The organism is Micromonospora sp. AMSO12t (genome assembly GCF_008806585.1).
GTDB lineage: Bacteria > Actinomycetota > Actinomycetes > Mycobacteriales > Micromonosporaceae > Micromonospora > Micromonospora reichwaldensis.
Map to the genome: position 1 here is coordinate 1 of NZ_WAAS01000012.1, position 53,795 is coordinate 53,795.

Below are 53,795 nucleotides of genomic sequence, written 5' to 3' on the forward strand. Positions count from 1 at the left end.
GTCACTGGCTCTGGCTGCCTTTCTTCGGGCCGGCCGGTCGGGTGGGCGACCGGCCGGCCGGCGGGTGGGGAGCTGGCGCTCAGCCCTTCGTCATCGCGACGGTGCGCAGGTCGAACAGGCCGAGGTTGGTCCACGGCAGCTGCTCGGCCCCGACGACCTTCGGGGAGGCGATGGTGGCGCTGGTGAGGTTGCAGAGCGGGATGAACCACGCCTCGGTGAACAGCCGCTCCCACAGTTGGTGGTACTGCGTGGCGCGCTCCCCCACGCTGGAGCGGGGGTCGGCGGCCCTGGCCGCGATCGGGGCGATGGCCCCGGGGTCGGTGGCGAGCTTGTAGTTGCCGGTGAAGTAGTTGTCCACCGTGCCCGCCGGGTCGAGGCGCGGGTTGAAGGTGTTGGACACCTCGAGTTCGAAGTCGCCAGCGATGAAGCGGGCCTCGGTCTCGGAGTTCGGCGTCGGGTTGAGCTTCGCGTCGATGCCGGCCTGGGCCATGGCGGCCTGGATGGCGGTGGCGGGCTGCTCGGTGTTGGTGCCGGCGGAGAAGGTGATCGACACCTTGGCCCCGCCGGCCTCGGCGATCAGCGCCTTGGCCTTGGCGAGGTCGAACTCGTACGGGTAGGTCGCCGCCGGGTCCGCCCACGGGCTGTCCGGATAGATGCTGCGGGTGGGCGTGCAGGTGTCGGCGAAGAGGGCGCGGATGGCGGCCGGGTCGACCGAGCGTGCGATGGCCTCACGGACCCGCTTGTCCTTGAGGTCGCCCATGTCGGCGCGCAGCAGGATGCCGAGGACGTTGCGGAACGGGCGGGTGGTGACCTTGAGCTGACCGGCCTCGCCGAGCTGGCGGGCCTGGACGACCTCGTTGGCCGAGGAGACGAAGCTGAGGTCGGTCTGACCGCTGACGACGCCGTTGAGTCGGGTGGCGCCCTCGGGGACGCGGGTGATCTCCATCCCGGCGAGGCGCCCGGCGTTCGGGTCCCAGTAGGCGCCTTCGGCGCGCTTGACGACGTACTTCTCGTTGGGCACGAACTCCGTGGCGACGTACGGGCCCGAGCCGGCGTTGCCGGGGGCGCGCTTGAGGTCGACGCCGTCGGCGATCGCCTTGGGCGAGACCATCATGCCGGCGGCGGTGGCCAGGGCCGAGGGGAGCACCGCGCCGGTGCCCGGCGTGAGGTTGAGGCGCACGGTGTGCGCGTCGACGACGGTGACGCCGGTGACGGCGGCGAGGTCCTGCTTGATGGTGCTCGTCGGCAGCGTCTGGCCGCGCTCGATGTTGACCTTGACGGCGGTCGCGTCGAAGGGCGTCCCGTCGTGGAAGGTGACGTCGTCGCGTAGGGCGAGTTCGAGGTGGGAGCCGTCCTTGGCGTAGGTCCACGAGGTCGCCAGGCCGGGGACGATCCCGTCCCTGGAGTCGACCATGGTGAGCCGGTCGTAGATCAGCGTGAGGTAGGGGTAACCGCCGGGGGCCGGCTGGGCCGGGTCGAGGTTCTGGAACGGGGACGAGGCCGTGACCCGCAGGACGGCGTCGGGGTCGATCTCCCCCGTGCCGGCACCGGTGGCGCCGGGGCTGCTGGTCGGGGTGCCGGAGCAGGCTCCGAGGGCGAGGGTGGCGAGCAGGCTGGTGGCGACGGCGAGGCGTCGGTGGTGCGGGAGGCGGGACAAGGTGCTCCTTTCCTGACCTGCCGCTCCGAGCCGGGAGCGGCTCCGCGGCCGGCGGCGGGGTCCCGGGTGCCCGGGGCGCGGCCGGGGTGCCGGCGGGTCGTTCGGCAGTGGCCGCGCGGGCGCGGTGGTCACGGTGGGTGGTGGATGGCGTCGGCGGCGTGATGCCCGCCTGGAGCTGCTCGGCGCGCGGCGTCCCCGAGGCTGCCGACATGCGGCGCCCCTCGCGAACCAACCAAGCGCTCGATTGGGACGGTAGGGGCAGGCTGCGGGCGCGTCAATGGGCGGACGCCCGCCGCGACCCACAAAAGGACGCCACCGCGACCCACGGCCGGACGCACCGCCACCCACGGACGGCCGCCACCGCAGCCCACGGAGGGACGCCGCCGCGGCCCGCACGGACGGACGCCGCCGCGACCCGTGGGGGCGACGCCGGGGCGCAAGCGTTGCCAGCGCGCCACCGGGTCGCTAAAGTGCGATCAAGCAAGCGCTTGGTTGCCCTGACCGGCCGAAGGAGTCCGCCCGGTGGAAGCCACCCTCGCCACGGCACAGCCCCGCGACACCGGCATCGACGCCGTCGCCTCAGCCACCCGCCGGCTCGTCGACGCGATCACCCGCGCGGGCGGGGCCATCGACGCCGACGCCGACCGGATCGTGGCCGACCTCGACGGGCTCACCGCCCGGATCGACGCCCATGCCCCGGACCTCTCCGAGCGGATCGCGACGATGTGGCGCCAGCCCGGCCCGGGCCGTTTCGACCCCGCCGGCGGCACCGAGAACCCGCTGTCGCCGCCGGTGAGTCTCTGGGTCGAGCCGGACGGCTCGCTGCGCGGCGAGGTCACCCTGCGGCTGGCCTTCCAGGGACCTCCGGGGCACGTGCACGGCGGCACCTCGGCCATGCTCATGGACCACGCCCTCGGCATCGCCAACGCCCGCGCCGGATACGCCGCGGTGACCGTCGGGCTCGACGTCTCCTTCCGCGCGGCCATCCCGATCGGCTCGACGATCACGATCCTGGCCCGGCACGACGGGCGCGACGGGCGCAAGGTACGCAGCTCCGGCGAGCTGCGCGTCGGGGACCTCACGTGCGTCACGGCCACCGGCACCTTCGTGCTGATGGACGACCCGTCGACGCGGGACAGGTTCCGACGAGACTCGAGGGAGCAGGGATGAGCACGAGTCCCGACCCGACCAGCGCCCCACCCGGTCCGCTCGCCGGCCGCGGTGCCCTCGTCATCGGCGGGGGTGGCGGCTTCGGCCGCGCCATCGCCGCCGCGCTGGCCGCCGACGGGGCCGCCGTGACGATCATGGGGCGCACCGAGGCCACGCTGCGGGCGGCGGCCGCGACGGTCGCCGCAGCCGTTCCCGGGGCGCTGCCGGTGCGGGTCAGCGTCGGCGACTCCGCCCTCGATCAGGACGTGGCCGCCGCGGTGCGCGTCGCCGACGAGACCCCGTTGGCGGCCGTCGTCACGACCGTCGGCGGCGGCACCTTCCGCCCCGTGCTCGCCCTCGACGCCGAGACCCTCGAGTACGACTTCCGGCGCAACGTCACGACGGCGCTGCACGCGATCCGGCACGGCGGACAGGCCCTGGCCGCGCACGGTGGGGGCTCGATCGTGTGCACCTCGTCGAGCGCGGGCGGGCACTCCTTCCCGTTCATGCCGTCGTACTCGGTGAGCAAGGCTGCGCTCGAGGCGCTCGTCCGGGTCGCCGCCGACGAGCTCGGCCACCTCGCGGTGCGGGTCAACGTCGTACGCCCCGGCATCGTGGCCACCGACGGGAAGAACCCGGGCCTGCTGCTGGCCGACCCCGAGCTGGCCGCCGCGACCGTCGCCGAGAAGCCCCTGTCGCGAGTCGGACGCGCCGAGGACGTCGCCGCCGCAGTCCGCTTCCTGTGCGGCCCCGAGTCGTCGTGGATCACCGGCGCGTGCCTGCCGGTCGAGGGCGGGGCGCACCTGCGCCGCGCGCCCCGACTGGAGAAGCTCGCCCGGATCGTCGGTGGCGACGAGGTCGTCGACGCCGCCCTGGCGGGCCGCATCCCATGACGGCGGCACAGGTGCCCGCCACCCGGATGGAGCTGGCCACGACACTGCCGCCGACGACGGCGCTGCGCGAGGTGCCCGCGGTCGCGGCGCGCATCGAACGGCTCGGCTTCGACACCGTGCACGTCCCCGAGACGACGCACGACTCCCTGGCGGTCGCCCTGCTCGCGGCCGAGCACACCAGCCGGATCACCGTACGCACCAGCATGACGCTGGCCTTCCCCCGCAGCCCGATGGTGACCGCGTACGCCGCGTGGGACCTCGCACGGTTCTCCGAGGGTCGCTTCCAGCTCGGGCTGGCCACCCAGGTGCGCGGCAACATCGTCGGCCGCTTCTCGGTGCCGTGGGACCGGCCGGCCGAGAACCTGCGCGACTACCTCGCCTCGATCCGGGCGATCTTCGCCGCGTTCGCCACGGGCGGGCCCCTGGAGCACGAGGGCAGCCACTACCGCTTCACCCGGCTCCAGCCCTACTTCAACCCCGGCCCGCTGTCGACCGCGGCCCCGGCGCTCTACACCGGCGGGGTCAACCGGCGCGTCTGCGAGGTGGCCGGCGAGCTCGCCGACGGCTTCGTCACCCACGCGACGAACTCGCACCCGAGCCACCTGCGCACGGTCGTGCTCCCCGCACTCCGCGCCGGGGCCGAGCGCGCCGGACGCTCCCGGATCCCGCGGGTCGTCGTCGTCTCCAAGTCGATCACCGGTCCGACACCGGCCGCACTCGCCGCGAGCCGCGACTCCGCCCGCCAGGAGCTGGCGTTCCTCTTCTCCACCCCGGCCTACCGGACGACCCTGGACCGGCTCGGCCTGGGCCGGGTCGGCGAACGGCTCGCCGCGATGGCCGCCTCCGGGCGCTGGGCGGGACTCGCCGACACCCTCGACGACGAGACCCTGGCCACGCTCATCCCGCACGGCACCTACGCCGAGCTGCCGGACGTGCTCGAACAGGCCTACGGCGGGCTCGCCGACGGGCTCGGGCTCGGGCTGCCGCTCGACCCGGCCGACGACGAGGACTTCGGCGCGCTGCTCGAACGCCTCCGGCGCATCCCGACGAGTACCGCGACCTGCGACCCGCCCGCGACCGGCGGCCCCAGCGACGAGGCCACCGGCGCGACGCGCGGCGGCGCCGGATCGGAGACCCTGCCATGACCGCACGCATCGGGCTGCTCACCCCGGTCGTCGTCCAGCATCCGCGCACCGCCGCCGCCTGGGAGCGGGACGTCCTGGCCGGCCCCGACGTCGGCGGTACGCTGCTGGCCATCGCCCGCGCCGCCGACGACCTGGGCTATCACCACCTGACGTGCAGCGAGCACGTCGCGGTGCCCGCCCCGATCGCCGCCGAGCGGGGCGGGACGTACTTCGACCCCGTGGCCACGCTGTCGTTCCTCGCCTCGGCGACGCGCCGCGTCCGGCTCGCGACGAACGTCGTCGTCATCGGATACCACCACCCGCTGGCCCTCGCCAAGACCTACGGCACCCTCGACCTGCTCAGCGGCGGGCGCGTCATCCTCGGAGTCGGCGTCGGCAGCCTCGAGGAGGAGTTCGACCTGCTCGGCGCCGAGTTCGCCGGGCGCGGCGCGGTCGCGGACGAGGCGATCGCGGCCCTGCGCGCCGCCTGGGGCAGGGCCGTGCCGCACCACGAGGGGCCCCGGTTCACGTTCACCGACTTCGTCGTCGAACCGCACGCGCCGCGCACCACGGTGCCGCTGTGGTTCGGTGGGCGCACCCGCCGCTCGCTGCGCCGTGCCGTGGCGTACGGCACCGGGTGGGCGCCGTTCGGCCTCGGGCCGCAGGAGCTGACCCGCCTGTGGACCTCCGTGGAGCGCCCGGACGACTTCGACCTCGTGCTGCAGATCCCCCCGCTGGACCCGCTCGGGGACCCGGACGGCTCCCGCGAGCACCTGCGCACGGCCGATGCCGTCGGGGCGACCGCGGTCAACGCCAGCCTCGTCGCCACCTCGGCAGCCCACCACCTCGCGCAGATGGCCGCGCTGCGCGAGCTCACCCCGGAACGCTTCGAGACGAACGCGACCACGACCTGACCGGCCACCGGCCGGATCGGCCCGCGAGAAGCCCGCTCGGAAGGAACCCACCATGACCGACTCGCAGCCCGACCGGCTCGCCCGGCTCGAGGCGCGCCTCGAGCAGGCCGAACGGCGCCTCGCCGCCGCCGAGGACCGGCTCGCCCTGTGGCAGATCGTCGCCGGCTACGGCCCCGCCGTGGACAGCGGCTCAGCCGAGGTCACCGCCCGGATGTGGACCGAGGAGGGCGTGTACGACACCTACCCGGTCGTGCTCGACGGCCGGGACGCGCTGCGCGCCATGGTGACCGGCGAGCGGCACCAGGCCCTGATCCACTCCGGCGCCGCCCATCTCATGGGCCTGCCGCACATCGTCGTCGACGGCGATCGGGCCGTCGTGACGAACTACTCGCAGCTCGTGCTCCACGCTCCCGACGAGAACGGCTACCGGATCTGGCGTACCGGCTCCAACCGATGGGAGTTCACCCGCACCGCCGAGGGCTGGAAGGTGACCCACCGCTGGAACCGCCAGCTCGACGGCACCGACGAGGGCCGCGACATCCTCGCCCGCGCCGTCGAATCCGAGGCCTGAGGCCGTGCGCATCGGCCTAAGTTCCCCGGTCCTGGCCGACTCCGGACCCCGGCCCCCGTGGGAGGCCGAGGCCGGGGTCGCCGAGCTGCGGGAGGTCTTCACGACCGCCGACCGGCTCGGGTACGAGTTCCTCACCTGCCCGGAGCACGTCAGCGTTCCAGAAGGGCTGGCCCGGGGCGAACGCTTCTACGACCCGGTCGCGACGTTCTCCTACCTCGCGGCGATCACGGAGCGGATCCGCTTCCTGCCGTACGTGCTCGTGCTCGGGCTGCACCATCCGCTCGAGCTGGCCAAGCGGTACGGCACCCTCGACCACCTCAGTGGGGGGCGGGTCGTCCTCGGAGTGGGCGTCGGCAACCTGGAGGAGGAGTTCGCGCTGCTCGGGCGCCCGTTCGCCGACCGCGGACCACGGGCGGACGACGCCCTGCGGGCCCTGCGGGCGTCGCTGTCGGTGCGGCTCGCGACCTACCACGGGGAGTACTACCACTTCACCGAGCAGGTCGTCAGCCCGCACGCGGTCCAGGAGAAGGTCCCGATCTGGGTCGGTGGCCACAGCAGGCGCGCTCTCCGGCGCGCGGTCACCCTGGGCGACGGGTGGGCACCGGCGCCGGTGACGTATCGCGGTCCGGACCTGCGGACCCTGCCGCGGATGCTCGCCGAGCACGACCTGCCGGAGGGATTCGACGTCGTCATCACCCCGCCGGCCCGCCTCGACCCGACGGGCGACCCGGAGGCCGCGCTCGACCTCGTCGGCCGGATCGGCGAGGCGGGGGCCACCGTGGTCAACGTCGTCGTGCGGCACCGCGAGCTGGCCGAGTACCTCGACCAGCTCGCGGCGGCAGCCGAGCTCTTCGGCCTCGACCGCCGCGACTGAGCACGGCCGCCTGCGCCGGGACCCCCGCGTGGGTCTCGGCGCCCACGGTCAGGCCTCGTTGGGCATGTTCGACCAGCCCTTGCCGTCGACCCGCGCGTACCAGCCCGAGGCGGCCAGGGTCCCTCCGTCGACGGGGATGGTGTGCCCGGTGACGAAGCGGGCGTCGTCGCTGGCGAGGAACTCGACGACGGCGGCGTAATCGTCGGGCTCGCCGAAGCGCCCGACGGGGATCCACGTGCGGATGAGCGCCGGGTCTCGGCCACGCAGCATCGCCGTGGCCGGTGTCTGGGGCGTGTCGGCGAGGTCGGGCGCGATCGCGTTGACCCGCACCCCGTGGCCGGCGACCTCGACGGCGAGGCTCCGGGTGAAGGCGCTGACCCCGGCGTTGTAGGCGGAGTACGGGGCGCACGCCGGGATGCCCCGGAAGGCCTCGACTGTCGAGTTGTTGACGATGGCGCCACGGCCCCGCTCGACCATGCCGGGCAGCAGCGCGTGGGTCATCGCGAGCACGTGCCACAGGTTGACCTCGTAGAGCGCCTGCCACTGCTGCGGGTTCGAGTGCAGGAAGGTCCTGGAGGCCGGGCGGAAGTCGCCGACGTTGTTGACGAGCACGTCGACCCGCCCCGAATCGAGGGCCGACGCGGCGGCGACCGCGGTGGCGACACCGTCGGCGGTGCGTACGTCGGCGAGGACGACCTCGACCTCGCCGCCGGCGCCACGGATGTCGGCGGCGGTGTCGACGGCGGCCTGCCCGTCGATGTCGACGAGGACGACGCGGGCACCCGCGGCGGCGAGACGGCGGGAGATGCCGCCGCCGATCCCGCGGGCGCCGCCGGTGACGACCGCGATCTGGTCCTCGAGCCTGCGGGTGGCGCTCATCCGCCGGTCACTTCCTCGTCGGTCCTGATCGCGGAGACGCGGTGGCGTTCGATCCAGTTGATGGTCACGGCGCGCCGCGTGAAGGCCCAGCCGTCGACGGTGCGCGCGTACTCGTCGTCGTAGTGCAGGAACCAGACCAGGTCCGAGGGCCCTTCGCGACCGGGCAGCAGGTGGTGGGCCGTGCCGCGGACCCGGCCACGGGCCCCGGTCGACGTCGGCAGGTAGCGGGCCCCGGCCACGACGTGGGTCGTCGCCAGCGTCCCGGCGAGTGCCCCGAGCGCGGCCACGACAGCGGGGCGGCCGACGTGGGAGACGTGGGGGTCGAGGTGAGCCGGCGGATCGGGGACGACGAGGACGCCGTCCGGGACGAAGAGCGCGCCGACCGCGGCGGCGTCACGGTCGTCGGCGGCCGCCGCATATGTCTCGGAGAGTACGCGCAACGCGGTGAGGTCGGCCGCGTCGAGGCTGGTCACGACCTGGGAGCGGTCGCCGCGCGCACGACCTCGACGAGCTCGGCGGCGGCACGCTCGCAGTCACCGCGGGTGTAGCCGAGCAGTGCGGTCTCGGTCGGATCCGGTTCGTAGGCGAGAACGGTCCCGCGGCCCTGGACGATCATCGAGTCGGGCATGAAGGGGTGCGGCTCGTCGAGCTCGGCGATGGTGCGGTTGCCCCCGGCCGCGTCGACGAGCAGCTGGAAGAACTGCGCGAACGTGAGGTTGGCGTCACCGACGAGGTATGCCGCGCCCGCCGTACCGCGGTCGATCGCGCCGCCGATCGCCTCGGCCAGGGACCGGGCCGACATGTAGTTCGTGCCGCCGGCCGGTGCGTGGTCGGGGAACTGCGGCTCGTTGCCGGCCGCCCAGGACACCATGCGGCGGTAGCGCTTGGCCGTGATGCCGGGGATGGCACCGATGATCGAGGGCGGGTTGAGGGTGCAGACCGTGAAGGAGGCGTCCGCCAGCGCCCGGGCTCCCTCGTCGGCGTCGCGGCGGGCGGCGACATAGGCGTTGGAGTCGGCCAGGTCGGGTCGCAGGTGGTGGTAGTAGCTGCCGATCTGGACGAAGCGGGAGACACCCGCGCTCTTGGCGAGCGCGGCGAAGGCCGGCACTCCCCCGCTCTGGGTCTCCTTCCAGAACTGGGTCTCGTCCACGTCGCGGGGCAGATGGCGCACGTCCTGGCCCGCGGCGAAGACGACCGCGTCGAAGGGGGCCAGGTCCTTGCGGGTGAACGTCTGGCGGGTGTAGTCCCCGACCAGGACAGGCAGGTCGGCGACGGGCGAGTCCGCGTCGACCGCTCCCCGGGCGGCGACGGTGACGTCGTCTCCCCGATCCCGCAGGTGGAGAGCGGCGTGGGCCCCGATCATGCCGGTTCCACCGACGACGAGCACCTTCATCGTGAGGTCTCCTTGCGTAGTGAGGCGACTCCCCGGCGCGCGTCTGGGAGCCAGCATGGCAGCTGAGCTTACCAACCAAGCGATAGGTTGGTTAGTGGTGCGGGTGTGCGCGCTGACGCAACAGCTGTGCACTCGCCCGTAAGGACAGCCGTGTGCCGCGGCGAGCATGCTCGTTCCACAACGTCCGCAACAGACGGAGGAACCCATGCGAGATCTACGGAGAATCCGGGTCCTGGCGACAGCCGCCGCAGTCGTCGCGCTGCTCACCGCCGCCGCGTCCCCGGCGCGGGCGGACACCACGCTGGAGGTGAGACCGGGTCTCAGCCCGTTCTTCTCCGACGGCAAGAACGGCAGCGGACCCCGGGAGTACGTGACCCGCAACCTGAGCACGGAGGCCCGCAACCAGTACCTGCGCAGCTGCAGGTCGGGCTACTCCTGCTACGCCGTGGGAGAGGGCGACGGTCAGCACACCTTCTTCGAGCTCTACTACTGCGACAATCGGAGTGTCACGAACTTCCTGGGCCGCGGCGCCGCCGTCAACCACCAGACGGACGAGGCGGTCGCGTACCTCCGCGACAGAGAAAGCGTGACGAGACAGGAGATCGACCCGGACAACATCCCGGTCTCCGTCGACTGGAACCCGATCTGGTACATCCACCCGTGCTGACCCGGTGAACGGGCCCGCGCCGTCGTGATCCCGGGGGCGACGGCGCGGGCCCGCGGTCGTGCGCGCACCTCTCCCCCGGGTGCGCCCACCGGCGGCCGGACGGCGGCTACCCCGGCACCCCGAGCACGTGCGTGCTGCCGGTGCGTGCCGGCCACGGCAGCGCCGCGCGGTCGAGCTTTCCGTTGGCGGTGGCGGGGAAGCCGTCCACGAACACCACCGCGGCCGGCACCATGTAGTCCGGCAGCGCGGCGGCCACGTGCCGGCGCAGCTCCCGTACGGTCGGACGGCAGCCGGGGGCCGGCACGACGTAGACCACCAGGGCGCGCTCGCCGTCGCGGTCCGGCCGGGCCAGCGCCACCACGTCCTTCACCCCGGCGTGCCCGCGCAGGCGGTGCTCGACCTCGGCCAGCTCCACCCGGGCGCCCCGGATCTTGACCTGCCCGTCGACCCGGCCGAGGAAGGTCAGCACCCCGTCGGAGCCGAAGCTCGCCCGGTCGCCGGTGCGGTAGAGCCGGCCGCGTGGGTCGGGCCCGAGCGTGTCCGGGACGAACCGCTGCCGGGTCAGCTCCGGCTGGCGGTGGTAGCCGAGGGCGAGGACGTCGCCGCCGATGAGCAGGTCGCCCGGCACCCCTACCGGGCACGGCCGCAGGTCCTCGTCGACCACCCAGTACTGCGCGTTGTCGATCGGTCGCCCGTACGGGATGCTCCGCCAGGCCGGGTCGACCGCGCCGACCTCGAACCAGTTCGACCAGACGGTCGCCTCGGTCGCGCCGCCGAGGCTGACGATCGTCGCCCCGGTGAAGACCGACCGCACCTCGTCCGGCAACGTCAACGGCGTGTAGTCGCCGCTGAGGTAGACCAGCCGCAGGTGCCCGGTCCCTGCGGCGCCCCGGTGCCCGCCGAGCAGCGGCGCGAGGTGGGCCAGCGTGGTCGGCGCCGAGTTCCAGTACGTCACCGGCTCCCGCAGCAGCACGTCGAGCAGCAGTTCCGGGTCGCACCGCTGCGCGTCGTCGGCGACGTAGACGCCCGCCCCGTACGCGGGCAGGCCGAGCAGGTCGAAGACGGACAGGTCGAAACCGAGCGAGGTGACCGACAGGCCCAGGTCGTGCGGGCCGAAGCCGTGCGTGCGGCGGCACCAGGCGAAGAGGTTGTGCAGCGACCGGTGCGCCACGGCGACGCCGTTGGGCCGGCCGGTGCTGCCGGAGGTGAAGACCACGTAGGCGGTGGAGTCCGCGCCGGTGCCGGGCTCCGGGCTCCGCAGCTCGCGGTGGTCCGGGACCGGGGCGTCGGCGGGCACCGTGCGTACCTGCGGCGGCGCCGGCCAGCCGTCCTCGCCCGCCGTGCCGACCAGCAGCCGCACACCGGCCTCGGCCAGTAGGGTGTGCGCGCGTTCGGCCGGGAGCGCCGGCTCGACCGGCACGTAGCAGCCGCCCGCCTTCAGCACCCCGTACACGGCGACCGCCAGCAGCGGGCCGCGCGGCACCCGGATGCCCACCGGCGTCTCGGGTCCAACGCCCTGGTCGCGCAGCGCCCAGGCCAGCCGGTTGGCGAGCCGGTCCAGCTCGGCGAAGCTGAGCGCGCCGCCGGCCCAGCGCACCGCCACGGCGTGCGGGCGGAGCCGGGCCTGCTCCTCGAACAGCCGGTGCACCGGGCCGTCCGCGGCGTACGCGCGGGCGGTGGCGTTCCACGCCCGCTGCTGCGCGGCCGGGTCGGATGCGGCAGGTCGGGGCACGGCCGGGTCGGTCGACGGGCGGCCCGGCCTGGTGGTCATCGGCTGCCGGCCAGCACGGCGCTGATCACGTCGGTCAGGTGCACCAGGAGCGGCGGCTTCATGATTCCGATGTGGTCCCCCGGCACCCGGTGCAGCTCGATCCCGCCGCCGATCAGCTCCTCCCAGCGTTCGAGGTAGTCGGCGAACGTCTGGCCGGAGGACACCACGTGCTGGCCGTTGGCGAGCGCGTCGCTGGCGATGAGGTGCAGCTTGCCGGCGTAGCGGGGGTTCGGGTACTCGATGAGCGCCTGCAACGATTCCCGCCAGACCCGGACCATCCGCGGCCAGGCGGCGCCGACGCCGCGCTCGGGCAGCGCCATGCCTTCCTTCTCGTCGATGTCGTTGGCCACCCGCTCGTAGAGGTCCATGATCTCGGCGCGCCGCTCGGGCGTGTCCGCCTCCGGCCCGCCCCGGTCGATCTCCAGCACCAGCTTCTCCAGCCGGCGCACGAAGCCCATCTGCTCGTAGAACTTCGGCCGGGTCTGCGCGTCCAGCACCGGGTCGAGGAGCATGAAGGTCACCTCCTCACCGGCGTCCAGCAGCAGGGTGGCGAGCTCCGCCGCGATCGTGCTGCCACCGCACCAGCTGAACAGCCGGTACGGCCCGTGCGGCTGGGCGGCCCGCAGCTCGTCGAAGTGCCGGCGGGCCATCTCGGCGGCGGTGGGGATCGTGGCGTGGTCGCCGTGCGGCTTCGGCCACTCGAACGCGGCCAGTGGTAGCTGCGGGTCCAGGTACGGCAGGAAGCGCTGGAACCAGTGGGCGCTGCCGCCGCCGGGGTGGATGCAGAACAGCGGCGTGGCGCTGCCGCGCCGCAGCCACAGCAGCGCCCGGTTGCGGCTGCCGGGCGCGGCCGGTGCCTCGGGGCCGCCGACCGCGCCGTCGGTGATCGCGGCGGCCAGCCGCGCGACGGTCTGGTGCTCCAGGAAGGCCCGGAACGTCAGCTCCACGCCGTGCGACTCCCGCAACAGCGAGATGACCCGCATCATCGCCATCGAGTGCCCGCCGAGGTCGAAGAAGTCGTCGTCGATGCCGACCCGGTCCAGCCGCAGCACCTGCGCCCAGGCGTCGGCGATGGTCTGCTCCAGCGGTGTCCGGGGCGCCACCGGCGCGATCTGCGCGGCGGGCCTCGGCTCGGCAGCGACCAGCGCGGCGCGGTCGACCTTGCCCGAGGCGGTGACCGGGAACTGCCCGACGACGTGGCAGCGGGTCGGCACCATGTGCGCCGGCAGCCGGCGGCGTACGTGCTCGCGCAGCTCGGCCGGGGACGGGGCGGCGCCGCAGCTGCCGGCGGTGAGCCGGACGAACGCCACGAGCGTCGCCTCCTCGGTGCCCGCCGCGGCGACGGCGACGGCCGCGGCCGCGACGCTCGGGTGCGCCTCCAGCGCGTGCTCGACCTCGCCGAGTTCGATGCGGAAACCGCGGACGCTGACCTGCTGGTCGCCGCGCCCGTGGAAGCGCAGCGAGTCGTCGGCGGCGCGGGAGACCACGTCGCCGGTGCGGTACATCCGGCTGCCGGGCGGCCCGAACGGGTCCGGGACGAACCGGTCGGCGGTCAGCGCCGGCCGGCCGAGGTAGCCGCGGGCCAGGCCCGCGCCGGCGACGTACAGCTCGCCGCGCACCCCGGCGGGCAGCGGCCGGCCGTCGGCGTCCAGGACGTGGCACCGCACGTTCGCCAGCGGGGTGCCGATCGACGGCATCCGCTCCGGCGAGCCGGGGGCGACCGGCGCGTACGTGGCGGCGACGCACGCCTCGGTGGGGCCGTAGAGGTTGACGAACGCGGCGTGCCGCGCCCACCGGTCGGCCTGCCCGGCGGGGCACGCCTCGCCGCCGACCAGGGTGACCCGCAGCCGCGGGAAGTCCGCCGGGTCCAGCCGGCTCAGCATCGACGGCGGCAGGAATAGGTGGGTCAGCGTGGCCGCCTCGGCGCGCAGGTCGCCCGGGTCGCGGTCGGGCTCGGGCAGCACCAGCTCGGCGCCGGCGGTGAGCGCGGCGACCAGCTCGGACACCGACGCGTCGAAGCCCACCGAGAAGAACTGGAGCATCCGGTCGCCCGGCCGGACGTCGAAGACCTCCTGCTGGGCGTGCCGGAGGTTGAGCAGCGCCCGGTGCGGCACGGCGACCCCCTTGGGCCGCCCGGTCGAGCCGGACGTGTAGGTGACGTACGCCAGGTCGTCCGGCGCCACCGTCACCTCCGGCGCGGTGACCGGCATGTCGAGCTGGGCGGACTCGTCGGTCACGTCGACCGTCGGCACGCCCGCCGGGCCGGCCTGGACGAGGCCGGCCGGCAGCCGCCCGGCGGCGAGCAGCACCGCGGCTGCCGTGTCGTCGAGCATGAACCGCAGCCGTTCGACCGGGTACGCCGGATCCAGCGGCAGGAACGCGCCGCCCGCCTTCAGCACGGCCAGTACGCAGACGGCGAGGTCGGGCGTCCGCGGCAGGCAGATGCCGACGACCGTGCCCGGGCCGACGCCGAGCGCGCGCAGCCGGTGCGCCAGCCGGTTCGCGCGTAGCTCCAGCTCGGCGTAGTAGACCTTGACGACGCCCTGCCGCAGCGCGACGGCGGTGGGCGCGGACCGGGCCTGCCGCTCGATCAGCCGGTGCACCGGCTCATCGGTGGGGAACGCCCGGTCCGTGCGGTTCGGGTCGACGAGCACCCGCTCGCGGTCGGCCGGCGCCAGCGTCACGGTCCGCGGCGACGGCGACGGCGACACAGCCGGGGTGGCGTCGGGACCGGCGCCGGGGTCGCGGGCGGCACCGGGCCCGGCCGCGCTGGCGGCCATCGACGCCAGCACCTGCCGGTAGGTCCGGCCGACCAGCTCCAGGTACGGCCGGCCGATCCTGCTCGGCCGGCCGAGCAGGCGCAGGTGCCCGGGGAACGACACCGCGGAGAACGGCTGCTCGCTCGGGCTGAAGTCGGCCTCCAGGTCGATGCCGGAGCTCCAGTCGAGCATGTGGAAGTCCAGGTACGTGAAGCTGACGTCGACCAGCGCCGAGGCGTGCCGGCCGTCGCGCCGCATCGCGGCCATCGAGTAGCGCCGGTGCGGCCACATCCGGGCCTCCCGCGCGAAGACCGCCCGCACCAGCTCCGGCCAGCTCCCGGCGGTCAGGTCGGCGGGGAACGGCACCGTGTTCAGGTACATGCCGATCACCTCGTCGCCGCGCAGCCGCTCCGGCCGGCCGTTGCCGACCAGCCCGGTGAAGAAGCGCTGCCGCCCGGTGACCACGCCCCAGGCCGCGAGGTGGGCGGCGTGCAGCACGCTCTTCAGCGACGCCCCCGCGTCGGCCGCGAGCCGGCGCAGCGCAGGCTCCAGGTCGGCGTACTCGACGACGACCTGGTCCGGCGCGTCGTCGGCGCCGGCCGGCCCCTCGGCCCCGTCCGCCTGACCGCCCCACTCGGCCGGGATCTCCAGCTTGTCGGCGGCCGTGATCGTGGCCGTCCAGAAGTCCCGGTCGGCCGCCGAGCGCAGCGACTCCTGCTCGGCCGCGACGAAGTCGGCGAACCGGACGGCCGGCAGCGGCGCCGGCCGGGGCACGTCGCCCCGGCGCAGCGTCCGGTAGTACCCGAGCAGCTCGGCGATCACCGACGTGTGGCTCCAGCCGTCGAGGATCGCATGACACTCGACGTGGGTGAGCCACCACTCGCGCTCGCCGGTCTGGTGCACCGTGTAGCGCAGCAGCGGCGGCACGGCCAGGTCGAACGGCGCGGCACGCTGGGCGAGCAGGAAGTCGTCGAGGACCTGGCGCCGCGCGGCCGGCGGCAGGTCCCGCAGGTCGTCCAGGTCCACCGGCAGCTCGGCGGTGCGGTGCACCAGTTGCAGCGGCCGCGTGTAGCCGGCGAGCGCGAACGAGGTACGCAGGATCTCGTGCCGCCGCACCAGCAGTGCCGCGGCAGCGCGCAGGTCGGCCAGGTCGAACGGCGTCTCGTCCTCGATCCGGTAGCAGCTGACGTTCACGTAGACCGGCCGCTGCGCGGCCAGCATCTCGTACACCATTCCGGCCTGGATCTCGCCCATCGGGTACGCGTCGACCAGGCCCGGCGGCAGCAGCGCGCGGTCGGCCTCGGACAGCAGCGCGAACGGCGCCACGACCGGCTGCTCGGTCACCTCGGCCGGCTGCTCCGGCGCCCGGGCGCCGACCAGTTCGGCCAGCTCGGCCACCGTGGCGTGGCTGAACAGGTCGTGCACCGACACCGGCAGGCCGGCCGCCCGCAGCGCCCCGACGGCGCGGATGGCCCGGATCGAGTCGCCGCCGTGCGCGAAGAACGCGTCGTGCCGGCCCACCGCGTCGACGCCGAGCGCGTCGGCCACGGCGCGCGCGATCGTCCGCTCCAGCGGGGTGCGTGGCGCTTCCGCCGCCGGCGGGGCGCCGCTGGGCGGTGCGGGCAGCGCGCGATGATCGACCTTGCCGGCGGCGGTCAGCGGCAGCGCGTCGAGCACCACCCACCGCGCGGGCACCAGCTGGCGGGGCAGCCGGGCCCGGGCGTACGCGGCGACGCCGTCCCGGTCGACCGCCGGCCCGACCTGCCCGGCGCCGGCCTCGGCGGCCGGGCCGACGAGGTACGCGACGAGCCGGTCGTCGTGCACGGTGACCACGGCGGCGGCGACGTCCGGGTGCGCGGTGAGCACCGCCTCGACCTCGCCCGGCTCGATCCGGTGACCGTGCAGCTTCACCTGCCGGTCCAGCCGGCCCAGGTACTCGATCGTCCCGTCGGCGCGGTGCCGGGCCAGGTCGCCGGTGCGGTAGAGCCGGTCCCCCGGCCGCGTGCCGAACGGGTCCGGCACGAACCGGTCGGCCGTGTGCGCGGGGCGGCCCAGGTAGCCGCGGGCGAGCTGGACGCCGGCCACCACCAGCTCGCCGGGTACGCCGACCGGCAGCAGCCGCAGGTCCGGGTCGACGACGTGGGCGCGGGTGTTGGCGACCGGGCGGCCGATCGTGACCGGTTCCCCGGGCAGGCACCGCGCCGCGGTCACGTCGATCGTCGCCTCGGTCGGGCCGTAGAGGTTGTGCAGCTCGCAGCCGATCCGCTCGGACACGGCCGCCGCCAGCCCGTCCGGGAGCGGCTCGCCGCTGGCGAAGATCCGGCGTACCGAGGGCAGCTCGCCGGCCGGCGTGTCGAGGAAGGCGCGCAGCATCGACGGCACGAAGTGCAGCGTGGTGACGCCGTGCTCGGCGATCGCCGTGGCCAGGTACGCCGGGTCCCGGTGCCCGCCGGGACGGGCGACGACGAGCGTCGCGCCGGTGATCAGCGGCCAGAACAGCTCCCAGACCGAGACGTCGAAGCCGTACGGGGTCTTGTGCAGCACCCGGTCGGTGGCGTCGAGCGGGTACTCGCGCTGCATCCAGGCCAGCCGGTTCACGAGCGCGCGGTGGGTGATCACGACGCCCTTGGGCGGGCCGGTCGAGCCGGAGGTGTGCAGCACGTACGCCGGGTGGTCCGGGTCGGGGTCACCGGGCGGCGGTCCGTGCGGGGCGGTGCCGTCCACGTCGGGCCGGAGCACCGTGCGCGAGGCGGTGCCGACGGTATCCCGGTCGGTCACCACGACCCGTACCGCAGCGTCGGTGAGCAGCTGCTCCAGCCGCTGCGGCGGGCTCTCGGTGTCCAGCGGCAGGTAGGCGCCGCCGGCGGTGAGCACGGCCAGCAGCGCGGTCACCAGGTCCGGGCCGCGCTCCAGGCACACCCCGACCACCGACTCGGGACCGACGCCGGCCGCGCGCAGCCGGAGCGCCAGCGCGGTGACGCGGGCGTCGAGTTCGGCGTACGACAGGCTCCGCTGCGCCGTCCGCACGGCCACCGCGTCCCCGGTGGCCGCCACCTGGGCCCGGAACAGCGCGGGCAGCGTGGTGGCCGGCACGTCGGTCGCGGTGTCGTTCCAGCCGTCGAGCAGCTGCTCGCGCTCGGCCGGCGGGAGGATGTCGACGTCGGCCAGCGGGATGTCCGGGGCCGCCGCCACGCCGGCCAGCAGCCGACCGACGTGTGCGACGAAGCGCTCGATCGTGGCGCGGTCGAACAGGCTGGTGGCGTAGACCGCGGCGCCGGCGAGCGAGCCGTCCGGGCCCGGGCCCACCGACAGGGTCAGGTCGAACTTGGCGTCGGCGAACGGGATCGGCACCGACAGGACGTCCAGGCCGGGCGCCTGGAAGCCGTCCGGCCCGGCCTCCTGCCAGACGAACATCGTCGAGAAGAGCGCCGTCCGCGCGGGGTCGCGGACGGGCGCCAGCTCCTCGACGAGCTGCTCGAACGGCAGCTCCTGGTGGGCGAAGGCGTCCAGCGACGTACGGCGGACCCGCTCGACCAGCTCGCCGAACGTGGGATCGCCGGCCAGGTCGGCCCGCACCACGACGGTGTCCACGAAGAGCCCGATGAGGTCCTGCACGTCGTCGTGCCCACGGCCGGCGACCGGCGTGCCGACCGTGACGTCGGTCCGGCCGCTCCACCGCCCGAGCACGACCGCGTACGCGGCCAGCAGGACCATGAACGGCGTGGCCCGGTGGCGGCGGGCCAGCTCACCGAGGGTTGCCGCCACCTCGGCGGGCACGGTGAACGGCACGACGTCGCCGGCGGAGTCCCGTACCGCCGGCCGTGGCCGGTCGGCCGGCAGGTCCACCGGCGTGGCGCCGGCGAGCTGGCGGCGCCAGTACGGCAGCTGGGTCTCGCGCAGCTCGGCGGTCCGCTGCCGCTGCCAGGCGGCCACGTCGGCGTACTGCGCGGGCAGCGGGGGGAGGTCGGCCGGGCGACCGTCGAGCGCGGCGGTGTAGCGATGGTGCAGCTCGTCGAGCAGCAGGCCCTCCGACCAGAGGTCCATGGCGATGTGGTGGGTCGTGAGCAGCAGCAGGTGCTGGTCGGGTTCCCGCCGGACGAGCAGGGCGCGGAAAACCGGCCCGGCGGCCAGGTCGATCGGCTCGCGGTCGACGGAGACGAGCCGGTTGAGCAATCCGCACTGGGTGTCGCCGTCCAGGTGGGTGAGGTCGCGGATCGGCAGCGGGACCGGGGCGGGCGGGTCGATCAGCTGCACCGGCTCGCCGTCGAGGCCGACCGGGTAGCGGGTGCGCAGCACCTCGTGCCGGGCCACCAACCCGTCCAGCGCGGCCCGCAGCGCGTCGAGGTCCAGCCGGCTGCCCGGCCGGTCGGTCATGTGCAGCGCGATCTGCACCAGGTACTCGACGCCGCCGGGGCGCAGCCGGTCGATGATCCACAGCCGGCGCTGGGCGTACGACAGCGGTGGCGGGTCCGCCCGCGACGCCGGGGGGATGCCCGGCTCGGGGAGCGGCTCGAGGCCGAGCAGCCGGCGCTCCAGCAGCTTCTCGTGCGGGGTGGGCGACTCCAGCATCTCGGTCATCGGGTTCCTTCCCGGGCGGCTCGGGACAGCAGGTCCTGCACCTGGCTGTCGGAGAGTCGGCTGACGTCGGCGCGGACCGCGGCGGTGACCACGGCCGCGAGTCCGGCCACGGAGGTGGCCTCGAACAGGACCTGCAGGGGGAGATCGACGGCGAACGTCCGCCGCAGCGCGGTACGCACCCGGGCGACCAGCAGCGAGTGGCCGCCGAGGTCGAAGAAGTCGTCGTCGGCGGCGATGTCGTCGACGCCGAGCAGCCGCGACCAGATCCCGGCGACGACCTGCTCGACCGGGCCGGCCGGGGCGGGTGCCGGCGGAACGGGGGCACCCGCCGGCACCGCCGCAGTAGCCGGCACGCCCGGCGCGCCGGGCGCCGGGGCCAGCCGGACCGCCCGGGCCTCCGGTTCGCGGGTCGACCGCTCCAACAGCGCCACGTAGTCCTCGGCGAGCCGGAGCATCGTCGTCCGGTCGAACAGGCCGCCGGCGTACTCGAGAACGCACCGCAGGTCGCCGGCCGCGGTGCGGCAGACCGTGAAGACCAGGTCGAACTTGGCGTCGGTGGCGTTCATGGGCAGCGGCCACACCGTGGCGCCGCCGAGCGTGCCAGGCGTCTCCGCCGTGTGCAGGACCTGGAACATGATCTCGAACAGCGGGTTGCGGGCGGGGTCGCGGCGGGGCCGGACCGCCGCCACGACATCCTCGAACGGCACGTCGTTGTGCAGGAGCGCGGCCAGCACCGTCGTGCGCACCCGGTCCAGCACCTCGGTGAACGACGGTTCGCCCGCCAGGTCGGTCCGCAGCACCAGGGTGTTGACGAAGAAGCCGATCAGGTCCTCGGTCTCCGGCACGTCCCGCCCGGCGGCGGGCATCCCGACGGCGATGTCGGTGCGGCCGGTCCGGTGCGCCAGCAGCACCTGGAAGGCGGCAAGCAGCGTCATGAACGCGGTCGTGCCGTACCGCTCGCCGGCGGCGGCGACCAGCCGGGCGACGTGCCGCGGCACGTCCACGGCGAGCATGTCGCCGCTGGGGTCGCGGCGGGTGCCGCGCGGGCGGTCGGTGGGCAGCAGGACCGGTTCGAGCCCGGCGAGCTGGTCCCGCCAGTAGCCGATGCCGGCCGCGCCGGCGGCCTCGCGCCGGGCCCGCTGCCAGGCCGCGACGTCGGCGTACTGCACCGACGGCGGCGCCGGCACGGGCCGGCCGGCCGCCAACGCGCGGTACGCGTGGTCCAGGTCGCGCAGCAGCACGTCGCACGACCAGGCGTCGGCGGCGATGTGGTGCAGGGTGAGGCCGACCAGGTGCTCCGTCGGCGCGAGCCGTACCACCACGACCCGCAGCGGGTGCTCCCGGCGCAGGTCGAACGGCCGGCCCGCCGCCGTGTCGAGCAGCGCCGCAGCCCGGGTCCCGGCGTCCGGTCCCCCGGTCAGGTCCACGACCGTCACGTCGGCCGGGCCGGGCGGGTCGACGACCTGCACCGGCTCGCCGTCGCTGTCCCGGTACCGGGTGCGCAGCACCTCGTGCCGGCCGACGACCGCGGTCACGGCGCGGGCGAACACCGCGGGATCCCACGACCCGCGCAGGCGCATCCGCAGCCAGACGAGGTATTCGGTGCCGTCGCCGTGCAGCCCGTCGAGGAACCACAGCCGCTCCTGTCCGGGCGACAGCCGCAGCGCGCCGGTGCGCGGCACCGGCCGGATCCGGGTGCCGCTCGGCGGCGGGGCGTTCGTCTGGTCGGGCATCCGGCTCGGCATCGGCGGTCTCCCCTTCACCGGCGGTCGGCGTCGGATCGAGACTGGTGGACGCGAGCGGGCCGGAACCAGAGAAGGACCGGCAGAGGCGTTGCCGGTCCTTCTCTGTCCCGGCACGAGCCGCGATCGGCAGAGTGGCATCGAGTCGGCGCACGGCACACCGGACACAGGAGCGGGTCCGGACGCCCGGGACGGGACACCGACGACGGCCCCTGCTACCGAAAGGCGTGGCGACATGCCCGGAACGATCGCGGTACGGACGATGGCGTCGTTCCTGCCGCAACGGTCGGTCGCGGTGGCGGAGCTGCCGGAGCTGGCGTACCTGGGGCCGGCCGAGCGGGAACTCTGCGCCGGCCTCGGGATCGACCGGGTGCGTACCGACCCGGAGCTGGACGCGTTCGACCTGGCCGCGGGAGCCGCCACCCGGGCGCTGGGCGCCGCCGGGCTGGACCCGGCACGGATCGGGGCGCTGGTCGTGGTGGAGTCCCGCGCGCCGGCCACCCTGATGAGCTCCGCCGAGACCCGGCTACAGGCGTACCTCGGTGCCGACCGGGCCCTGACCTTCGCCGTCGGCGGGCTGGGCTGCGTGTCGACCACGCCGGCGCTGCTGGTGGCGCGCGGCCTGCTGGCCGCCGACCCGGACCTGACCGACGTCCTCGTCGTGCACGGCAGTACGCCGGCCACGCCCCGGCGCTACCGGCACCCCGTCACCGTCAGCGGCGACGGGGGCATGGCCGTGGTCGTCTCGCGGGACGGGCCGCTGCGGGTACGCGACGTGCTCCAGGAGACCGACGGCCGCTACTGGGACCTGTTCCGGGTGGACTACCGGGACCGCCCGTCGGCCCGCTGGACCGAGCAGTGCCGCGACCCCCGGGAGTACTCCTTCCAACTGGCCCTGGAGAGCCGCAATCGGCTGCGCGCGATGTACCGGAGCCTGCTGGACCGCAACGGGCTGACGCCGGCGGACGTCGCCCGGCACGTGAGCCACAACCTGTCGGCGGGCGCGTTCCGGTTCGTCGAGGAGACGCTCGGGGTGACGGTCGCCCCCACCTGCCGCGACAACCTGCGCGACCTGGGCCACCTCGGCGCGAACGACGTCCTGCTCAACCTGGCGACCGAGATCGGCACCGGGCGGCTGCGGGGCGGCGAGCGGGCCGTACTGATCAGCTCCAGCCCCGTGGCCGCCTGGAGCATGGTGCTGGTCGAGTTCGACGGCGATCCCGCTGCGGCCGTCGCGGGAGACTGAGATGGGAGTGGGGATGGGAGCACCGGACCGGCCCGCGGTGGCGCGGGAGCTGCACGACTTCATCGCCCCGGCGGTGTCCGGACCGATCGGCCCGGACGAGGACTACTTCGCGCTCGGCCTGCTCAACTCGCTGTTCGCGATCGAGCTGGTGGTGTTCGTGGAGCGTCGCTTCGACATCGAGGTCGAGGTGGCCGACCTCGACCTCGACCACTTCCGCACCATCTCCCGGCTGACCGACTTCGTGCTGGCCAAGACCGCCGGCCGCGCCGGGATCCCGGCGTGACCGCCGCGGCCGCGCCGCCGGCGCTCGACGGTCTCGGCGACGACCTCGCCGCGGCGGCGCGCGACGAGGCGGCCCGCTGGGACCGGGACGGCGCGCTGCCCGCCGGGGTACGCCGCGCCGCGGCGGCCGCCGGGCTGCTCACCGCTGACCTGCCGGTCGGGCACGGCGGCCTCGGCGCCACACCAGCGCAGCTCGGTGAGCTGTGCGCCCGGCTCGGCGGCGTGTGCGGCGCGCTGCGCGCGCTGGTCACCGTGCAGGCCATGGTCGCCGCGGCCGTCCTGCGCTGGGGCACCGCCGAGCAGCGGGCGCGCTGGCTGCCCGCGTTCGCCCGCGGTGAACTGCTCGCCGGATTCGCCGCCACCGAGGCCGGCGCGGGCAGCGACCTGACCGCCGTCGACACCCGCATCCGTGCCGTCGGCGGTGGCCGGCAGCCGACCCTGGAGCTGACCGGGGCCAAGCGCTGGGTGACCTTCGGCCAGGTCGCCGACGTGCTACTGGTGCTCGGGGTGCTGGACGGCCGGCACACCGCCGTGCTCGTCGAGACCGACCGGGCCGGCGTGACGCGGCAGCCGGTCGAGGGTCAGCTCGGCCTGCGGGCCGCCCAGCTGGCCCACATCCGGCTCGACGGCGTACGGGTACCGGCGGCGAACCGCGTCGCACCGTCCGGGTTCGGCCTGTCGCACGTCGCGGCCAGCGCACTCGACCACGGCCGGTTCACGGTCGGCTGGGGCTGCGTGGGCATGGCCGAGGCGTGCCTGCGGGACATGACCGACCACGTGCTCACCCGCCGGCAGGGCGGCACCCTGCTCGCCGAGCACCAGACCGTACGGGGGCTGCTGGGCCGGGCCGCGGTGGACACCGCCGCCGCGCGGGAACTCGCTGCCCGGGCCGCCCGGTGGCGGGCCGCCGGTGCTCCCGACGCGATCGCCGGCACGGTCGCGGCGAAGTACGCGGCGGCGCGCACCGCCGCCCGGGTCGCCGGCACGGCCGTGCAGGTCCTCGGTGCGGCCGGCTGCGCCCCGGACAGCCGGGCCGGCCGGTTCTACCGGGACGCCAAGGTCATGGAGATCATCGAGGGCTCCTCCCAGGTGGCCGAGCTGCACGTCGCCGACCACCTGCTGCGGCGCGCCCGCGCGACGGGGCCGGGAGGGCGGCCGTGACCAGCATGGTGAAGTGCCTCGTCTGGGACCTCGACGACACCCTGTGGGACGGCGTCGTGCTGGAGGGCGACGAGCCGGTGCCGTTCCCCGCCGCCGTACGCACGCTGCACGCCCTGGACCGGCGCGGCGTCCTGCACGCCGTGGCCAGCCGGGGCGAGCGTGCCGCCGCCACCGCCCACCTGGCCGCGCACGGCCTGCTCGACCTGTTCACCCGGGTCGAGGTGGGCTGGGGCGCCAAGTCCCTCGCGGTCGCCCGGATCGCCGCCGACCTGGGCATCGGCCTGGACTCCGTCGCGTTCGTCGACAACGACCCGGTGGAGCGCGCCGAGGTGGCCGCCGCGCTGCCGGTCGTGCGCTGCCACCCGGCCGACGCCGTCGCCGAACTGCCGGCCCTGCCCGAGTTCGCCTGCGAGTTCGTCACCGAGGAGTCCCGGCAGCGCCGCCAGCTCTACCGGACCGACGAGCGACGCCGGGCCGCCGAGGCCACGCATGCCGGGCCATCCGCGGACTTCCTCGCCTCGCTCGGCCTGGTGCTGGAGGTGCGCCGGGCCGGCCCGGCCGACCTCGCCCGGGCGCACGAGCTGACCGTACGCACCCACCAGCTGAACACCACCGGCGTCACCTTCAGCCTGGCGGAGCTGCACGCGCTGTGCGCGTCGCCGCGGCACGAGGTGCTGGTGGCGCGGCTGCGGGACAGGTTCGGCTCCTACGGAACGGTCGGGCTGGCCGTTACCGAGTCGCGGCCGGACGCGACCGTACTGCGGCTGCTGCTGATGTCGTGCCGGGTGCTGTCCCGCGGCGCCGGCGCGGCCCTGCTCGACCACCTCGTGCACACCGCGCTCGCCGCGGGCCGGCGGCCGGTGGCCGAGTTCGTGCCCACCTCGGTCAACCGGCAGATGCTGGTCACCCTGCGGTTCGCCGGCTTCGCCGTCGAGGACGACGCGGGCGACCGGTGGACGCTCTCGATCGACCCGGCCCGGCCGCCGGCCGCGCGGGCACACCCGGTGCGGGTGGTGACGGCGTGAGCGGGCACAGCGGACGGATCATCAGACGCGGCGAGGGGGAAGCATGAGCGGAACCGTCGGGGTGGTCGGCGCCGGCACGATGGGGCTCGGCATCGCCCAGTGCCTGGCCGAGGGCGGGTACGACGTGGTCGTGGTCGACCCGGCGCTCGGGTCGACGACCGGGGTGGCGGCGGCAGCGGACCGGCTGCGTACCGGGCTGCGGCAGGCCCGGCTGCTGGCCCCGGACCGCGCGGGCGAGCCGGTGGCCCGGGTGGTCGAGCGGATCAGCTGGACCCACCGGACCGCCGGGCTCGACCGGGCCGGGTACGTGGTCGAGTGCGCACCGGAACGCATCCCGCTCAAGGAACGGATCTTCGGCGAGCTGGACGCCGTCTGTCCACCGACGACGGTGCTCGCGTCGGTCACCTCCGCCATCCCGATCGACCGGCTCGCCGCCAGCACCCGCCGGCCGGACCGGGTGGTCGGGACGCACTTCATGAACCCCGCGCCCCTCAGGGACAGCGTCGAGGTGGTGCGTGCGCCACGGACCAGCGCGGACACCCTCCAGCGCACCCTCGACCTGCTCGCCGCGATCGGCAAGACCGGCATCGTGGTCGCCGATGGGCCGGGCTTCGTGATCAACCGCGTGTTGATGCTCACCGTGAACGAGGCCGCCGAGGTCGTCGGCCAGGGCACCGCCGACGCCGCGACCGTCGACCGGGTCTTCCAGGAGTGCCTCGGCCACGCGACGGGTCCGCTGCGTACCGCCGACCTGATCGGCCTGGACACCGTCGTCGACACGCTCCTGGTGCTGCTCGAGTGCACCGGTGACCCCCGCTTCCGGCCCGGGCGCACACTGCGGGAACTGGTGGACACGGGCAGGTACGGGCGCAAGAGCGGCAGCGGTTTCCACCAGTACCCGCGGCCGGTCGCGACCGCCGCCACCTGACCACCGCCGGGGATCCGCGTCTGGCCACCCGCACGGCTGCCCGGGTCAGCCTGGGGTGAGGACGCAGGAGACGATGAGGTCGAGGCAGACCGCGACGGGGTCGGGGTAGACGAAGCCCTCGGGTTCGAGGTTTGTCACGCCGGGCCCCTCGCTGGAGACTTCCCAGCCGAGCGCCTCCGCCCAGAAACCGCCCAGCACGGAGTCGTTCCGGGCCTTCATGTTGATCTGCACGAGCCGCGTCGGCACGCCGGCCAGGCTAGTACTCCAGTCGTGGATCGCGACCTGACGTAGCGTCGGCTACGTTGCGTCGACCGCCGAGGACGATGGCCGGGCGCATCGGCATGTTCCGGATCTACTGCTGGTGCAGCGGATGCCCCGGTTGGGTCGGCTTCACGGCTGGTTGTGCTGCTCGGCGGCGTCGAACGCGGGCGCGAGCGGGGCCAGCGCCTTGCGGAGCTGGTCGGCCAGTGAGCCGGAGGGCACGACCAGTCCTCCGGCGGCGAGACTCCCGGCGGCCTCCGGGTTCCCGGCCGGCCGGAGCCAGCCTTCCAGTGCGATGCGAACTGCCGCGGCCACGCTTGCCGCGAGGACGCGGGCCGTGTGCGCTTCGGCGTCGTCCAGGCGTTCGGCGATCACCGCCGCGAGCGGGGGCTCGATGCCGGCGGTGGTGTCGAGGAACGCGTCGCGCAGCGCGGTCTGGGTGGTGATCAGCAGCAGCGCCTTGTGTTCGCGCTCGCCGGTGTTCGTGTACTGCTCGACCACTGCCTGGGTGACGGCGTCGGCCAGGCGTACTCCTGCGGGCCGGGCCGCGACCGCCGCCGCGATGCGCGCCTCCCGGTCCGCGGTGACGGCGGAGACGATCGCCTGCTCGCGGCTGGCGAAGTAGTTGTTGTAGGTGCGCGGCGAGACCCCGGCCGCTTCGGCGATGTCCTCGACCCGCACCTGGTCCGGTCCGCGCTCCTCGGCCAGGCGCAGGGCCGCCTCGCGTAGCGCCTCACGCGTGGCCTGCTTCTTCCGCTCCCGCAGCCCTGGTGGTGTCACGGTGTCAGCGTCCCATGCAGGGCTGCACACACGCAAAGTTGCGTGAATGCAAACTTGCGTGCACGCATCTTTCCTGCCAGTCTCGACCTGGACCGGGACCGACAGAGAGGACGTCGCCATGCGAGCAAGAGGAATGACCTACGACACCGGATTCGTCGTGCACGGCCAGACGTCCCGCGAGCACTTCGACCTCGCGGTGGTCCGGCGCGAGCTCGCCATCATCCGCGACGACCTGCACTGCAACGCGGTCCAGATCATCGGCGGTGACCCGGATCGACTGGAACTGGCCGCCGGTGCCGCCGCCGAGCTCGGACTGGAGGTCTGGTTCTCGCCCTACCCGCTGGAGCTGGATCCGGAGCAGATCCTCACGCTCTTTCGCGACTGCGCCGAGCGGGCGGAACGGGTCCGGCAGCAGGGGGCCACAGTCGTGTTCGTCGCAGGCGTCGAGCTGAGCGTGATGAACCGCGGGTTCCTGTCCGGAGAGAGCCCCGAGGATCGGGTCGAGCGGCTGATGAGCCAACCCGAGCGGCGGGCCGAAGCCATCCGCGAACTCGGCGTGCACATCAACGCGTTCCTCCGCGACGCCGCGGCGACGGTCCGCGAGCGCTTCCAGGGCAAACTCACCTACGCGTCCATCCAGTTCGAGCAGGTCGACTGGACTCCCTTCGACATCGTGGCGTTCGAGCTGATCCGCTCCGCCGAGGTCGCCGACCGGTTCCGGGACGCGGTGCGCATCCTGGCCCAGAGCCCGAAGCCGCTCGCCATCACCGGGTTCGGCACCGCGGCCTACCGCGGCGCGGGAGACCGCGGTGGGCGGGTGCTGGAAGTGGTCGAGTACGACCCGGAGACCAGGGCTCCGGTACGGCTGAACGGCGTATACGAGCGCGACGAGGCCGGCCAGGCCACCTATCTGAGCGAACTGCTGGAGATCTTCGAGACCGAGGGCGTGGACAGCGCGTTCGTGTTCCTGTTCGCCCTGCCCGGCTACCCGCACCGCCCGGACGGCGACCCCAGGGACGACCTGGACCGGGCCGGCCTGGGCATCGTCAAGCTCCTCGAAGGGCGCCGAGGGCAGACCTACCCCGACATGGAATGGGAACCCAAGGCCGCCTTCGCGGCAGTGGCACAGCGCTATCGGAGGTGACAGGCCCCGCGCACGATGGCCACGGCTCGGGATCTGCACCGCGGCGCGGTGCAGATCCCGAACAGATGGACGCGGTGGTCGCCGACCGCGGCTGGTCCGCCCGGCGACGCCGCCACCAGACCCGAGCCCGCTGGCACCGCTACCGACCCGACTCGCCCTCGATGAATGACACCAGGTCGGGTTCCGCCCGTGCCGGCTGACGCACATCCCCTAAAGCGTCCTAGGACATTGATTGTCCGGCGACGCTGGGCCGCGACCTGGGCTCTCCTCGATCCGGCACTCTCTCGGCCTGTGCCGCTCGCCCGGTCTCCCGAGGAGCGACCGGAGCCGGAGTGGCCTCCCTCCGGGGCGGCCCTGTCGTACGAAAAAGCGGTGAAGTCCTGGACCGCTCAGGGGCGCTGGCGGGCGTTGAGCCGGGCGGCCTGGCGCGTCAGGTGGTCACGTTCGGCGAGGTTGGGCGCCCGCCGGGCCGCTTCGGAGTACAGCCGTGCCGCCGTCGCCAGGTCGCCGTCGCGCTCGTGGAGGTACGCCGCCACCGCCGCGTGGCGGGGCAGCGAATCGTCCAGCGCCACGAGCGCCGCCAGGCCGGCGCGCGGTCCGTCGGCCTCGCCGACGGCCACCGCGCGGTTGAGCCGGACGACCGGACTGTCGGTCAGGCGGACGAGCTCGTCGTACCACTCGACGATCTGCACCCAGTCGGTCTCTGCGGCGGTGGGCGCGTCGGCGTGCAGCGCCGCGACGGCTGCCTGGGCCTGGAACTCGCCCAGCCGGTCGCGGGCGAGGGCGGCCTGCAGGATCTCGACGCCCTCGGCGATCGACGTGGTGTCCCACCGGCCGCGGTCCTGCTCGGCGAGCGGCACCAGGCTGCCGTCGGGCGCGGTCCGGGCGGCGCGCCGGGCGTGGTGCAACAGCATGAGGGCGAGCAGCCCCGCCACCTCGGGGTGGTCGATCGCGGCCGCGAGCTGCCGGGTGAGCCGGATGGCCTCGGCGGCGAGGTCGACATCGCCGGAGTAGCCCTCGTTGAAGACCAGGTACAGGACGCGCAGTACGGTCGCGACGTCGCCGGGCTGGTTGAACCGCACGCCGGAGACGGTGCGCTTGGCCCGGCTGATGCGTTGCGCCATGGTCGCCTCGGGCACCAGGTACGCCTGGGCGATCTGGCGGGTGGTCAGCCCGCCGACGGCACGTAGCGTGAGCGCGACCGCCGACGCCGGCGTCAGCGACGGGTGGGCGCACAGGAAGTAGAGCTGGAGCGTGTCGTCCACCGTGGGCGCGGGCCCGGGCGCGGGCTCCTCGTCGACGAGGTCCTCGCGCCGACGGCGGGCGGCGTCCGCCCGGGTCGCGTCGAGGAACCGACGCCAGGCCACGGTGACCAGCCAGGCCTTCGGGTCGCGCGGCGGGTCGGCCGGCCAGGTGCGCACCGCCTCGACCAGCGCATCCTGTACGGCGTCCTCGGCCGCCGCGAAGTCGGCTCCGCGGCGGACGAGGATCCCGAGCACGCCGGGCGTGAGGCTCCGGAGCAGGGCCTCCTGCATCAGGTCACTCCGTGATGGTGGGCGGCGCGGTCAGGAACGGGCGCAGCTCGAGCCACTCGTGGATCGGCTTCCCGCCCGCCCCGGGGGCGGCCGACAGCTCCCCGGCCAGCTCGACGGCGCGCTCGTAGCTGTCGACGTCGATCACCATCCAGCCGGCGATGAGGTCCTTGGTCTCGGCGAACGGGCCGTCGGTGACCGGCGGGCGCCCCTCACCGTCGTACCGGACGAACGTCCCCTCGGGGGCGAGCGCCTGACCGTCGACGAACTCGCCGGTCCCCTCGAGCCGGGTCGCGAAGTCCTGCATGTACTGCACGTGCGCCGAGATCTCCTCCGGCGTCCACTGGTCCATGGGTACGTCGTTGACCCCGGCCGGAGCGCCCCGGTAGTGCTTGAGCAGCAGGTACTTGGCCATCGTGTTTCCCCTCTCGGTGCGGGTGCGAACCCATTCTGATCGCGTCCACCACGGGGACGGAGCCGGTCCCGGGTTCTCGACATCGCTGCCCGGATATTTCTGGGTCGATCTCGTGTCCGGTCCCGGAGCATGCGAGATCCGAGGTGCGTCGGCTCCTGCCCCGCGCGCTCCGGTGCCGTCCCGTTGCCCGCAGGCGACCGGATCCGCACCGCAGGCGGGCGGGCGACCGGCGGACAGGGCTCGGCTTCCCGGGCCGGGAGGAGTCTTGCGCGGGCGTCACGCGGAAACTATGTTATCGATAACATAGATGTTTCCCCATGGCTTGTCTGGACGGTCGCGCGGCCGTTCCGACCGCCGCGCCCGTGGCACGCACCACCCGTCCCGCACCTCTTCCCCGACGTCACACCCGCTCCGGCGACGGCGTGCCGCCGGGCCCTTCGGCCGGCCGGAGCGCTCGCCGACGGCTGGCCCGTCCTGACTCGGCCGGCCCCACGACCAGCACCCGAAAGAACCAGGACGTAAGGGCTCTCGCGGCGCCGGCCCGCCAACCGCCGCTCTCCCGCCACCATCGAGAAAGGTCACCCCATGGCCCTGACCCGACGAGCCTTCACCCTCGGTGCGGTCGCCACCGGCGCGGCCACCGCCACCGGCCTGACGATCGCCCCCCGGGCGGCCTCGGCAGCGGCCTACACCGGCTACGTGATGACCTACTTCACCGAGTCGCCGAACTTCGTCGGCGCGGACTACGGCCTGCACCTCGCCGTCAGTCGCGACGGTCTGAACTGGACCCCGCTCAACCAGAACAACCCGGTGGCCACCCCGACCGCCGGCCAACTGGGGCTGCGCGACCCGTTCATCTTCCGCAAGCAGGACGGCACGTACATCGTCATCGCCACCGACCTGCGCGGCACGAACTTCGGCGTCATCAGCCAGTACCTGCACGTATGGGACTCGACGAACCTGACCGGCTTCACCGGTTACCGGCGGCTGCGGATGCACACCTACAACGCGCACACCTGGGCGCCGACGGTCTTCTGGGACGCCAACCGCGGGCAGTACGGCATCGTCTATTCCTGCAACACCAGCAGCGGGGACGTGTTCCTGGTCAACTACACGTCCGACTTCCACTCGGTCGGCTCCCCGCAGGTCTTCTTCAGCCCCGGCTTCGGCGTCCTGGACAGCGACATCATGGTCGACGGCGGGGTCACGTACCTGTACTACAAGAACCTCGCCAACGGAAACCTGTACGGCGCCCGCTCGTCGACCGGCGCCCCGAACAGCTTCACCACCTACACCGGCGGCCTGCGGCAGGGCGACGCGATGGAGGCCCCGCTGCTGGTCAAGCGCAACGACGGCAACGGCTGGTACCTGTGGGGCGACTCGTTCGCCCCGGTGAACGCCGACTACTACGCCTGGTCCAGCGGCAACATCACCGCCAACGCGTGGACCACGCTGAACCAGCGCGACTACACCCCGCCGCTGAACGGCAAGCACGGCTCGATCCTCGGCATCACCGAGGCCGAGTACGCCGGCGCGGTCAGCCGGTGGGGCACCCCGAACTGGGTCCGGCTGAAGTCCGCCAACTTCCCGGACCGGTTCGTACGGCACCTCAACGGTGTCGGGCGCCTCGACGCGTACCCCTTCGACCCGTACCAGGACCAGCTGTGGCGGCTGGTGCCCGGCCTGGCCGACCCCTCCGGGGTGTCGTTCGAGTCGGTGAACCGGCCCGGCAACTTCCTGCGCCACAGCGCCTACGCCATCCGGCTCGAACCGGACAACGGCACCGCGACGTTCCGCGCCGACGCCACGTTCCACCGCACGCCGGGCCTGGCCGACTCCTCGTGGACGTCGTTGCGCTCCCACAACTTCCCGGACCGCTACCTCCGACACTCCGGCTACCTGCTGCGCATCGACCCGCTGAGCGCCTCCTCCAGCGCCGCCGACCGGCAGGACGCCACCTTCCGGCTCACGTCGTAGCACCCCGACCCCCGCTTCCGGAGGCCCTGATGCCCACTCCCTTCCTCAACCGTCGACTCCTGCTCAGGTCCGCCGGCGTGGCCGCCGTCGCCGCCACCGGCGGGCCCGTCCTCGGCGCCGTCACCGGCGGCGACGCGGCAAGCGCCGCCCTGCCCCCGGCCCGGTCCGACATCGGCGTCTCCGCCTACGCGTTCGAGCCCGGCCAGGTCCGGCTGTCGGCGAGCCGCTGGCAGGAGAACCAGAGCCGCACGCTGAACTACCTGCGGTTCGTCGACGTCGACCGGCTGCTCTACAACTTCCGCGCCAACCACCGCCTCTCCACGGCCGGCGCCGCGCCGACCGGCGGCTGGGACGCCCCGACGTTTCCGTTCCGCACCCACATGCAGGGACACGTCCTGACCGCCTGGGCCCACGCCTGGGCGGTGCTCGGGGACGCCACCTGCCGGGACAAGGCGAACCGCATGGTGGCGGAACTGGCCAGGTGCCAGGCCAACAACGCGGCCGCCGGCTTCAACACCGGATACCTGTCCGGCTTCCCGGAGTCGGACTTCACCGCGCTGGAGGCGCGGACGCTGAGCAACGGCAACGTGCCGTACTACTGCATCCACAAGACACTCGCCGGGCTGCTCGACGTCTGGCGCCTCGTCGGCAACACCCAGGCCCGCGACGTGCTGCTGGCACTCGCCGGCTGGGTCGACTGGCGCACCGCCCGGCTCACCACCGCCCAGACGCAGGCCATGCTGGGCACCGAGTTCGGCGGCATGAACGCCGTCCTGGCGGACCTGTACCAGCAGACCGGAACCGCCCGGTGGCTCACCGCCGCCCAGCGGTTCGACCACAACGCCGTGTTCAACCCCCTCGCCGCCAACTCCGACCAGCTCAACGGGCTGCACGCCAACACGCAGGTGCCGAAGTGGATCGGCGCGGCCCGGGAGTTCAAGGCCACCGGCACCACCCGGTACCGGGACATCGCCAGCAACGCCTGGAACATCACCGTCGACGCGCACAGCTACGTGATCGGCGGCAACAGCCAGGCCGAGCACTTCCGCTCCCCCGACGCCATCGCCGGGTACCTGCGCACCGACACCTGCGAGGCCTGCAACACCTACAACATGCTGAAGCTGACCCGGGAGCTGTGGCTGCTGGACCCGAACCGGGCCGCCTACTTCGACTTCTACGAGCGGGCGCTGCTCAACCACATGATCGGCCAGCAGAACCCGGCCGACGCCCACGGCCACGTCACCTACTTCACGCCGCTGAACCCGGGCGGCCGGCGCGGGGTCGGTCCGGCGTGGGGCGGGGGCACCTGGAGCACCGACTACGACTCGTTCTGGTGCTGCCAGGGCACCGGTCTGGAGACCAACACCACGCTGATGGACTCCATCTACTTCCACAACGGCACCACGTTGACGGTGAACCTGTTCATGCCGTCGGTACTCACCTGGACGCAGCGCGGGATCACGGTCACCCAGAGCACCTCGTACCCGGTCGGCGACACCACCACCCTGACCGTGACCGGCTCGGCCGGCGGATCGTGGACGATGCGGATCCGGATCCCCGGATGGACCAGCGGCGCCAGCGTCAGCGTCAACGGCACGCCGCAGAACATCGCCACGACCCCCGGCAGCTACGCCAGTCTCACCCGCTCCTGGGCCTCCGGCGACGTGGTCACGGTCCGGCTGCCGATGCGGGTCGTCATGTCGGCCGCCAACGACAACGCCGCGGTGCAGGCCGTCACGTACGGCCCGGTGGTGCTCTCCGGCAACTACGGCAACACCGCCCTGAGCGGGTTGCCCGCGCTGAACACCGGTTCGATCACGCGTACCAGCACCAGCGCCCTCGCGTTCACCGCCGTCGCCAACGGCGCCACGGTCGGCCTCGGACCCTTCCACGACGCGCACGGGCACAACTACACCGTCTACTGGAGCGTCGCCGGCAACGGCGGCGGCAACGCGAGCTTCCGCCTGGTCAACGCGGCCAGCGGCCTGGTGCTCGGCATCCGGGACATGTCCACCGCCGACGGCGGCCCCGCCCTCCAGTGGGGCGACACCGGCACCGCCGACCACGACTGGCAGCTCCTACCCGGCGGGTCGACGATCCGGCTGCGCAACGTCCACAGCGGCAAGGTACTCGGCGTGGAGGGCATGTCCACCGCCGACGACGCCCGCATCGTCCAGTGGGCCGACAACGGCACCGCCGACCACGACTGGACGCCCGTCGACGTGGGCGACGGCACACACAAGCTGCGCAACGCGCACACCGGCAAGCTGCTCGCCATCTCCGGCGGCGCCACCGCCCAGGGCGCCCAGGCGGTGCAGGACCAGGACAACGGCAGCCCGGACAACCAGTGGAGGTTCGTGCCCAACGGCGCCCGCCGGATCCAGAACCTCGCCAGCGGGCTCGTGCTCGGGGTGCGGGACATGTCCACCACCGACGGCGGCCTCGTCCTCCAGTGGGGCGACACCGGCACCGCCGACCACCTGTGGACCGCGATCGTGGACACCGGCGGCTACCTGCGGCTGCGCAACTCGCACAGCGGCAAGGTGCTCGGGGTCGAGGGCGGCGCCAGCGCCGCCGGCGCCCGGATCGTGCAGTGGGCCGACAACGGCGCGAACGACCACCGGTGGCGGCTGCGGTACGGCGGCAACGGCTACTTCCGCGTCCAGTGCGCCAACGGCGGCCGGGTCCTCGGGGTGAGCGGCGGCTCCGGCAGCCAGGGCGCGCAGATCGTCCTCGGCACCGACAGCGGGGCCGCCGACCAGCGTTGGCGGTTCGTCTGAACCGTGTCGCGAGGACCTCCACCCGGCCCTAACGGCGCGGCGGCGCCCCGACGCTGCGGCGGGCGACCAGGCTCGGTGCGACCGTCTGCCGAAGCGGGCCGACGACCTGCGACGACTCGATCTGGGCGAGCAGCAGGTCCAGGCTCGCCCGGGCGACCGCGGCGAAGTCGGGACGCACGGTGGTCAGCGGCGGGATGAAGTACGCCGCCTCGGGCACGTCGTCGAAGCCGACCACGCTGATGTCGTCCGGCACCCGCAGGCCGTGCTCGTGCAGCGCCCGCAGCACGCCCAGCGCCAGGTGGTCGTTGGCGGTGAACACCGCGGTGACCTCCGGTATCCGGGCGAGCATCTGCCCGCACCGGTAGCCGGCCGCCGCGGACCAGTCCGCCGGGATCAGCGGCGGCGCCTCGGCACCCGCCGACCGCAGGGCCTCCCGCCACCCCTCGATGCGGCCCGCGCTGTCGAACCAGTCGGGCGGGCCAGACACGTGCCAGACCGTCCGGTGCCCGGCGTCGAGGAGATGCTGCGTGGCGGCGCGGGCACCGGCGACCTGGTCGACCGTCACCAGCGGAATCGGCCGCCGCGGGTCGCCGTCGACGGTTACCAGGGGTACGTCCTTCGGCAGCCGTCCGAGCGCCTCCCCGGCCGACTCGACGGGCGCGATCACCACGATGCCGGCGACCCGGTGCGCGAGGTGCCGCTCCACCGCCGCGGAGATGGACTGGTGGTCGAGGTCGCTGACGCTGCCGACGCTGACCGCGAAGCCCGCCTCGGCGGCCGCCTGTTCCAGGGCGGTCAGCAGCGAGGCCGGGCCGAAGAGGGTGGTGTTCTGCGCGACCACCCCGATCACCTGGGACCGGCCGGTGACCAGTGCCCGCGCGGCCCGGTTGGGCCGGTAGCCCAGCTCGGTGATCGCCGCCTGGACGCGCAGCCGGGTCTGCTCGCGCACGTTGGGGTGCCCGTTGAGGACCCGGGACACCGTCTGGTGGGAGACGCCGGCGAGGCGAGCCACGTCCGTCATCGCGGGACTGCGCACGGCCACCTCACTTCCCCGCCTGCCCGTCGACGATCGCACACGTCGTCGTCGACGGGAGCGGCCATCGTGTTGCTGCCTCCGCCACGGCGACGTGTGCCGGGTGACCGGTGGAAACGCCGACAGTCTACGCCAGTCGTCCCGTCGGTCAGGGTGCGGCTGAGCCGGCACACCAGACGGGACTGCTGGCGGCGCGCGCCCCGGGGCGGGAGCGGTTTCCGATGGTTCCCCGCACCCCGCCCCGGACCATTCGCCGTACGATCCTCAGGCTCTCGTACGCCTGGGAACGGTGACCGGTGTCATGGTGTCGTCAGGGTGAACCGGCGCACCGTCACCTGGCCGCCCAACGACTGGGTGGTGTAGTTGAAGATGCCGAACCGGTATCCCATGAAGAACTGCCAGGCGTTGTTGAGGGTCAGGGCGTTGCCCAGCGGGACGAACGTGACCCCGTCGGTGCTGTACGAGAACCTCGCCTGGCGACCCGAGCCGGGCCGGATGTCGGCGTTGGCGCGCAACCAGATCCGCCCGCCGGACACCGGCGCGCTGGCGATCTCGGTTCCGGTGCCGGTGGTGTTCCAGTTGTCGGTGCCCATGGTCAGGCCGTTGGTCATGACCACCCGCGTGGCCCCGTTGTCGCGCTTGACGCCGATCCACGCCGAGGTGTCGCGCAGCATCGCCAGCCCGGTCCGGTCGCCGTCGCGCATCGTGGAGTAGTCCAGTTCGATGGTGCCCGTCGAGGTCGGACCCTGGATCCGATGGGTCACCGTGTTGCGCGCCCGGTAGAGGTCGTTGGTCACCGTCGCGGTCTGCAGGCGCAGCCCGTTGTTCACCGACCACCGGCTGTTGTCCGGGTTGTGGTTCCACTCGTACTGGACGCCGAGGGTGGTGCCGGGGAAGGTGTCGGTCCCGGTGAGCGGCTTGACCGGACGCGACGGCAGCGGGTTGGGGTAGTTGACGCCCCAGGAGCCGTTGACCGTCTGCACCTGGGGCCAACCGTCGCTGGTCCAGGTGATGGGGGCCAGCGTCGGCATCCGGCCGCCGGGGTACGCGTCGGTGAACGCCATGTAGTACCAGCCCCCGTTCTGGGTCTGCACCAGTCCGCCCTGGTGCGGCACCCCACCGCCGGAGATCGGACCCGGCATGTTGAGCAGCACCTGTCGCTGCTCGTACGGACCGAACGGGCCGTTCGTCGACTTCAGCACGTACTGGCCGTTGGCCGGGCGGGTGAGCCAGATGTAGTAGGCGCCGTTGCGCTTGTAGAAGCGCGCTCCCTCCAGCGTGCCGATGCTCGACGGTGTCTGGTACACCTGCTGGGCCCGCACCTGGGTACGTCCGTCCGGCGACAGCTGGGCCACGCTGATCGTGCCGTTGCCGTACGCGACGTACATGGTGTCGTTGTCGTCGACGAGCATCCCGGCGTCGTAGTAGCAGTTGGGGATGGTGGTGTGGCGGCTCCACGTGCCGTCGACGGCGGACGCGGTGTAGATGTGCGTCTGGGCGAAGTCGATGCAGCCGGCCCAGTAGAAGGTGCGGTTGCTCGGCCGGTAGTTCAGCGTGGAGGCCCAGATGCCGTCGACGTACCCGTGGCTGCCGTTGGCCAGGTCGTACTTCGTGCCGAAGTCCAGCCGGGGCACCGAGTGCCCGGCGAACTCCCAGTTCACCAGGTCCCACGACCGCAGCACGGGGGCGCCGGGCGAGTAGTGCATGGTGGAGGCCGACATGTAGTAGACGTCGCCGACCCGGATGATGTCGACGTCGGCGAAGTCCTGCCAGACGACCGGGTTGCTGAAGGTGCCGCCGGGGTTGCCGCTGTCGCCGACGCGGACCAGCTGCCACTGCTGATGGCCACCGTTGAAGTCGTCGTACTGCACGATGTTGCCGCCGTCAGCGGTGGAGGCGTTCTGCACCTCGACCACCTTGTTCGAGTTCCGGTTGATCAACCGCACGTACCCGTCGGCTGAGTCCGCCAGCCGAAACTGCTGGTTCGTCCCGTTGCCGTCGCTCCACTGCACGATGCTGGCGCCGTTGGCCGTGGAGAAGTTGTAGACGTCGAGCACCTTGCCCGAGTGGCGGGACTTCAACCGGTAGTACCCGCCGCCGGAGTCGACGAACTGCCACTGCTGCCCGTTGCCGTTGTTGCGCGGCCACTGCGTGATCCGCGCCCCGTCGTTCGTGGCCCCGTTGTACAGGTCCAGCACCTTGCCACTGTTGCGATTCACCAACACGTACCACGCGCTGGTGTCCACCGTCGCCGCCGAAACCGGCCCCGGAGACACCGCGACGAGCCCGCTCGCCGCGAGCACCGCGACCACCGCGGCCGAGACACGCGACAACCAACCACGCCGTCGGGGCACAGCCCGCGAGGGCCCACCAATGGCAACCATGATCCTCCTTCGAGAGCGCTGACACGATCCGGATTCCGTCGGGGAGCGTCACCCGGGCGCCTGCGACCACCGCGGCGATCGGCCATCTCGAATGTGATCGCTCACAGCCGTGCCACCGTCATGACGCACAGAGTCGCACGACCCCGGCAAGGAGGTCTTCGGCCGGCATGCCCCCGTGGAGGCCGATCGACCCATCCATCGACTGTGAGCGATAACATGGCGTTCGTCAAGACGTCACGCATGAGCCGGGACAGCGACCGGAACGCCGACGGGGGCCCTCCCGGCACGGGAGGACCACCCGGGGCCACCGACGGAACCGACCAGCGGGCCAGGCCGAGGGCGCGCTGGTGGTTGCCCTCCTGCGCGGGTCAGAACCCCCGGGCGAGGCGGTAGTAGGCCTGGTTCCACCGGATCTCGTTGGCGAAGCGGCGGGGCTCGGTGTGCTCGTCGATGACGACCAGCTCGGTGCGTACCATCTCGGCCAGGTCGTGCAGCTCCTCGACGCCCACCGCCTGGGACAGCACGGTGTGGTGCGGGGCGCCGGCGGTGATCCAGGCCTCCGCCGAGCCGGCCAGGTGCGGGCGGGGCCGCCACACCGCCCGGGCGACCGGCAGCCGGCGCAGCGGGTGCGGCGGCGCCACCACGTCGACCTCGTTGGCCACCAGGCGGAAGCGCTCCCCCATGTCCGCGAGACCGAGCACCACCGCCGGGCCGGGCGCGGCGTCGAACACCAGCCTGACCGGGTCCTCGCGGCCGCCGATGCTCAGCGGGTGGACCTCGACCTTCGGGGTGTCACCGGCGATCGTCGGGCAGACCTCGAGCATGTGGGCGCCGAGCACCAGCTCGTCGCCCGGCGTCAGGTCGTAGGTGTAGTCCTCCATGAAGGACGTCCCACCCTCGACCCCGACCGCCATCGCCTTGAGCGAGTGCACCAGCACCGAGGTCTTCCAGTCGCCCTCGCCGCCGAAGCCGTAGCCGTCGGCCATGAGTCGCTGCACGGCGATGCCGGGCAGTTGGCGCAGACCGCCGAGGTCCTCGAAGTTCGTGGTGAAGGCCCGGAAGCCGCCCTCCTCGAGGAACGCGCGCAGGCCGAGTTCGAGGCGCGCGGCGTAGCGCAGCGAGTCGTGTCGCTCCCCGCCGGGCCGCAGCTGCGGGTCGACCCGGAAGGTGTCGTCGTACTCCTTGACCAGGTCGTCGATCTGCGCGTCGGCCACCTGGTCGACGACCGCGACGAGATCGTTGACGCCGTACGTGTTGACCGAGACGCCGAAGCGCAGCTCCGCCTCGACCTTGTCGCCCTCGGTCACGGCGACGTCGCGCATGTTGTCGCCGAAGCGGGCCAGCCGCAGCGACCGCATCGCCGAGTAGCCGAGCGCGGCCCGGGCCCAGGCGCCGACCCGGGCGGTCACCCGGGGGTCGCTGACGTGCCCGGCGACGGTCTTGCGGGCGACGCCGAGCCGGGTCTGGATGAAGCCGAACTCGCGGTCGCCGTGCGCGGCCTGGTTCAGGTTCATGAAGTCCATGTCGATCTCGTCCCAGGGCAGCAGGACGTTGGCCTGGGTGTGCAGGTGCAGCAGCGGCGTCCGCAGGGCGTCCAGGCCGGCGATCCACATCTTGGCCGGCGAGAAGGTGTGCATCCAGGCGATCACCCCGACCACACCCTGCGCGGCGGCGTCCCGACAGGCCTTGAGGATGTCGACGCTGGAGGTCAGGACCGGCTTCCAGACCACCCGGACGGGGATCCCCGGCGCGTCGTCGAGCTGCGCGGCGATCTGCCGGGACTGCTCGGCGACCTGCCGGAGGGTGTCCTCGCCGTACAGGCCCTGGCTTCCGGTGAGGAACCAGACCTCGGGTTGGGGGTGCGTTGCCATGCAGTTGCCTTCCGCGAGATGGGCGGTCACTTGAAGCGGATGCCGATGAGGCGCTGGAGGAGGATGAAGGCGAAGAGCAGGCCACCGATCACGATCCTCGTCCACCAGGAGTTGAGGCTCCCGTCGAAGGTGATCAGGGTCTGGATCACGCCCAGCACCAGCACGCCCAGCACGGTGCCGAAGACGTAGCCGGACCCGCCGGTGAGCACGGTGCCGCCGATGACGACGGCCGCGATCACGTCCAACTCCATGCCGATGGCGATCAGCGGTGCGCCGGAGAGCGTGTAGAACGACAGCAGGATGCCGCCGATAGCCGAGCAGAGGCCGCTGACCGTGTAGACGGCGATTCGGGTACGCCCCACCGGCAGGCCCATCAGCAGCGCCGACTGGGGGTTGCCGCCGATCGCGTACACGGTGCGGCCGAAGCGGGTGTACGCCAGCACGTACGCGGCGACCAGCACCACCGCGAACGCGATCAGCACGATGATCGACACGAAGTTGCCGCGCGGGTCGCCGATGCGCTCCTGCGACACGGCCGTCCAGAAGCCGTCGGTGATGGGGATGGACGCGTCGCTGATGAACGTGCACATGCCCCGGGCGAAGAACATCCCGGCGAGGGTGACGATGAACGGTTGGATCTCGAAGAAGTGGATCGCGCAGCCCATCAGGAACCCGAGCGTCGGGCCGATCAGCAGCGCGACGACCAGCACCAGGGCCGCGGGCAGACCGTCCTGGAGCAGCGACGCCGACACCATGGCGGTCATCGCGACGACGGAGCCGACCGACAGGTCGATGCCGCCGGTGAGGATCACGAAGGTCATGCCGACCGCGACGACCAGCAGGAAGCCGTTGTCGATGAAGACGTTGAAGACGACCTGGACGTTGGAGAACGCCCGGTACTGGGACACGCCGACGCCGTACATGACCAGCAGCAGGGCGAGGGTGGCCAGGACCGGGACGTGCCGTCGGGGCACCCTGGGTCGCCAGGCGCGGCCGGTGGTCAGTGACGTGCTGCTCATGCCGGCACCTGCTCCTTCTCCCGCCGCCGCGCCGTGGGCCCGGGCGTGGTGCCGCGACGGCGGCGGCTGAACCTGGCCCGGAACGCCGGCGCCTGGATGAGGCAGACGGCGATGACGACGACCGCCTTGAACAGCAGGGCCGTCTGCGGCGAGATGTTCATGGCGTACACCGAGGTGGTGAGGGTCTGGATGATCAGCGCGCCGAGGATGGTGCCGCCGAGGGAGAACCGGCCACCGGCGAGTGAGGTGCCGCCGATGACCACCGCGAGGATCGCGTCGAGCTCCACCCAGAGGCCGGCGGCGTTGCCGTCGGCGCTGGACACGTTCGCCGTCATCATGAACCCGGCGACCGCGGCGCAGGCGGCGCTGAGCACGTACACGAGGAAGACGACGCGGCTGGATCGGATGCCGGCCAGCCGGCTCGCCTCGGCGTTGCCGCCGACCGACTCGACGATCAGACCGAGCGCGGTACGCCGGGTGAAGGCGGCGATGAGCAGGGCCGCCGCGAGGGCGATGAAGACGGCCAGCGGCAGGGTCAGGAAGTGCCCGAGCCCGATCGCCCGGTACGGCCCGGAGTTGATCGTGATGATCTGGCCCTCGGTGACCAGTTGTGCGAGCCCTCGGCCGGCCACCATGAGGATCAGCGTGGCGATGATGGGCTGGATGCCGATGACGGCGACCAGCACCCCGTTCCAGGCGCCGAGCGCGAGCGCGGCGCCGAAGGCCAGCGCGAGCGCCGTGAGCACGGTCGCCGGGCTGTTCTGGTCGGGCGCCTCGCTGATGTGGAGGCAGGCGATGGCGCCGCTGATGGCACAGAGCGATCCGACGGAGAGGTCGATGCCGCCGGTGGCGATGACGAGGGTCATGCCCAGCGCCACCAGCATCAGCGGTGCGCTCAGCCGGAGGATGTCGACCGGGGTGCCGTAGAGGTGCCCGTTCTTGACCTCGATGGAGAGGAAGCCGGGCCGGTAGATCGTGTTGGCCAGGATCATGACCACCAGCACGAGCACCGGCCAGAACAGGCGGTGGCCGGTAAGCGGGCGGAGGCGGTCGGCGACGGCGTTCACCGGATCACCTCCGCACCGGTGGTGCCGCTGGCGATGGTCCGCATGACGCGGTCGGCGTCGAGGGTGTCGTCGTTGTCGAGTTGGGCGACCATCGTCCGGTCACGCATCACGGCGACGCGGTGGCTCAGCCGCAGCACCTCCTCCAGCTCGGCGGAGATGAACAGCACCGCCATGCCGTCGTCGGAGAGCTGGACCACCAGTTTCTGGATCTCGGCCTTCGCGCCGACGTCGATCCCCCGGGTGGGCTCGTCGAGGATGAGCAGGCGCGGCTCGGTGATGAGCCAGCGGGCCAGGAGCACCTTCTGCTGGTTGCCGCCGGAGAGGTTGCGCACCGGCAGATCCGGGTTCGCCGGCCGGATGCTGAGCGCCTGGATGTACTTCTCGACCAGCTCGTCCTGCCGGCGGCGGGGGATCGGCCGCAGCCACCCGCGGGCCGCCTGCATCGCGAGGATCATGTTCTCCCGCACCGACAGCTCGGGGACGACGCCCTCCGCGCGGCGGTTCTCGGAGCAGAACCCGACGCCGCGGTCGATGGCCTGGACCGGGTTTCGCACCTGCGTCCCGCCGCCGTCGACGACGACCGTGCCGTGGTCGGCGCGGTCGGCGCCGAACAGCAACCGCGCCACCTCGGTACGGCCGGAGCCGAGCAGGCCGGCGAGCCCGACCACCTCGCCGGCGTGGATCCGCAGGCTGAAGGGGGCGACCGCACCCTTGCGGCCCAGCTCCGACGCGTCGACCAGCAGGGCCGCGTCGGACCGTACGGCGACGGTCCGCTTCTGCTGCTCGTCGAGGCGCTCCAGGACGTCGAGCTCCTTGCCGATCATCTTCTCGACGAGGCTGAGCTGGGGCAGCTCCTCCGTCCGGTACTCCCCCACCAGGGCGCCGTTGCGCAGCACCGTGATGCGGTCGGCGATGCCGTAGACCTGGTCGAGGAAGTGCGTCACGAAGAGGATGCCGATGCCCTCGTCGCGTAGCTGCCGCATGATCCGGAAGAGCTGCGCGACCTCACCGGCGTCCAGGCTGGAGGTCGGCTCGTCGAGGATCAGGACCCGGGCCCGTACGTCGATCGCCCGGGCGATGGCGACCATCTGCTGCACCGCCAGGGAGTACGTGCCGAGCTGCGCGGTGACGTCGATGTCGAGATCCAGCCGGGCCAGGAGCGCCCGCGCCCGCCGGCGCATCTCGCCCCAGCGGATCGCGCCGAGACGACGGGGCTCCCGGCCGATGAAGATGTTCTCCGCCACGGACAGGTTGGTGCAGAGGTTGACCTCCTGGTAGACGGTGCTCACCCCGGAGGCCGACGCCTGCATCGGGCCGCTGAAGGCGACCTGCTCACCGTCGAGAACGACGGTGCCCTCGTCGATGGCGTAAACGCCGGTCAACACCTTGATCAGGGTCGACTTGCCGGCACCGTTCTCGCCCATCAGGGCGTGGACCTCGCCCGGGAACAGGCGGAGATCGACGTCGTGGAGCGCGCGTACCCCGGGGAAGGTCTTGCTGATCCCGGTCATGGTCAGGACCGGACGGCTATCCGTCATCCCATCGGACCTCTTCTGGATGGTGTCGGTAGGACAGGAGCGAGCGACGGGCCGGGGTCGCCGTCGACGGACGGCGACCCCGGCGTCGGTCAGTACTTGCGGTTGGGCAGTGCCTCCTTGGCCTGCTCCTGGGTGAAGGTGGTCTCCTCGGTCTCGATCCGGGCCGGGACCTCCTCGCCGGCGTGGACCTTCTTCGCCAGGTCCATCAGCTGCGGGCCGAGCAGCGGGCTGCACTCGGCGATGAAGTTGAACCTGCCGTCGGCGAGGGCCTGCATGCCGTCCTTCACCGCGTCGATGGTGATGATGGTGATGTCCTTGCCGGGCACCTTGCCGGCCGCGGTGATCGCCTCCAGCGCGCCCAGACCCATGTCGTCGTTGTGCGCGAAGAGCACGTCGATCTTCGGGTTGGCTTTGAGGAACTGCTCCATGACCTGCTTGCCGTCGGCCCGCTTGAAGTCGCCTGACTGGGAGGCGACGATCTTCAGGTTCGGGTTGGCGGCGATCGCCTTGGCGAAGCCCTCCTTGCGGTCGTTGGCCGGCGCCGAGCCGGTGGTGCCCTGAAGCTCGACGACGTTCACCGGCCCGCTGGCGCTCTTGGTCTGCTCCACCAGCCACTCGCCGGCCAGCCGGCCCTCCTTGACGAAGTCCGAGCCGAGGAACGTCTTGTAGAGCGACTTGTCGGCCGAGTCGACGGAGCGGTCGGTCAGGATCACCGGGATGCCGGCGTCCTTGGCCTCCTTGAGCACGGTGTCCCAGCCGGACTCCACCACCGGCGAGAAGGCGATCACGTCGACCTTCTGCTGGATGAAGTTCCGGATCGCCTTGATCTGGTTCTCCTGCTTCTGCTGCGCGTCGTCGAACTTCAGCTCGATCCCCGCGGCGGCGGCGGCCTCCTTGATCGAGGTCGTGTTCGCCGTCCGCCAGCCGCTCTCCGCGCCGACCTGCGAGAAGCCCAGCGTGACCTTGCCGTCGTCGGCGGAGCCGTCGCCGGTGTCGCTGTTGCCGCAGGCCGCCACGCTGCCCGTGAGCAGCACGGTGGCGACGACCGCGAGCAGGGTGCGTGCCGTTCTCCTGGTTCTCATCGGTTCTCCTCGGTGGGGTGGTCCGGACACGTGGCGCGCGCGTGTCCCGGTGTGGTGGTGAGGTTGGTACGAGAAGGGGCCGTTCCCGGTCAGCCGGATGCCGGGCGTTGGCCGTAGACGTTCTGATACCGGTCATGCAGCGAGCTGATGTCGGCCTGCGTCATCGGCAGCGGCTGCCCGAGCGCCCGTGCCAGGTGCGCGGTACGGGCGACGTCCTCGCACATCACCGCGGCCTTGACCGCCGCGCGGGCGTCCTTGCCGATCGTGAAGACCCCGTGGTTGCGCATGAGCACCGCCGGCGAGCGGTGCCCGGACAGGGTGCTGACGATGCCCTTGCCGATGTCGTCACCACCGATCAGCGCGAACGGCCCCACCGGGATCTCCCCGCCGAACTCGTCGGCCTGCGCGGTCAGCCAGCACGGGATGGACTCGCCCCGGGCCGCCCAGGCGGTGGCGTAGCTGCTGTGCGTGTGCACGACGCCACCGACCTCCGGCATGGCCCGGTAGACGTAGGCGTGCGCGGCGGTGTCGCTGGACGGCGCGCCGTTCCCGTCGACCACGGTCCCGTTCAGGTCGCACACGACCATGGTGTCCGCCGTCAGGGCGTCGTAGTCGACACCGCTGGGCTTGATCACCATGAGGTCCTGGCCCGGGACCCGCGCCGAGACGTTGCCGGCGGTCCAGGCCACCAGCGCGTACCGGGTCAATTCGGCGTGCAGGCGGGCCACCGTCTCCCGCAGGACGCTCACCTGCCGCGCCACGTCGTTGCTCATCCGATCGCCTCCAGAACCGTGTCGGTCCGCGCCGCGGCCGCGTCCAGGGCCGTGTTCCTGATCGCCCGCAGGCGGAGCATGACGTCGTCGCCGCCGCGGCCGAAGTGGTCGTGCAGCGCGCGGTACTCGGCGTAGAGGGCGTCGTACGCCCGCGCGTTGTCCGGGTCCGGCTGGTACACGCCCTCGTTCACCCGGCCCATCGCCGCCGAGGCCCGGTGGACGTCCGGGTACGCCCCGGCGGCGACGGCCGCGTGGATCGCCGAGCCGAGCGCCGGTCCCTGGGCGGAGCCGATGATGCCCAGCGGGCGGTTGGTGACGTCGGCGTAGATCTGCATGAGCAGCCGGTTCGAGGCGAGACCACCGGCGACGACCAGGTCGGTGACCGGTATCCCGGCCTCGACGAACGCCTCGATGATCATCCGGGTGCCGAACGCCGTGGACTCCAGCAGCGCCCGGTAGACGTCCTGCGGCCGGGTGGCCAGGGTCAGCCCGACGATCAGGCCGCTGAGGTCGTGGTTGACCAGCGGTGACCGGTTGCCGTTCCACCAGTCCAGCGCGATGAGGCCGTGGGCCCCGACCGGTTGGTCGGCGGCCAGTTCGGTCAACCGCTCGTGCGACGCGACTCCGGCCGGCGCGGCGTTCCTGACGAACCAGCCGAAGATGTCGCCGACCCCGCTCTGCCCGGCCTCGTAACCCCACGCGCCCGCGCTGATGCCGCCGTCGACGACGCCGCACATGCCGGGCACCTCGGCGGGGTGGGTGCCGTTGAGGACGTGGCAGGTGGAGGTGCCCATGATGGCCACCAGTCGGCCGGGGCTCAGTGCCTGGGCGGCGGCGGCGGTGACGTGGGCGTCGACGTTGCCGACCGCGACCGCGATGCCCGCCGGCAGCCCGGTCCAGGCGGCGGCGCGGGCGCTGAGGGTGCCGGCCCGCTCGCCCAGCGGCAGCAGGGGACCGTCCAACTTGGCCACGAAGTCGGCGAAGCCAGGGTTGAGGGCGCTCAGGTAGTCGGTCGACGGGTACCGGCCGTCCTGCCGGATGCCCTTGTATCCGGCGGTGCAGACGTTGCGGGTCTCCTCGTCGCACAACTGCCACACGATCCAGTCGGCGGCTTCGACGAAGCGCTCGGCACGGCGGTAGACCTCCGGATCCTCCTCGAGGATCTGGAGACCCTTGGCGAACTGCCACTCGGCGGAGATCTTGCCGCCGTAGCGGCCGATCCACGGCTCGTGCCGCTCGTGGGCCAACGCGTTGATACGGTCGGCGTGCGACTGGGCGGCGTGGTGCTTCCACAGCTTCACCCAGGCGTGCGGCCGGTGGCGCAGCTCCGGGACCTCGCACAGCGGGGTGCCGTCGGCGAGCGTCGGCAGGACGGTGCAGGCGGTGAAGTCGGTGCCGATGCCGATGACCTGCGACGGGTCCACACCGGCGTCGGCCATGGCGGCGGGGACGGCGTGCCGCAGGACGTCGCGGTAGTCCTCCGGGTCCTGTAGGGCCCAGTCGGGAGGCAGTGCCGGGCCGCCGTCGAGGAGCACGGCCTCGATCACGCCGTGGCGGTACTCGTGCACCGCGGTCCCGACCTCGGCACCATCGCGAACCCGAACCACCAGCGCCCGCCCGGAGAGGGTGCCGTAGTCGACTCCGACCACGTACCGCTCGTCCGCACCGTCCACACTGCCCATGTCCACCTCCGATCAATGACCGGCATAGTGTTAACGCTCACATACAGCGCCGTCAAGACGTTGGCCGACAACAGCTCAGTAACGGAAGGATAGGCGGAGCGTGTGGCCCGGACCAGAGGCATCACACCCGGTCACCATTCCCGCGCTCTCGGCTGCCCGGACATGGTGCCGGCGCCCGCTCGGCGGAGGCACGGGGGCGGGAGCGCCCGGTGCCGCAGCCCCGGCGACAGATCGACGACTGTTAGCGAGAACATCCAGGCCTTCTCTGCCTTCTCGCGGGCGCACGACATCAGTCGAGCACGGACCGGCCCCCTGGGGACGCCGACTCCGGTGCGCGCACTGAGCTGCGACGCTCTCCGACCGAAGCCGACGCGGACCGCCATCAATCGTCGCGCGGATGACTCGGCCTCGTCGCATCCGATTTACATCAGTGGATGTCAGCGATAACATCCGTCTCATCGTGTCGGGTCCCCGGGCAGCCACCGGGCCGGAGCAGACCAGGAACGCGACGACGGACGGGCGAGCGACTAGTCCGGCACGAGGTCGGCCGAGGGCCGGACGATCCCCGTCCCGAGGTATTGCCGTCGATGCCCGCGGGCAGGGCCGGGCGACAGCCCACCGGCCACGCCCCGTGACGCCCTCGTTCGCCGCATCCCGGCGCCGGCGCCCGACCCGACGCCACTCACCGCTCCGACCGAGGAGGAACACGTGCGCAGACCGAGACAATGGCTCGCCGCCGCCCTGGGCATCCTGGCGGTGGCCCTCGCGGCGACCGTCGCGGACGGGGCCGTCGCGCCCCGTCCGGCACAGGCGCTGGACAACGGCGTCGCCCGGACGCCGCCGATGGGTTGGAACACCTGGAACACGTTCGGCTGCAACATCAACGAGACGCTCATCCGCCAGACGGCCGACGCGATCGTCGCCAACGGGCTGCGCGATCTCGGGTACCGGTACGTCGTCGTCGACGACTGCTGGTTCAACCCGGACCGGGACGCACAGGGCAACCTCCAGGCGCATCCGCAGCGCTTCCCGAGCGGGATGAAGGCGCTGGGCGACTACCTGCACTCGCGCGGCCTGCTGTTCGGCCTCTACCAGGCGCCGCTGGACCAGACCTGTGCGCAGTACTTCGACGCCTTCCCCGGCTCCACCGGCAGTCTCGGGCACGAGTACCAGGACGCCCGGCAGTTCGCCGCCTGGGGCGTGGACTACCTCAAGTACGACTGGTGCTCCCCCACCGGGACCATCAACGACCAGGTCGCCAGGTTCGGCATCATGCGGGACGCGCTGGCCGCCGCCGGCCGGCCGATCGTCTACAGCATCAACCCGAACAGCATCCACGAGAAGACCGGGCCGCAGCGCAACTGGAGCGACGTGGCGAACCTCTGGCGGACCACCGAGGACATCACCAACGCGTGGGACACCGGCCAGACCAACGGCTACCCGATGGGCATCCGGAACATCGTCGACGTCAACGTGCCGCTGGCCGGGTACGCCGCACCGGGCGGGTTCACCGACCCGGACATGCTGGAGGTCGGCAACGGCGGGATGAACGACACCGAGATGCGCAGCCACTTCGCGCTCTGGTCGATCATGGCGGCGCCACTCATGATGGGCAACGACCTGCGCTCGGCCAGCGCGGCGACGCTGAGCATCCTGCGGAACCAGAACCTGGTCGCGATCAACCAGGACCCGCTCGGGCTCCAGGCGGTCCAGGTGTCGAACGACGGCACCCGGCGGGTGCTGGCGAAGCGGCTGGCCAACGGTGACGTCGCGGTCGCGCTGTTCAACCAGGGCAGCTCCACCACGACGATCTCCACGACGGCGGCGGCGATCGGCAAGAGCGGTACCTCGTTCACCCTGCGCGACGCGTGGACCAACGGCACCTCCACCAGCACCGGAACGATCTCCGCGAGCGTCCCGGCGCACGGCACGGTGGTGTACCGGGTCAGCGGCGGCGGCACCACGAACCCGCCGCCCCCCACCACGTTCCGGCTACGCAGCGAATCGGCCGGACGATGCCTCGACGTCGACAACTCCCAGACCGCCAACGGCACCGGGACGCTCATCTGGGACTGTCACGGCAACGCCAACCAGCAGATCAGCCAGAGCGGGCAGACGCTGCGCGTCCTCGGCAAGTGCCTGGACGTCCCGAGCACCGCCGCCAACGGCACCCGGGTGCAGCTCTGGGACTGCAACGGCGGCACCAACCAGCAGTGGACGTTCAACGGCAACGGCACGGTGAGCAGCGTCCGCTTCCCGTCCCTGTGCCTGGACGTCAACAACGGCGGCACCGCCAACGGGACCACGGTCATCCTCTGGTCCTGCCACGGCGGCACCAACCAGCGGTGGAGCCGGGTGTGACCGACGGCCACCGACCATAGTGCGGCCGGCCGGGTGGACACGCCTGCTCCCACCCGGCCGGCCGGACCCTTCGCCTCCTACTGGAACTGCGTGAAGAACCGCCAGGCCTCCCCCGGCACCCAGGTCCGGGTGCCGCTGTCACCCGGCGCCCCGTCCTGGGGCGCCGCGATGTGTCCTTCGTCGAACGCGATCCACTCCACCGGGTAGCCGGCGGCGCAGCCCGGGTACGCGGTCCGGACGTGGGTCAGGCTGCCCGTCGCGGGCTCGCGCGGGCTCTGCGCGGCGTAGGCGTTGTCCTGCACGAACCGGTCACGCAGCGACCGGCCGCTCGCGATGGGGAGCACCCCGTCGCGGGTGCCGTGCACCCCGAGGTACGCGACGCGGCCGGTGCCGCCGCTGCACCCGCTGAGCTGCGCGCCGGACAGGACCGCGACCGCGCGGAACACGGTCGGCCGGGCGCAGGCCACGGCGGAGCTCATCGCCCCGCCGAAGCTGAACCCGGTCGCGAAGCGCTGCCGCGTGTTCACGCAGAGGCCGCCCTCGATGAGCCTCAGTTGCTCCCTGTCTGGACCGCGCGAATCAGGACGGGCGCGCTCCTCGTGGTGCGTGTGGGAAAGACGCAAAAGGGCCGCGACCGCACCACGCGCCCGTCTCCCGCCCGCTTGCGACCCGGTGACGATGTCGGCTCCCGCGACCAGCCAGCCCGAGGCCGCAAGTTAGCGATAACAGAGCTAGGTGTCAATTGATGAGACAGGGTGCGAACCCGGCGCGACGATCGCCGGCCGCGCCGTGGTCGCGGCCACGGACGCGGCGCTCCGGCTTGTCGTTGACGTCCACCGCCGAGGCCAGTACGGTGCATCGCAAGTAATCGATGTCAACGCCGTGACGTCCGCGTTGCCATCCCATCAAGCGCGACTCTCCGCACGCGTACCGGACCCAGCCCGCACGACGTGAGACAACCTTGATGTTCAGTGTTAGCGATAACAGGGATTCTTGCGGTCTCTCGGGTGCGCTGGAGTGCAGTCCCTCCGACAGCGCCTGCGGTGAAGAGCGCTGGACCGCCGACACCCTGGGGGTGAGCCTTGAAGCTGACACGTGCACGCCGGATCGGGACGAGAGCTCGGCACGCCATCGCCGTACTCGCCGGCCTGATCTGCACGGTCGCCCTCCTGCCCGGCACCGCGCAGGCCGACAACCCGATCGTCCAGCACATCTACACCGCCGACCCGGCGCCGATGGTGCACAACGGACGCGTCTACGTCTACACCGGGCACGACGAGGACGGCTCGACGTACTTCACCATGCGCGAGTGGCGGGTCTTCTCGTCGGCCGACATGGTCAACTGGACCGACCACGGCGTACCGATGAACCTCGGCACCTTCGCCTGGGCGGACGCGGACGCCTGGGCCGGCCACGTCGTCCCACGCAACGGAAAGTTCTACTGGTACGTCCCGGTGCGGCAGCGCGGCGGCGGAATGGTGATCGGGGTCGGTGTCGCCGACAGCCCGACCGGGCCGTTCCGGGACGCGCTCGGCCGCCGCTGGTGGGCAACGGTGAGATCGACCCGCACGTCCTCGTCGACGACGACGGGCAGGCGTATCTGTACTGGGGCAACCCGAACCTGTGGTACGTGCGGCTCAATCCCGACATGATCTCGTTCTCCGGCAGCCCGACCCGGATCCCGCTCACCACCGCCGGGTTCGGCACCCGAACCGGCAACCCGAGCCGCCCGACCCTCTACGAGGAAGGCCCCTGGGTCTTCAAGCGCAACGGGCTCTACTACAACGTGTTCGCGGCGGAGTGCTGCTCCGAGTTCATCGCCTACTCGACGGCGCCCGGCCCGACCGGACCCTGGACGTACCGGGGCACGGTCATGCCCCGGCAGGGCGCCAGCTTCACCAACCATCCCGGCATCGTCGACTTCAACGGCGGGTCGTACTTCTTCTATCACAACGGGGCGCTGCCCGGCGGCGGCGGATTCACCCGGTCCGTGGCGGTGGAGAAGTTCGCCTACAACTCCAACGGCACCATCCCCACGATGAACATGACCAGCGCCGGCGCCCCGCAGGTCGGCACGCTCAACCCGTACACCCGGCAGGAGGCCGAGACGATCGCCTGGGGTTCCGGCATCGAGACCGAGCCGTCCAGCGAGGGCGGCATGAACGTCGGCTATCTCGCCAACGGCGACTACATCAAGGTCAAGGGCGTCGCCTTCGGCGCCGGCGCGACCTCCTTCAGCGCCCGGGTGGCCTCCGGGGCGGCCGGCGGCCGGATCGAGGTACGGCTGGACAGCGCCACCGGCCCGCTCGCCGGCACCTGCGCCGTCGGCGGCACCGGCGGCTGGCAGACGTGGACCACCTCCACCTGCGCGATCAGCGGTGCCACCGGGACCCGTGACCTGTATCTGCGGTTCGCCGGGGGCACCGGAAACCTGTTCAACGTGAACTGGTGGCAGTTCGGCGGCGGGACGGCCACCCCGGCGTACCGGGTCACCAACCGCAACAGTGGCCAGGTCGTCGACGTCCAACAGCCGAACCTCGACGACCTCGCCGTGATCGGCCAGTGGACGGGCAACGGACAGAGCTGGCAACAGTGGCGGTTCCTCGACGCCGGCGGGGGCAACGTGCGCCTGCAGAGCGTCCACAGCGGCAAGTGCGTCGACGTGGTGGACTTCTCCACGGCCGACGGGGCCCGGATCGTCCAGTACACCTGCCATGATGGCCTCAACCAGGTGTTCAGCTGGCGCTCCACCGGCGATGGCTACCACCAGCTGGTCAACGTCAACAGCAACAAGTGCCTGAACGTGGTCGGCGGCTCCACCGCTCCCGGTGCCGCGTTGGAACAGCGGACGTGCGGCTCCGCCGCCAGCATGCAGTGGTCCCGCGCCTGAGTCGACCTCGGGAGAGGGCTGTGCGGCGACGCTCGACCGTCCCCGCACAGCCCTCGCGCCCGGGTGGTCATGCCCGGCCCGCCCCGCGCTTGACCCGCCCCGCACCGGAACCTAAACTCACGATCTGTTAACGCTAACAGCGGCGTCAGTCGATGAGAGCCGACGGGTCATTGACGCCGGGGTCAAGGGCAGTCCCCAGGGCGGCGCTGACCGGTCCGGACCGGACCGGGGCACGCGCGTATCACCACCACCAGCCAGGAGGACGCAGAATGACGCACGATCAGAACGGGCCGGTCAGCGGCGAGCGGCGATTGCTGAGCCGGAGAGCCGTCCTGACGACCATGGGGGCCGTGCCGGTCGCGGCAGCGGCGACCACACTGCTGGGAGCCACGGGAGCCTCGGCCGCGCCGGCGACCGTCAACCTGTCGGCGCAGCGGCAGACGATCAAGGGCTATGGTGCCATGGCCCACGCGGCCTGGATCGGCGACCTGACGGCCGCCCAGCGGGAGACGGCGTTCGGCACCGGCGAGGGTCGGCTGGGCTTCTCCATCCTGCGGATTCCCGTCGGCGAGAGTTCGGCTGACTTCGGCCGTGACCTCGCGACGGCGAAGCGCGCGGCCGAGCTCGGGGTGACCGTCTTCGCCTCGCCGTGGAACCCGCCCGCCAGCATGATCGAGACCTTCACCCGCGGCAGCCAGACCAACGCGAAGCGGCTCCGCTACAGCTCGTACGCCGCCTATGCGCAGCACCTCAACGACTTCACCACGTACATGCGCAACAACGGGGTGCCCCTGTACAGCATCTCGGTGCAGAACGAGCCCGACTACGCGCACGACTGGACGTGGTGGACCTCCGCCGAGATGGTCAGGTTCCTGCGGGAGAACGCCGGCTCGATCAGCACCCGGGTCATGGCACCCGAGTCGTTCCAGTACATCAAGTCCGTGTCGGACCCGATTCTCAACGATCCCACGGCGCTGGCCAACGTGGACATCATTGGGGCCCACCTCTACGGGACGTCGTACTCGAACTTTCCGTACCCGCTCTTCAAGCAGAAGGGCGCGGGCAAAGAGCTCTGGATGACCGAGGTCTACTACCCCAACAGCAACACCAACTCGGGCGACGCCTGGCCCGAGGCGCTCGACGTGGGCGAGCACATCCACCGCGCCATGGTGGACGCCGAGTTCCAGGCGTACGTCTGGTGGTATCTGCGGCGCAGCTACGGCCCCATGCGGGAGGACGGCCAGGTCAGCAAGCGCGGTGCCATGATGGCGCACTTCGCCCGGTTCGTCCGGCCCGGCTACACCCGGATCGACGCGACGGCGAACCCGGCATCGAACGTCTACGTCTCGGCGTACCGGGGCGGCAACACCGTCGTCATCGTCGCCGTCAACAAGAACACCTCGTCGGTGAGCCAGCAGTTCAGCCTGTCGGGCACCACCGCTTCCGGCAGCGTCTCGAACTGGCTGACCGACGCGAGCCGGACCGTCGCGCCCCAGAGCGCGCTCACCATGTCGAACGGCTCCCTCACCGTCACGCTGCCCGCCCGAAGCATCATGACCTTCGTGACCAGTGTGAACGGCACCCCGCCGCCCA

General features: G+C 72.6%; 40 protein-coding genes. 19 read left to right on the forward strand and 21 right to left on the reverse strand.

Translation table 11 applies throughout. The features are described from left to right. Window positions 1-79: 79 nt before the first annotated feature. Complete coding sequence (locus F6X68_RS03235; RefSeq protein ID WP_151452839.1) at window positions 80-1,657, reverse strand: ABC transporter substrate-binding protein; 1,578 nt, start codon at window positions 1,655-1,657, stop codon at window positions 80-82. 522 nt (window positions 1,658-2,179) lie between these two features. Between F6X68_RS03235 and F6X68_RS03240 the strand changes: the two genes are divergently transcribed. The 6 genes from F6X68_RS03240 to F6X68_RS03265 are packed head-to-tail and all read left to right on the forward strand — an operon-like array spanning window position 2,180 to window position 7,182. Beyond that, window positions 2,180-2,827, forward strand: a complete 648-nt coding sequence (locus tag F6X68_RS03240; RefSeq protein WP_151452840.1) for a PaaI family thioesterase — start codon at window positions 2,180-2,182, stop codon at window positions 2,825-2,827. After that, window positions 2,824-3,699: an SDR family NAD(P)-dependent oxidoreductase gene (locus F6X68_RS03245; protein ID WP_151452841.1), complete on the forward strand. Its 876-nt coding sequence runs from the start codon at window positions 2,824-2,826 to the stop codon at window positions 3,697-3,699. Before F6X68_RS03240 ends, F6X68_RS03245 begins: the two co-directional genes overlap by 4 nt. Then, entirely contained in the window at window positions 3,696-4,844 is a 1,149-nt protein-coding gene (locus F6X68_RS03250; protein WP_225851945.1) for a TIGR03617 family F420-dependent LLM class oxidoreductase, read from the forward strand. Before F6X68_RS03245 ends, F6X68_RS03250 begins: the two co-directional genes overlap by 4 nt. Further along, window positions 4,841-5,737, forward strand: coding sequence for an LLM class F420-dependent oxidoreductase (locus F6X68_RS03255; RefSeq protein ID WP_151452842.1), 897 nt, complete (start codon window positions 4,841-4,843; stop codon window positions 5,735-5,737). The genes F6X68_RS03250 and F6X68_RS03255 overlap by 4 nt, the downstream gene beginning before the upstream one ends. Window positions 5,738-5,789: 52 nt before the next feature. Next, entirely contained in the window at window positions 5,790-6,308 is a 519-nt protein-coding gene (locus F6X68_RS03260; protein WP_151452843.1) for a nuclear transport factor 2 family protein, read from the forward strand. 4 nt (window positions 6,309-6,312) lie between these two features. Further along, complete coding sequence (locus F6X68_RS03265; RefSeq protein ID WP_151452844.1) at window positions 6,313-7,182, forward strand: TIGR03619 family F420-dependent LLM class oxidoreductase; 870 nt, start codon at window positions 6,313-6,315, stop codon at window positions 7,180-7,182. Between the two features lie 48 nt (window positions 7,183-7,230). Here F6X68_RS03265 and F6X68_RS03270 read toward each other — a convergent pair whose 3' ends face one another. Genes F6X68_RS03270 through F6X68_RS03280 form a run of 3 tightly spaced genes read right to left on the reverse strand, consistent with a single transcriptional unit; the run spans window position 7,231 to window position 9,454 of the window. Beyond that, a complete protein-coding gene (locus tag F6X68_RS03270; protein ID WP_151452845.1) occupies window positions 7,231-8,061 on the reverse strand; it encodes an SDR family NAD(P)-dependent oxidoreductase in 831 nt (276 codons plus the stop codon). Further along, a complete protein-coding gene (locus F6X68_RS03275) occupies window positions 8,058-8,534 on the reverse strand; it encodes a nuclear transport factor 2 family protein (protein WP_151452846.1) in 477 nt (158 codons plus the stop codon). The genes F6X68_RS03270 and F6X68_RS03275 overlap by 4 nt, the downstream gene beginning before the upstream one ends. Further along, window positions 8,531-9,454: an NAD(P)-dependent oxidoreductase gene (locus tag F6X68_RS03280; RefSeq protein WP_151452847.1), complete on the reverse strand. Its 924-nt coding sequence runs from the start codon at window positions 9,452-9,454 to the stop codon at window positions 8,531-8,533. Before F6X68_RS03280 ends, F6X68_RS03275 begins: the two co-directional genes overlap by 4 nt. Before the next feature lie 205 nt (window positions 9,455-9,659). Between F6X68_RS03280 and F6X68_RS03285 the strand changes: the two genes are divergently transcribed. Then, on the forward strand, window positions 9,660-10,121 hold the full coding sequence (locus tag F6X68_RS03285; protein WP_151452848.1) for a hypothetical protein: 462 nt from the start codon (window positions 9,660-9,662) through the stop codon (window positions 10,119-10,121). 106 nt (window positions 10,122-10,227) lie between these two features. Here F6X68_RS03285 and F6X68_RS03290 read toward each other — a convergent pair whose 3' ends face one another. From F6X68_RS03290 to F6X68_RS03300, 3 genes are read right to left on the reverse strand one after another with little or no spacing between them, the layout of a single operon-like run. After that, window positions 10,228-11,892, reverse strand: a complete 1,665-nt coding sequence (locus F6X68_RS03290; RefSeq protein WP_151452849.1) for an amino acid adenylation domain-containing protein — start codon at window positions 11,890-11,892, stop codon at window positions 10,228-10,230. Next, window positions 11,889-19,229, reverse strand: a complete 7,341-nt coding sequence (locus F6X68_RS03295) for a non-ribosomal peptide synthetase (RefSeq protein ID WP_151452850.1) — start codon at window positions 19,227-19,229, stop codon at window positions 11,889-11,891. The genes F6X68_RS03290 and F6X68_RS03295 overlap by 4 nt, the downstream gene beginning before the upstream one ends. Further along, window positions 19,226-20,974 carry a condensation domain-containing protein gene (locus F6X68_RS03300; RefSeq protein ID WP_192581262.1) on the reverse strand — a complete coding sequence of 583 codons (1,749 nt, stop codon included), beginning with the start codon at window positions 20,972-20,974 and terminating at the stop codon, window positions 19,226-19,228. The genes F6X68_RS03295 and F6X68_RS03300 overlap by 4 nt, the downstream gene beginning before the upstream one ends. 232 nt (window positions 20,975-21,206) lie before the next feature. On the opposite strand from F6X68_RS03300, the gene F6X68_RS03305 reads away from it, so the two are divergent. The 5 genes from F6X68_RS03305 to F6X68_RS03325 are packed head-to-tail and all read left to right on the forward strand — an operon-like array spanning window position 21,207 to window position 25,613. Further along, on the forward strand, window positions 21,207-22,217 hold the full coding sequence (locus F6X68_RS03305) for a ketoacyl-ACP synthase III family protein (RefSeq protein ID WP_225851946.1): 1,011 nt from the start codon (window positions 21,207-21,209) through the stop codon (window positions 22,215-22,217). A gap of 13 nt (window positions 22,218-22,230) precedes the next feature. After that, complete coding sequence (locus F6X68_RS03310; protein WP_151452852.1) at window positions 22,231-22,500, forward strand: acyl carrier protein; 270 nt, start codon at window positions 22,231-22,233, stop codon at window positions 22,498-22,500. Then, a complete protein-coding gene (locus F6X68_RS03315) occupies window positions 22,497-23,660 on the forward strand; it encodes an acyl-CoA dehydrogenase family protein (protein ID WP_151452853.1) in 1,164 nt (387 codons plus the stop codon). Before F6X68_RS03310 ends, F6X68_RS03315 begins: the two co-directional genes overlap by 4 nt. A gap of 5 nt (window positions 23,661-23,665) precedes the next feature. Next, the gene (locus F6X68_RS03320) at window positions 23,666-24,685 is read left to right on the forward strand and encodes an HAD family hydrolase (protein WP_151452873.1); all 1,020 of its coding nucleotides are present in this window, start codon (window positions 23,666-23,668) and stop codon (window positions 24,683-24,685) included. Between the two features lie 43 nt (window positions 24,686-24,728). Continuing rightward, entirely contained in the window at window positions 24,729-25,613 is an 885-nt protein-coding gene (locus F6X68_RS03325) for a 3-hydroxyacyl-CoA dehydrogenase family protein (RefSeq protein ID WP_151452854.1), read from the forward strand. A gap of 45 nt (window positions 25,614-25,658) precedes the next feature. Here the strand turns inward: F6X68_RS03325 and F6X68_RS03330 are convergent, their stop codons facing one another. After that, window positions 25,659-25,859 carry a hypothetical protein gene (locus tag F6X68_RS03330; RefSeq protein WP_370518896.1) on the reverse strand — a complete coding sequence of 67 codons (201 nt, stop codon included), beginning with the start codon at window positions 25,857-25,859 and terminating at the stop codon, window positions 25,659-25,661. 144 nt (window positions 25,860-26,003) lie between these two features. Then, window positions 26,004-26,654 carry a TetR/AcrR family transcriptional regulator gene (locus F6X68_RS03335; RefSeq protein WP_151452855.1) on the reverse strand — a complete coding sequence of 217 codons (651 nt, stop codon included), beginning with the start codon at window positions 26,652-26,654 and terminating at the stop codon, window positions 26,004-26,006. Between the two features lie 46 nt (window positions 26,655-26,700). On the opposite strand from F6X68_RS03335, the gene F6X68_RS03340 reads away from it, so the two are divergent. Then, entirely contained in the window at window positions 26,701-27,798 is a 1,098-nt protein-coding gene (locus F6X68_RS03340; protein ID WP_225851947.1) for a hypothetical protein, read from the forward strand. Between the two features lie 389 nt (window positions 27,799-28,187). Here F6X68_RS03340 and F6X68_RS03345 read toward each other — a convergent pair whose 3' ends face one another. Together F6X68_RS03345 and F6X68_RS03350 are read right to left on the reverse strand one after the other, a co-directional pair. Further along, window positions 28,188-29,333, reverse strand: coding sequence for an RNA polymerase sigma factor (locus F6X68_RS03345; protein WP_151452856.1), 1,146 nt, complete (start codon window positions 29,331-29,333; stop codon window positions 28,188-28,190). A 4-nt stretch (window positions 29,334-29,337) separates the two neighbouring features. Then, on the reverse strand, window positions 29,338-29,745 hold the full coding sequence (locus F6X68_RS03350; protein ID WP_151452857.1) for a YciI family protein: 408 nt from the start codon (window positions 29,743-29,745) through the stop codon (window positions 29,338-29,340). A gap of 585 nt (window positions 29,746-30,330) precedes the next feature. Here F6X68_RS03350 and F6X68_RS03355 point away from each other — a divergent pair. Further along, a complete protein-coding gene (locus F6X68_RS03355) occupies window positions 30,331-31,722 on the forward strand; it encodes a glycoside hydrolase family 43 protein (RefSeq protein ID WP_151452858.1) in 1,392 nt (463 codons plus the stop codon). Between the two features lie 29 nt (window positions 31,723-31,751). After that, the gene (locus tag F6X68_RS03360; protein WP_151452859.1) at window positions 31,752-34,502 is read left to right on the forward strand and encodes a beta-L-arabinofuranosidase domain-containing protein; all 2,751 of its coding nucleotides are present in this window, start codon (window positions 31,752-31,754) and stop codon (window positions 34,500-34,502) included. A gap of 28 nt (window positions 34,503-34,530) precedes the next feature. On the opposite strand, the gene F6X68_RS03365 is transcribed toward F6X68_RS03360, so the two are convergent. The 9 genes from F6X68_RS03365 to araB all read right to left on the reverse strand — a co-directional run bounded on the left by F6X68_RS03365 (window position 34,531) and on the right by araB (window position 46,951). After that, window positions 34,531-35,523 carry a LacI family DNA-binding transcriptional regulator gene (locus F6X68_RS03365; protein WP_192581264.1) on the reverse strand — a complete coding sequence of 331 codons (993 nt, stop codon included), beginning with the start codon at window positions 35,521-35,523 and terminating at the stop codon, window positions 34,531-34,533. A 311-nt stretch (window positions 35,524-35,834) separates the two neighbouring features. Beyond that, window positions 35,835-37,919: an RICIN domain-containing protein gene (locus F6X68_RS03370; protein ID WP_151452861.1), complete on the reverse strand. Its 2,085-nt coding sequence runs from the start codon at window positions 37,917-37,919 to the stop codon at window positions 35,835-35,837. 368 nt (window positions 37,920-38,287) lie between these two features. Next, window positions 38,288-39,790, reverse strand: coding sequence for an L-arabinose isomerase (gene araA, locus F6X68_RS03375; protein WP_151452862.1), 1,503 nt, complete (start codon window positions 39,788-39,790; stop codon window positions 38,288-38,290). A gap of 26 nt (window positions 39,791-39,816) precedes the next feature. Then, a complete protein-coding gene (gene yjfF, locus F6X68_RS03380) occupies window positions 39,817-40,809 on the reverse strand; it encodes a galactofuranose ABC transporter, permease protein YjfF (RefSeq protein WP_151452863.1) in 993 nt (330 codons plus the stop codon). Next, entirely contained in the window at window positions 40,806-41,876 is a 1,071-nt protein-coding gene (locus F6X68_RS03385; RefSeq protein ID WP_151452864.1) for an ABC transporter permease, read from the reverse strand. The genes yjfF and F6X68_RS03385 overlap by 4 nt, the downstream gene beginning before the upstream one ends. Beyond that, a complete protein-coding gene (locus F6X68_RS03390) occupies window positions 41,873-43,414 on the reverse strand; it encodes a sugar ABC transporter ATP-binding protein (protein WP_151452865.1) in 1,542 nt (513 codons plus the stop codon). The genes F6X68_RS03385 and F6X68_RS03390 overlap by 4 nt, the downstream gene beginning before the upstream one ends. A gap of 89 nt (window positions 43,415-43,503) precedes the next feature. Continuing rightward, window positions 43,504-44,496 carry an ABC transporter substrate-binding protein gene (locus F6X68_RS03395; protein ID WP_151452866.1) on the reverse strand — a complete coding sequence of 331 codons (993 nt, stop codon included), beginning with the start codon at window positions 44,494-44,496 and terminating at the stop codon, window positions 43,504-43,506. Window positions 44,497-44,585: 89 nt separating this feature from the next. Further along, a complete protein-coding gene (locus F6X68_RS03400) occupies window positions 44,586-45,269 on the reverse strand; it encodes an L-ribulose-5-phosphate 4-epimerase (RefSeq protein ID WP_151452867.1) in 684 nt (227 codons plus the stop codon). After that, entirely contained in the window at window positions 45,266-46,951 is a 1,686-nt protein-coding gene (araB, locus tag F6X68_RS03405) for a ribulokinase (RefSeq protein WP_151452868.1), read from the reverse strand. The genes F6X68_RS03400 and araB overlap by 4 nt, the downstream gene beginning before the upstream one ends. 843 nt (window positions 46,952-47,794) lie before the next feature. Between araB and F6X68_RS03410 the strand changes: the two genes are divergently transcribed. Beyond that, window positions 47,795-49,312 carry a glycoside hydrolase family 27 protein gene (locus F6X68_RS03410; RefSeq protein ID WP_225851948.1) on the forward strand — a complete coding sequence of 506 codons (1,518 nt, stop codon included), beginning with the start codon at window positions 47,795-47,797 and terminating at the stop codon, window positions 49,310-49,312. 77 nt (window positions 49,313-49,389) lie between these two features. Here F6X68_RS03410 and F6X68_RS03415 read toward each other — a convergent pair whose 3' ends face one another. Further along, window positions 49,390-49,839: a PHB depolymerase family esterase gene (locus F6X68_RS03415; protein ID WP_370518897.1), complete on the reverse strand. Its 450-nt coding sequence runs from the start codon at window positions 49,837-49,839 to the stop codon at window positions 49,390-49,392. A 555-nt stretch (window positions 49,840-50,394) separates the two neighbouring features. Here F6X68_RS03415 and F6X68_RS34770 point away from each other — a divergent pair. The 3 genes from F6X68_RS34770 to F6X68_RS03425 form a co-directional block, all read left to right on the forward strand. After that, entirely contained in the window at window positions 50,395-50,964 is a 570-nt protein-coding gene (locus F6X68_RS34770) for a family 43 glycosylhydrolase (protein WP_370518898.1), read from the forward strand. After that, complete coding sequence (locus tag F6X68_RS34775) at window positions 50,856-52,202, forward strand: carbohydrate-binding protein (RefSeq protein WP_370518899.1); 1,347 nt, start codon at window positions 50,856-50,858, stop codon at window positions 52,200-52,202. Before F6X68_RS34770 ends, F6X68_RS34775 begins: the two co-directional genes overlap by 109 nt. 269 nt (window positions 52,203-52,471) lie before the next feature. Beyond that, window positions 52,472-53,795: glycoside hydrolase family 30 beta sandwich domain-containing protein (locus tag F6X68_RS03425; protein WP_151452870.1), on the forward strand; the 1,324-nt coding region annotated here is incomplete at its 3' end.

What these genes read in the sequence shown, in the direction of transcription:
- araA (WP_151452862.1), bottom strand. Translation starts at nt 39,790, where the DNA reads ATGGCAACGCACCCCCAACCCGAGGTCTGGTTCCTCACCGGAAGCCAG.
- F6X68_RS03400 (WP_151452867.1), bottom strand. Translation starts at nt 45,269, where the DNA reads ATGAGCAACGACGTGGCGCGGCAGGTGAGCGTCCTGCGGGAGACGGTG.
- F6X68_RS03345 (WP_151452856.1), bottom strand. Translation starts at nt 29,333, where the DNA reads ATGCAGGAGGCCCTGCTCCGGAGCCTCACGCCCGGCGTGCTCGGGATC.
- F6X68_RS03355 (WP_151452858.1), top strand. Translation starts at nt 30,331, where the DNA reads ATGGCCCTGACCCGACGAGCCTTCACCCTCGGTGCGGTCGCCACCGGC.
- F6X68_RS03395 (WP_151452866.1), bottom strand. Translation starts at nt 44,496, where the DNA reads ATGAGAACCAGGAGAACGGCACGCACCCTGCTCGCGGTCGTCGCCACC.
- F6X68_RS03250 (WP_225851945.1), top strand. Translation starts at nt 3,696, where the DNA reads ATGACGGCGGCACAGGTGCCCGCCACCCGGATGGAGCTGGCCACGACA.
- F6X68_RS03245 (WP_151452841.1), top strand. Translation starts at nt 2,824, where the DNA reads ATGAGCACGAGTCCCGACCCGACCAGCGCCCCACCCGGTCCGCTCGCC.
- F6X68_RS03390 (WP_151452865.1), bottom strand. Translation starts at nt 43,414, where the DNA reads ATGACGGATAGCCGTCCGGTCCTGACCATGACCGGGATCAGCAAGACC.
- F6X68_RS03310 (WP_151452852.1), top strand. Translation starts at nt 22,231, where the DNA reads ATGGGAGCACCGGACCGGCCCGCGGTGGCGCGGGAGCTGCACGACTTC.
- F6X68_RS03325 (WP_151452854.1), top strand. Translation starts at nt 24,729, where the DNA reads ATGAGCGGAACCGTCGGGGTGGTCGGCGCCGGCACGATGGGGCTCGGC.
- F6X68_RS03305 (WP_225851946.1), top strand. Translation starts at nt 21,207, where the DNA reads ATGCCCGGAACGATCGCGGTACGGACGATGGCGTCGTTCCTGCCGCAA.
- F6X68_RS03410 (WP_225851948.1), top strand. Translation starts at nt 47,795, where the DNA reads ATGGGTTGGAACACCTGGAACACGTTCGGCTGCAACATCAACGAGACG.
- araB (WP_151452868.1), bottom strand. Translation starts at nt 46,951, where the DNA reads ATGGGCAGTGTGGACGGTGCGGACGAGCGGTACGTGGTCGGAGTCGAC.
- F6X68_RS03350 (WP_151452857.1), bottom strand. Translation starts at nt 29,745, where the DNA reads ATGGCCAAGTACCTGCTGCTCAAGCACTACCGGGGCGCTCCGGCCGGG.
- F6X68_RS03370 (WP_151452861.1), bottom strand. Translation starts at nt 37,919, where the DNA reads ATGGTTGCCATTGGTGGGCCCTCGCGGGCTGTGCCCCGACGGCGTGGT.
- F6X68_RS03300 (WP_192581262.1), bottom strand. Translation starts at nt 20,974, where the DNA reads ATGCCGAGCCGGATGCCCGACCAGACGAACGCCCCGCCGCCGAGCGGC.
- F6X68_RS03340 (WP_225851947.1), top strand. Translation starts at nt 26,701, where the DNA reads ATGCAAACTTGCGTGCACGCATCTTTCCTGCCAGTCTCGACCTGGACC.
- F6X68_RS03320 (WP_151452873.1), top strand. Translation starts at nt 23,666, where the DNA reads ATGGTGAAGTGCCTCGTCTGGGACCTCGACGACACCCTGTGGGACGGC.
- F6X68_RS03260 (WP_151452843.1), top strand. Translation starts at nt 5,790, where the DNA reads ATGACCGACTCGCAGCCCGACCGGCTCGCCCGGCTCGAGGCGCGCCTC.
- F6X68_RS03290 (WP_151452849.1), bottom strand. Translation starts at nt 11,892, where the DNA reads ATGACCACCAGGCCGGGCCGCCCGTCGACCGACCCGGCCGTGCCCCGA.
- F6X68_RS03365 (WP_192581264.1), bottom strand. Translation starts at nt 35,523, where the DNA reads ATGACGGACGTGGCTCGCCTCGCCGGCGTCTCCCACCAGACGGTGTCC.
- F6X68_RS03280 (WP_151452847.1), bottom strand. Translation starts at nt 9,454, where the DNA reads ATGAAGGTGCTCGTCGTCGGTGGAACCGGCATGATCGGGGCCCACGCC.
- F6X68_RS03295 (WP_151452850.1), bottom strand. Translation starts at nt 19,229, where the DNA reads ATGACCGAGATGCTGGAGTCGCCCACCCCGCACGAGAAGCTGCTGGAG.
- F6X68_RS03360 (WP_151452859.1), top strand. Translation starts at nt 31,752, where the DNA reads ATGCCCACTCCCTTCCTCAACCGTCGACTCCTGCTCAGGTCCGCCGGC.
- yjfF (WP_151452863.1), bottom strand. Translation starts at nt 40,809, where the DNA reads ATGAGCAGCACGTCACTGACCACCGGCCGCGCCTGGCGACCCAGGGTG.
- F6X68_RS03255 (WP_151452842.1), top strand. Translation starts at nt 4,841, where the DNA reads ATGACCGCACGCATCGGGCTGCTCACCCCGGTCGTCGTCCAGCATCCG.
- F6X68_RS03270 (WP_151452845.1), bottom strand. Translation starts at nt 8,061, where the DNA reads ATGAGCGCCACCCGCAGGCTCGAGGACCAGATCGCGGTCGTCACCGGC.
- F6X68_RS03285 (WP_151452848.1), top strand. Translation starts at nt 9,660, where the DNA reads ATGCGAGATCTACGGAGAATCCGGGTCCTGGCGACAGCCGCCGCAGTC.